The following is a 56,268-nucleotide window of genomic DNA, read 5'->3' on the forward strand; positions in this document are numbered from 1 at the left end:
AGCCCGTCCGGGCGCATCGCCGTATTCGGCCCTCCTCGGACGGCCGTAACTCCCGGCTGCCCCGTGCGGCCGTTCCGACGACGCCCGCTGGACGGCCGTCGCACGATTCACCGGCTCTCCGTGCGCCGAGCAGCCATAATTCCGCGATCTTTTCGCCGCCCTTCCGCATCCGGCGGCGCCGCGTGGCCGGTGATCGCCGCGGGCCCCGTGGATCCTTCCCTCCGGGCCCATTGATCTCCCGGCTGATTCCGTCGGTCCGCCGATTCCGGCGATCTTCCGGAATGGATCTCGCGCCGGCCGCCTTTCCCCGGATCGTCACCGATCACTGCTGATTGCCATTGATCGCCGTTCCGGATCTCCGCCCGCGATCGTTTATCCGGCGGATCATTCACTCGATCTTCACTTGCACAGGCCAATTCCATTTGCCGCGCTCTGTTTTGATCTCGCCATGCTCCCTACAATCCGTCCATCTTGAGCTCAGGACGCCTGAGCGTGGCCGCTGTCCCGTGATCTCCCTTCAGCGATCGCGGATCAGCTGCGCGCCCATGTGCCAAACGTCTAGGGAGGACGAATGGCGGGGCCCTTCACCCCTCGACAGGTGGACTTTCAACAGCTCGACTTCACCCGGAATCTCGCGGCCGAACTCACCCAGGGCAACCGCACCATGGTGATCGTGATCGCGGCCGTCGCACTCGCGGCGCTCGTGGTCGCCGTCGCCCTGGTGCGGCAGGTCCTCGCGGCGGGCGAGGGAACCGACAGCATGAGAAGGATCGCGGCGGCGGTGCAGGAGGGAGCGAACGCCTATCTCGCACGGCAGTTGCGCACCCTCGGCGTATTCGCCGTGGCGGTGTTCTTCCTCCTGATGCTCCTGCCGGCCGACAACTGGTCGCAGCGCATCGGGCGTTCGGTCTTCTTCCTGATCGGAGCGCTCTTCTCGGCGGCCACCGGCTATATCGGCATGTGGCTCGCCGTGCGCAGCAATGTGCGGGTCGCCGCGGCGGCCCGCGAGGCCACTCCGGCCCAGGGCGAGCCCGACAAGGATCTGACGGCCGTTTCCCACAAGGCCATGAAGATTGCGTTCCGGACGGGTGGCGTCGTCGGGATGTGCACCGTGGGGCTCGGCCTGCTGGGCGCCTCCTGCGTGGTGCTCGTGTACGCGGCCGACGCGCCCAAGGTGCTGGAGGGCTTCGGCTTCGGCGCGGCGCTGCTGGCGATGTTCATGAGGGTCGGCGGCGGCATCTTCACCAAGGCGGCCGACGTCGGCGCCGACCTCGTCGGCAAGGTCGAACAGGGCATCCCCGAGGACGACCCCCGCAACGCCGCCACCATCGCGGACAACGTGGGCGACAACGTCGGCGACTGCGCCGGCATGGCCGCCGACCTGTTCGAGTCGTACGCCGTGACGCTGGTCGCCGCGCTGATCCTCGGCAAGGCCGCCTTCGGCGACGCGGGGCTCGCCTTCCCCCTGCTCGTCCCCGCGATCGGCGTGCTCACGGCGATGATCGGCATCTTCGCGGTCGCGCCGCGCCGCGCCGACCGCAGCGGGATGACCGCGATCAACCGCGGGTTCTTCATTTCGGCCGTCATATCGCTCGCCCTGGTGGCCGTCGCGGTGTTCGCGTACCTCCCCTCCAGCTACGCCGACCTGAAGGGCATCGGGGACGAGGCGATCCGCGGCCACGCGGGCGACCCGAGGGTGCTCGCGCTCGTGGCGGTGGCCATCGGCATCGTCCTCGCCGCGCTCATCCAGCAGCTCACGGGCTACTTCACGGAGACGAGCCGGCGGCCCGTGCGGGACATCGGCAAGACGTCCCTGACCGGCCCGGCGACGGTCGTCCTCGCCGGCATCTCCATCGGCCTGGAGTCGGCCGTCTACTCGGCCGTGCTCATCGGGCTGGGCGTCTACGGGGCGTTCCTGCTCGGCGGCACGTCCATCATGCTGGCCCTGTTCGCCGTCGCGCTCGCCGGTACCGGCCTGCTGACGACCGTGGGCGTCATCGTCGCCATGGACACCTTCGGCCCGGTCTCCGACAACGCCCAGGGCATCGCCGAGATGTCCGGTGACGTCGAGGGCGCCGGCGCGCAGGTGCTCACCGACCTCGACGCGGTCGGCAACACCACCAAGGCCATCACGAAGGGCATCGCCATCGCCACGGCCGTCCTGGCCGCGTCGGCGCTCTTCGGCTCGTACCGCGACGCCATCGCCACCGCGGTGAAGGACGTGCACGCGAAATCCGGTGAGCTGGGCCTGAGTCTGGACATCTCGCAGCCCAACAACCTCGTCGGGCTCGTCCTCGGAGCCGCCGTCGTCTTCCTCTTCTCCGGGCTGGCGATCAACGCCGTGTCGCGGTCGGCGGGCGCGGTGGTCTACGAGGTGCGGCGGCAGTTCCGCGAGCACCCCGGGATCATGGACTACAGCGAGAAGCCGGAGTACGGCCGCGTGGTGGACATCTGCACCAAGGACGCGCTGCGCGAACTCGCCACGCCCGGCCTGCTGGCCGTGATGGCGCCCATCGCCGTCGGGTTCTCGCTCGGCGTCGGCGCGCTCGGCTCGTACCTGGCGGGGGCCATCGGCACCGGCACCCTGATGGCCGTCTTCCTCGCCAACTCCGGTGGCGCCTGGGACAACGCCAAGAAGCTGGTGGAGGACGGCCACCACGGCGGCAAGGGCAGCGAGGCGCATGCGGCGACGGTCATCGGCGACACGGTCGGCGACCCGTTCAAGGACACCGCCGGCCCGGCCATCAACCCGCTGCTGAAGGTGATGAACCTGGTGGCGCTGCTGATCGCCCCCGCGGTGGTCAAGTTCTCCTACGGCGTCGACGCCAACAACGGCCTGCGGATCGGGATCGCGGTGCTGGCGATCGTCGTCATCGTCGGTGCGGTGTACGTCTCCAAGCGGCGCGGGGTCGCGGTGGGCGACGACGGGAACGCCGACCGGGCGGCGAAGCCCGCCGATCCGGCGGTGGTGTCGTAAGGAGTCGTAAAGAGCCGTAAGGAGCCGTGAAGAACTGACGCTCCGGTACTCCGGATCCGGGTGGGCGGCGTGCAGGGCACGTCGTTCACCCGCGTTCGGTTCCCCCTCCCCTTCCCTGTGCGGTGAATGCCACGCTGCGCTTGGTGCAAATGGCTTCAAAAGGAGGCATATGGTGTGCTCGCCTCCTGGGCGGTCCCGCTCGGACGTGTAAGTTCCGGGCCGAGAGCCATCGAAGGGACCGATCCGGTGAACAAGAAGCTTGCGGCCGCACTGTCCGGCGGTACGGCGCTCCTGCTGGCGCTGACCGGCTGCGGCGGCGACGACGAGGGCAACAAGAAGCTCGACGCCTGGGCCATGAAGGTCTGCGACCAGATGCAGCCCCAGGTGAAGAAGATTCTGGACGCGAACCAGTCGATCGCGAGCGTCCAGACCGAGGAGGACTCCAAGAAGGTCCAGCAGACCGACTCCGCGGCCTTCCAGGTTAGCGTCGACGCGTACAAGGCGCTCGCCAACGCGGTGCAGGACGCGGGCGCGCCGCCCGTCAAGGACGGCGAGACCAGCCAGAAGAACGCCGTCAAGGCGCTCAACGACCTCTCCGCGGCGTACGCGAACCTGAAGAAGCGGAGTGACGCCCTCGACACCGGCGACAAGACCAAGTTCGGCGAGGGGCTGAGGGGCATCGGCGGGGACGTCGCCAAGCTCAGCGGCCAGAGCTCCGAGGCGCTCAAGAAGCTGCAGTCGGGCGACGTCGGCAAGGCCATGGCCAAGCAGCCGGGCTGCCAGAAGAACTCGCTCTCCCCGTCGCCCGCGAAGAGCTGACCCGGAGGACCGCACTCCGGAGGACCGGGCCCCGGCGACGATCCCGGAGAACGGTCCCGGAGAACCGGACCCCGGAGATCCGGACCCGGAGAACCGGCCGGCCGAACGGCGGGCTGCGGCGTCGCGTCCCCGCGGACGCGACGCCGCACCCCGCCGCTTTCGTCGTTTGCCGGTGCCGCCCCCGACAATGGTCCCGTGAGTACGCTCCTTCCCGCCGCCGACCGCGCGCGCACCTCCCGGCTGCGCGACGCCCTGCTCGCCGCCGCCTTCACCGCCGACGGCCTCCTCGACCTGCTGGGCGCCCCCGCCTACGCCGCGCTCGCCCGCAGCGAGACGGTGCCCGCCCTGCGCGCCACGCGCGGCGACAGCCCGCTGGCGACGCTCGTCCGGCTCTTCCTGCTGCAGTGCCCGGCCCCGTACGCGCGCGCCGCGGCCGCGCTGCCCGTCGAGGACTGCCTCGCCGGCGGCTGGCTCGTCCGCGACGGGGACTCCGTGCGCGCCACCGTGGACGTGCGCCCGTACGGCGGCCCGGAGGGCCAGGACTGGTGGATCGTCTCCGACCTCGGCTGTGCGGTCGGCGGCGCCGGCGGCATCGCGGGGGGCGGGACCGGCCCCTCGGGAGTCGACCGCTCGCAGCTCGTCCTCGGCGTCGGCGGCGCCTCGACCACCCTCGCCGGGCTCACCGTCCGCACGCCCGTCGCGAGCGCCCTCGACCTGGGCACGGGCTCCGGCATCCAGGCGCTGCACGCGAGCCAGCACGCTACGCGCGTGACGGCGACGGACCTCAACCCGCGCGCCCTGCAGATCACGCGGCTCACCCTGGAGCTGTCCGGCGCCGCGGAGGCCGACCTGCGCGAGGGCTCGCTCTTCGAGCCGGTCGCCCAGGACACCTTCGACCTGATCGTCTCGAACCCGCCCTTCGTCATCTCGCCCGGCGCCCGCCTGACCTACCGCGACGGCGGCATGGGCGGCGACGACCTGTGCCGCACCCTCGTCCAGCAGTCGGCCGACCGGCTCAACGACGGCGGCCACCTCCAGCTGCTCGCCAACTGGCAGCACGTGGAGGGCGAGGACTGGCGCGAGCGGCTCTCCTCCTGGGTGCCGCGCGGCTGCGACGCCTGGATCGTCCAGCGCGAGGTGCAGGACGTCGCCCAGTACGCCGAGCTGTGGCTGCGCGACGCGGGGGACCACCGCGCCGGCCCGGAGGAGTACGCGGCCCGCTACGACGCCTGGCTGGAGGAGTTCGAGGCCCGCAAGACCAAGGGCATCGGATTTGGCTGGATCACGCTGCGCAAGTCGGGTTCCGACCGGCCGTCGGTGGTCGCCGAGGAATGGCCGCACCCGGTCGAGCAGCCGCTCGGCCCGGCCGTCCGCGCCCACTTCGACCGGCAGGACTTCCTGCGCGCGCACGACGACGCCGGGCTGCTCGCCGCCCGCTTCGCCCTGGCCGACGAGGTCGTGCAGGAGCAGGTCGGCCTGCCGGGCGCGGAGGACCCCGAGCACGTGGTGCTTCGCCAGAACCGCGGCATGCGGCGGGCCACCAAGGTGGACACCGTCGGCGCGGGCTTCGCGGGCGTGTGCGACGGCTCCCTGAGCGCGGGGCGGATCCTCGACGCCATCGCCCAGCTGATCGGCGAGGACCCGGTGCTGCTGCGGGACCGGACGCCGGAGTCGATCAGGATGCTCGTCGAGCAGGGCTTCCTGACGCCTGTGGCGGAATAGCCGCACTCGGCATACTGCACTCGGCATAGCCGGACCCGGCATAGCCGCACCCGGCGGGGAGGGCCGCCGCCCGGCCCGCGGGCGGCCGGCGCACCGCGGGGCGCGTGACCGGTCACACGCCCCGCCGGTGTTTGCGGGCCCCAATTCTGGACATCGTTTTCAGGACAACCTGTTGCCCGCGGTCCGTCCGGACGCATGTGCGTCCGACATCTCGGGCAGGGCCATGTCAAGGATCGTCCGGGGCTTCCGTGACTCTTTCGGGTCCAAGCCCGCGCCCTTGCGGCGCGCGGCCCGCCGTCCGGCCCTCCGCCGTCACACCCTTGGCCAGGGCCCTGTGAAGCGCGGCACCGGGGGCGGAGTGGACGTAGCCTTCATTACGACCCTAAGAGTGTGATGTTGGATACCGTGCTGGTTAGAACGTACATCGGGTTACCGTTCGAGTGGCGTTGCGGGCTTTTTCCGTTTGACACGGGGGCGGGATGTACCGTCACACTCCGCAGCGTCACCGCAGCGCCCACACCGAGTGCCGACCGGAAGAAGAGCGAAGTTGTCCCCGACCAGCGAGACCGCAAAGGGCGGCCGCCGACTCGTCATCGTCGAGTCGCCTGCCAAGGCGAAGACGATCAAGGGCTACCTCGGCCCCGGATACGTCGTCGAGGCGAGCGTCGGGCACATCCGTGACCTGCCGAACGGGGCCGCCGAGGTCCCGGCGAAGTACAAGGGCGAGTCCTGGGCCCGCCTCGGCGTCAACGTCGAGAAGGACTTCCAGCCGATCTACGTCGTGAACCACGACAAGAAGGACCAGGTCAAGAAGCTCAAGGAGCTGCTGGCCGAGTCCGACGAGCTCTTCCTCGCCACCGATGAGGACCGCGAGGGCGAGGCCATCGCCTGGCACCTGCAGGAAGTCCTCAAGCCCAAGGTCCCCGTCCGCCGCATGGTCTTCCACGAGATCACCAAGGACGCGATCCAGGCCGCCGTCGCCAGCCCGCGCGAGCTGAACAAGAAGCTCGTCGACGCCCAGGAGACCCGCCGCATCCTCGACCGCCTCTACGGCTACGAGGTCTCGCCGGTCCTGTGGAAGAAGGTCATGCCGCGGCTGTCGGCCGGCCGCGTGCAGTCCGTGGCCACCCGCCTCGTCGTCGAGCGGGAGCGCGAGCGCATCGCCTTCCGCTCCGCCGAGTACTGGGACCTCACGGGCACCTTCGGCACCGGCCGCTCCGGTGACAACAGCGACCCCGCGACCCTCACCGCCCGCCTGTCCTCGGTCGACGGCCGGCGCGTGGCCCAGGGCCGCGACTTCGGCTCGAACGGTCAGCTGAAGGACGCCGCCCAGGTGCTCCACCTGGACGAGGCCGCCGCCCGCGCGCTGGCCGCCGCCCTCGCCGACACCTCCTTCGCGGTGCGCTCGGTCGAGTCCAAGCCGTACCGCCGCTCCCCGTACGCCCCGTTCCGTACGACGACGCTGCAGCAGGAGGCCTCGCGCAAGCTGGGCTTCGGTGCGAAGGCCACCATGCAGGTGGCCCAGAAGCTGTACGAGAACGGCTTCATCACCTATATGCGTACGGACTCCACGACGCTGTCCGACACCGCCGTGAACGCGGCCCGTGCGCAGGTCACCCAGCTCTACGGCGCCGACTACCTGCCGGAGAAGCCGCGCACGTACGCCGGCAAGGTCAAGAACGCCCAGGAGGCGCACGAGGCGATCCGGCCTTCGGGTGATCGTTTCCGCACGCCCGCCGAGACCGGTCTGACCGGCGACCAGTTCCGCCTCTACGAGCTGATCTGGAAGCGGACCGTCGCCTCCCAGATGAAGGACGCGACCGGCAACTCGGTCACCGTCAGGATCGGCGGCCGGGCGAGCGACGGCCGTCAGGCCGAGTTCAGCGCCTCCGGCAAGACCATCACCTTCCACGGCTTCATGAAGGCCTACGTGGAGGGCGCGGACGACCCGAACGCCGAGCTCGACGACCGCGAGCGCCGCCTCCCGCAGGTCGCCGAGGGCGACCCGCTGGCGGCCGAGGAGATCACGGCCGACGGCCACGCCACCAAGCCCCCCGCCCGCTACACCGAGGCCTCGCTGGTCAAGGAGCTGGAGGAGCGGGAGATCGGCCGCCCGTCGACCTACGCGTCGATCATCGGCACCATCCTCGACCGCGGCTACGTCTTCAAGAAGGGCACGGCGCTCGTCCCGTCCTTCCTGAGCTTCGCCGTCGTCAACCTGCTGGAGAAGCACTTCGGCCGGCTCGTCGACTACGACTTCACCGCCTCCATGGAGGAGGACCTCGACCGCATCGCCCGCGGCGAGGCCCAGGCCGTGCCGTGGCTGCGCCGGTTCTACTTCGGCGAGGGCACCGAGGGCGCCGCGGGCGGCGCCGCCGAGGCCGGCAACGGCGACGGCGACCACCTCGGCGGCCTCAAGGAGCTCGTCACCGACCTCGGTGCGATCGACGCCCGCGAGGTGTCCTCCTTCCCCGTCGGCAACGACATCGTGCTGCGCGTCGGCCGCTACGGCCCGTACGTCGAGCGCGGCGAGAAGGACGCCGAGGGCCACCAGCGCGCCGACGTCCCCGACGACCTCGCACCCGACGAGCTGACCGTCGAGTACGCCGAGGAGCTGCTCGCCAAGCCCAGCGGGGACTTCGAGCTCGGCACCGACCCCGGCACCGGTCACCAGATCGTCGCCAAGGACGGCCGCTACGGCCCCTACGTCACCGAGATCCTTCCCGAGGGCACCCCGAAGACCGGCAAGAACGCGGTCAAGCCGCGCACCGCCTCGCTCTTCAAGTCGATGTCCCTGGACACGGTCACCCTCGACGACGCGCTCCGGCTGATGTCGCTGCCGCGTGTGGTGGGCACCGACGCCGAGGGCGTCGAGATCACCGCGCAGAACGGCCGCTACGGCCCGTATCTGAAGAAGGGCACCGACTCGCGGTCGCTGGAGACCGAGGACCAGCTCTTCAGCATCACGCTGGACGAGGCCCTCGCCATCTACGCCCAGCCCAAGCAGCGCGGGCGCGCCGCGGCCAAGCCGCCGCTGAAGGAGCTGGGCACCGACCCGGTCAGCGAGCGCCCGGTCGTGGTCAAGGACGGCCGCTTCGGCCCGTACGTGACGGACGGCGAGACCAACGCCACGCTGCGCCGTGACGACGACGTCGAGACGATCACGCCCGAGCGCGGCTACGAGCTCCTGGCGGAGAAGCGCGCCAAGGGCCCGGCGAAGAAGACGGCCAAGAAGGCCGCCGCGAAGAAGGCGCCGGCGAAGAAGACCGCCGCCAAGAAGACGGCTGCCAAGAAGACCGCGGCGAAGAAGACGACGACCGCGAAGAAGACGGCAGCCACCAAGACGGCCACCAAGACGGCCGCCAAGAAGACGACCGCCGCGAAGAAGGTGGCCGCGGCCGCCCAGGCCGCCGACGAGTGACCGGCGGGCGGCGCGGCCGGAGGGCTCCCCTCCGGCCGCGCCGTCAGCGCCGGTGGGCCATCCATTCGTTCGGGCGCATGTTCGGGCAGAAGCGCGGAAGCCCGGACAGGCCGGATAGGCTGGCAGGATGACGCGAGCCGAGCAGCCAGCCGTGGTGACCTCCACCTCCGGCGCCCTAGCCGCGGACTCCCGCGAGCGTGCCGTCCGGTCCCTGCTGCGCTTCCCCCCGCTGCGGCGGCTGTGGAACGCCCAGTTCGCCGGCGGTGTCGGAGACTCCCTCGCCCTCCTCGTGCTCCTGCTGCTCTCGCTGCAGGCGGCCGTCGCGGAGGGCTCCTTCGGGGGCGGCTACCGGGGCGCGGCCCTCGCCGTCGCCGCGGTCCTCGCGGCACGCCTGCTGGCGACGCTCCTCTTCGGCGCGGTCCTGCTCGGCCCGCTCTCCTCGCTCATCGCCCCGGCCGGTCCCCTCGACCGCCGGTGGACCATGATCGGCGCGGACGGGGTCCGGGCCGGCCTGCTGGTCGTCGCGCCCCTGTGGCTCGACTGGACCGGCAGCCGTGCGCTCGCCTTCCTGCTGATCTCGGCCTTCGTGATCGGTGTCGCCGAGCGCGTGTGGACGGTCGTCAAGGACGGCGCGGCCCCCGCGCTCCTGCCCGCGCCTCCCCTCGAAGGCTCGGCGGTACGCCCGCTGCCCGATCACTACGACGCGCTGCGGCGCCTCTCGCTGCGCACGAGCTTCGTCTCGCTGCCCCTCGCGGCCGCCGCGCTCCTCGCCGCCACGCTGATCGGCAACCTGCTCGGGGCCGGCATCGACTGGTTCCACCAGCACCAGGCGGCCCTCGGGTCGTTCCTCGCGGCCGTGCTGTTCGGCACCTCGGCCACCATCCTCTACTTCCTGGCGCTCCCCAGCGCGAAGTCGCCCCGCGTGCGCTCCCCGCTGGAGGGCCTGCGCCGCCCCAAGACCACCCAGGGCCCGGACGGCGGGCGGACGCCGGACACCGGTCGTACGGGCGCCATCCCGGTGCTCGTCCTGGCCTGCGCGGCCGTCGCCGGTGCCATCGCCGCGGCCGTCGGCGTGGCCGCCCTCCAGGCCGTCGACCTCGGCGGCGGGCCGGTCGCCTTCGCGCTGCTCGTGCTCGCCCTCGCCGGCGGCCCCGTCATCGGCATCCGCAGCGCCGTCAAGGTGCTCCCCGGCTTCTCCCGGCGCCGCCTGCTCGCGCTGTCCATCGCGCTGACCGGCCTGGCGCTGCTCGCGGCGGGCCTCGTGCCCGACCCCACGACGGTGCTCCTGCTCGTGCTGCTCGCCGGAGTCTGCGCGGGCATCGCCGCCAACACCGGCCACGCCCTCCTCGACCAGGAGACGGAAGAGGCCCGCCGGCCCCGCACCACCGATCACCTGCACGCCGTCGTGCGCGTCACGGCCGCGCTGGGCGCGGTCGCCGCGCCGCTGCTCGCCGCCGCCATCGGGCCGCACCGGCTGGAGCGCGGCAGCTTCGTCTTCGCGCACGGCGGGGCGGCCTTCACCCTGATGCTCGTCGGGGCGCTGCTGCTGCCCGTCGGCGCCCTCGTGCTCGGCAAGACCGACGACCGGCACGGCGTCCCCTTCCGCCGCGACCTGCTGGACGTGCTGCGCGGCGGCGACCCCGAGCAGGCGCCCGCCGCGACCGGCTTCTTCCTCGCCTTCGAGGGCGGCGACGGCGCCGGCAAGTCCACCCAGGTGCGGGCCATCGCCGAATGGATCCGCTCCAAGGGCCACGAGGTCGTCGTCACCCGCGAGCCCGGCGCCACGCCCATCGGGCAGCGGCTGCGCGCGATCCTGCTGGACGTCTCGTCGGCCGGCCTGTCCGACCGCGCGGAGGCGCTGCTCTACGCGGCCGACCGCGCCGAGCACGTCGACTCCGTCGTCCAGCCCGCCCTCCAGCGCGGCGCGGTCGTCATCTCCGACCGCTACATCGACTCGTCCGTGGCCTACCAGGGCGCCGGGCGCGACCTCTCGCCGACCGAGATCGCCCGCATCAACCGCTGGGCGACGGGCGGTCTCGTGCCGCACCTGACCGTGCTGCTCGACGTCTCGCCGGAGACCGCGCGAGAACGTTTCACCGAGGCGCCCGACCGGCTCGAATCCGAGCCCATGGAGTTCCACAACCGCGTCCGCACCGGGTTCCTGACCCTGGCCGCCGCCGACCCCTCGCGCTACCTCGTCGTGGACGCCGGGCAGGCGCCCGAGGACATCACCACCGTCGTACGCCACCGCCTCGACCAGGCCCTGCCCCTCTCCGCGGCCGAGATCGAAGCCCGCGAGCAGGCCCGCAAGGCCGCCGAGGAGGAGGCGCGGCGCAAGGCCGAGGAAGAGGCCGCGCGCAAGGCGGAGGAGGCGCGGCTGGAGCGCGAGCGCCAGGAGCAGCTCGCCAAGCTGCGCGCCGAGGAGGAGGAGCGCAAGCGGCGCGAGGCCGAAGAGGCCCGCATCCGCGAAGAGGCGCGCCTCGCCGAGGAAGCCCGGCAGCGTGCCGAGGAGGCCCGCCGCCAGGCGGAGGAGGAGCGCAAGCGCCGCGAGGCGGAGGAGCGGACCCGCGCAGCCGAGCAGGAGCGGCTCCGCAAGCAGGCCGAGGAAGAGGCGCGGCTGCGCGCGGAGGCCGAGGAGCGGCGCCTGGAGAAGCAGCGCAAGGCGGAGGAGGCGCTGCTGCGGGCGGAGCGCGCGCGGGTGGCGGCGGAGGAGGCCGCGGCGGCCTCGGCTGCGGCTCCGGCTCCGGCTGCGCCGGGCTCCCCCGGCGCGGCGGCTTCCGTTCCGGATTCGGCTCCGGCCTCGGCTGCGGCTGCGGCTGCGGCCTCGGATTCGGCTCCGGCCTCGGCTTCCGAGGCTCCGACCGTCGAGCGGCCCTCGTTCCGCAAGGAGGCCGTGGCCCCGGGGAGCTCGGACGAGACGCAGATCGTCGAGGCGCCGTCGGTTCAGAGCCCGTCCGTCCACCGGCCCGACCCGCGGAACACGGACTTCACCGGCCTGACCTCGGACACGACGCCGACGGTGGAGCGGCCGAAGATCGATCCGCGGGCCTCGCGGGCGTCCGGTGTGCCTGCCGCGGCCGGTGCGTCCGACGACACCGAGGTGCTGCCGCCCGTGCCCGCCGTACGGCCCGTGGACCAGCAGCGCGTGACCTGGGGCGTGGAGTCGCAGCAGCCGCCCGCGCCGTCGCGGGAGTCGGAGGAGACGGCTGTGCTGCCGCAGCCGCCGGTTGCTGACGCCGCCGATGCGGCCGTCGCCGATGACGGCATGGATGTCACGGAGGTGCTGCCTCCGGTACGGCCCGAGCCGCGGACCGAGGACCCGGCGGACCGCGTGCCGGACTGGCTGTTCCGTTCGGAGGAGCGCGCAGGCACGGGCGCAGGCGCGGGCGCGGGCGCGGGCTCGGACACCGAGCAGACGCGAGAGCTGCCGCAGGTGGACGAGGACACCGCCGCCCGGGGCCGTCGGCGTCCGGGCTGGGCGGAGGAGACCTCCGGCGACGACGAGCCGACGCTCGCGGACGAGCTCCTGGGGCGCGGCGGGCGCGACCGGGGCCGTGACGACGAGGAGCGGGGCGGCCGCCGAGGCCGCTGAGGCCTCCCCATCGGGCCCCAGTGGGCCATGCCCGACCGGCGTTCGGTGTCGGTGGTGTGGCCCACAATGGACGTCGCAGGACAACCAGTGCGGAGGACAGCCATGGCGGTGTGGGACGACGTGGTCGGTCAGGACCGGGTGACGGAGCAGCTTTCCGCCGCCGCGCGGGACGCGGATGCCCTGGTCACCGCCGCCGAGTCGGCCGCCTCGGGCGCCGCCGCCGTGGGCGGCGGGTCGATGACCCACGCCTGGCTGTTCACCGGTCCCCCCGGCTCCGGACGGGCCGACGCCGCCCGTGCGTTCGCCGCCGCCCTGCAGTGCGTGAGCCCGGACAAGGCCGTCGGCGGGGCCCCCGGCTGCGGGTTCTGCGACGGCTGCCACACCACGCTCGTGGGCACGCACGCGGACGTGGAGATCGTCCGCACCGATCAGCTGTCGATCGGCGTCAAGGAGACCCGTGACCTGGTCCGCCGCGCCCAGCTCTCGCCGGCCGGCGGCCGCTGGCAGGTGATCGTCCTGGAGGACGCCGACCGGCTGACGGAGGGCGCGGGCAACGTCCTGCTGAAGGCGGTCGAGGAGCCCGCGCCGCGCACGGTGTGGCTCCTGTGCGCGCCGTCCCTGGAGGACGTGCTGCCCACCATCCGTTCCCGCTGCCGCCTGCTCACCCTGCGCACGCCGCCGGTGGCCGCCGTGGCGGAGATCCTCGCCCGGCGTGACGGCATCGAGTCCGAGCTGGCCGCGCGGATGGCCCGTGCCACGCAGGGCCACATCGGGCGGGCCCGCCGCCTGGCCACCGACGAGCGGGCCCGTGCCCGGCGCGCGGCCGTGCTCAAGCTGCCGCTGCGCGTCGACGACGTCGGCGGCTGCCTGAAGGCCGCTCAGGAGCTGATCGACGCGGCCGCCGAGGACGCCAAGCAGGTCGCGGAGGAGGTCGACGCCAAGGAGACCGAGGAGCTGAGGGCGGCGCTCGGCGCGGCGGCCGGTACGGGCAGCCGTCTCCCGCGCGGCACGGCGGGCGCGATGAAGGAGCTGCAGGACCGCCAGAAGCGCCGCAGCACGCGTACCCAGCGCGACAGCCTGGACCTGGCCCTGGTCGACCTGACGGGCTTCTACCGCGACGTCCTGGCGATGCAGCTCCGCTCGCGCGTGGAGATCGCCAACGCGGACATGCAGGACGCCCTGGAGCGCGTCGCCTCCGCGTCCGGCCCGGAGCGGACGCTGCGCCGCATCGAGGCAATCATCGACTGCCGGCGGGCGCTGGACCGCAACGTGGCCCCGCTGCTCGCGGTCGAGGCGATGACGATGGCGCTGCGGGCCAGCTGAGTGCTGCGGGCCGGCTGAGGGCTGCGGGTCGGCTGAGTCCTGCCGGTCGGCTGAGCGGCGCGGACCACCCGGCCCGGGCACGCATCCGGCTGCGCACGCTCGCCCGGATCCGGTTACGCACTCTCACTCATATGAGGCCTCCTGGGCCCGGCGACTGGCGGCAGCCCGCACGAGTGCGGATACGCTCCGTCGGTACGCAGTGATTTTCCGTGACGCCGCGTGAAGCTCAGCTCCTCCTCGCTGCCGGGCAGCCCCGTGCCTCCGTGCAGCGGCACTCCACGCATGCAGCCATGCATCCACGCAGAGGGACAAGGGACCAGCCGATGGACTCCAGCCGCCTGCTCCGTACCTCCGGCACCGTCATCGCGGCAGCGGCGCTGCTGATCTCCGGCTCCGCGCTCGGGGACACCTCGCCGCGGGCGACGGCGGCGCCGAGAGCGTACGGGGCGGGCGACGAGCAGCCCTCGCCCGCGGGAAGCCGCCACGGCCGCGCGGGGGAGGGGCGGGACGATCACGGTCTCCCCGGGTTCGGGAGCCTCGGCCCAGGGGGCGCCCTGGGCTCTCCGGGGGGCCTGGGCGGCGCGGGCAGGCCGTCCGGGGACGCCCCGCTGCTCGCCCCGCTGCCGGCCGCCGTCCCCGCGGCCCTGCAGCGCTACTACGAGCAGAAGCTCAGCTGGCACTCCTGCGGCACGAGCGGGTTCGAGTGCGCCACGCTGAGGGCCCCGCTGGACTACGACCACCCCCGCGAGGCGGACGACCTCAAGCTCGCCGTCTCCCGCAAGAAGGCCACCGGCGCGGGCCACGCCAGGCGCCTGGGCTCCCTCATGGTCAATCCGGGCGGGCCGGGCGGCTCGGCGGTCGGCTATCTCCAGCGCTACGCGGGCATCGGCTATCCCGCCACCGTCCGCGCCCACTACGACATGGTGGCCATGGACCCGCGCGGCGTCGCGGGCAGCGAGCCGGTCACGTGCTTCTCCGACGCGGACATGGACCGCTACACGGAGGTCGACCAGACCCCGGACGACGCCGGCGAGACCGGGGAACTGGTCGCCGCGTACTCCGACTTCGCCGACGGCTGCGCCACCCGTTCCGGCAAGCTCCTCGGTCACGTGTCCACGATCGAGGCCGCCCGCGACATGGACGTCCTGCGCGCGGTCCTCGACGACGCCAAGCTGACGTACGTGGGCGCCTCGTACGGCACGTTCCTCGGCGCCACCTACGCCGGGCTCTTCCCCTCCCGCGTCGGCCGCCTCGTGCTCGACGGCGCCCTCGACCCGGCCCTGGACTCGGAGCGGGTCAACCGCGACCAGACCGCGGGCTTCCAGACCGCCTTCGACTCCTTCGCCCAGGACTGCGCCCGGCGCAAGGACTGCCCGCTGGGCACCGAGCCGGCGCGAGCGGGCGACCGCCTCTCCGCGCTCTTCAAGAAGGCCGACGCGACGCCGCTGGCCACCGGCAAGTCCCGCAAGCTCACGGAGAGCCTCGCCACGACGGGTGTGATCTCCGCCATGTACGACGAGGCGGCGTGGGGCCTGCTGCGCACCGCACTGCGGTCCGCCTTCCAGGGGGACGGCGCCGCGCTGCTGAAGCTGTCCGACGCGTACTACGAGCGCGATTCCCGCGGCACGTACCAGAACCTCATGTACGCCAACGCGGCCGTGAACTGCCTCGACCTCCCGCCGGCCTTCCGCTCCCCGGCCGAGGTCCGCAGTGCGATCCCCGCCTTCCGCAAGGCCTCGCCCGTCTTCGGCACCTCCCTCGCCTGGGCGGCCCTGACCTGCGGATACTGGCCCGTCCAGGCCACGGGCAGCCCGCACCGCATCCCTGCCGAAGGCGCCGCGCCCATCCTCGTCGTCGGCACCACCCGCGACCCGGCCACCCCGTACGGCTGGGCCCGGTCGCTGGCCTCCCAGCTCTCCTCCGGCCGCCTGCTGACCTACGACGGCGACGGCCACACCGCGTACACCCGGGGCAGCGCCTGCATCGACAACGCGATCAACAACTACCTGCTGACCTCGACCCCGCCCCCGGCGGACCGGAAGTGCCGCTGAGGCCCGGCGCTCACGAGGCCCGGGGCCCGCAAAGCCTGCAGGAACCAGAAAACCCCAGGTCACACAAGATGTGACCTGGGGTTCAGCGGAGCCGCCTTCGGGATTCGAACCCGAGACCTACGCATTACGAGTGCGTTGCTCTGGCCAACTGAGCTAAGGCGGCAAGCTGCCTGATCCGAACCGGCTTCAGCAGCGCGCCCAAGTCTACACACTCCGGAGGGGTGCTCCGTACACGGTGGTCAGCGGGGGTCTTCCGTGGTCAGCGGGCCGGGGCCGCGATGGTGTCCGAGATGACGCCGACGATCTCCTGTGCGTGGTCGTTGAGGTAGAAGTGGCCGCCGGGGAAGACGCTGATCGCGAAGGACGCGGTGGTGTGGTGCTCCCAGTCCTGGACCTCGTCGACGGTGGCCTTGGGGTCGTCGTCGCCGGTCAGGGCGTGGACGGGGCAGCTGACGCGGAGGCCGGGGCGGGCGCGGTGGGTCTCTATCGCCCGGTAGTCGGCGCGGAGCGCCGGCAGGACCATCTGCAGCACTTCCTCGTCGTCCAGCATCTGGGTGTCGGTGCCGCTCAGCGCGCGGAGCTCCTCGATCAGCCCCCGGTCGTCGCGCTGGTGCACCGTCTCCTCGCGGTGGCGCGAGGGGGCGCGGCGGCCGGAGGCGAAGAGGACGGTGGGCTTGATGCCGCGCTCCTCCAGCCGCAGGGCGACCTCGTAGGCGAGGGTCGCGCCCATGCTGTGGCCGAAGAGGGCCAGGGGGCGGTCGGTCCAGGGGAGGAGGGCCTCGGTCGTCAGGTCCGCCAGCTCGGCCAGGTTGTCGACGCAGGGGTCCGCGCGCCGGTCCTGCCGGCCGGGGTACTGGACTGCCAGCACGTCGACCGCCGGCGCGAGCGCCTTCGACACCGGGAAGTAGTAGCTCGCCGCCCCTCCGGCGTGCGGCAGGCACACGAGGCGCACCGGTGCGTCCTGCGCGGGGTGGAATCGGCGAATCCACTTTTGGTTGTCAGCGGGGGACATGGTCATCGTGCTGTTTTTCCCTTCGGAGCCGTTCAGTTGCTGCCTTTCGGGTCCCGGGCAGGATACGTCGGGAGGCCGTAGGGGCAGGCTCGTAGCCGGTAGGGGTTCCTTCGGGCGCCCCCGGCGTATTAGGTTCCCTTGCAGGGTGCAGACATACGTCGTCCCGGCTCGAAGTGCTCCGAAACACATGGGTGTTCCGGTTTGAAACAACGGATTCGTCGAGAAGGACGCGAGAAGGACACACAGTGCCCAACGGAAAACTGCTGGCCGTCAGCGATCTGCACGTCGCCTACAAAGAGAATCGCGCGCTCGTCGAAACGCTCCGGCCCGGGAGCGACGACGACTGGCTCATTGTGGCGGGCGATGTCGGTGAGCAGTACGCGGACATCGAATGGACGCTGCGCCTGCTCGCCGAGCGATTCGCCAAGGTCGTCTGGGCGCCCGGGAATCACGAGCTGTGGACCCACCCTCAGGACCCGGTCGACCTGCGCGGCGAGAAGCGCTACCTGCACCTGGTGGAGCTGTGCCGCAGCCTCGGCGTCGCCACCCCCGAGGACCCGTATCCCGTGTGGCAGGGCGAGGGCGGCCCGGTCGCCGTGGCCCCGCTGTTCGTCCTCTACGACTACACCTTCCGCGTGCCCGGGGCGCACACCAAGGAGGAGTCGCTGCGCCGGGCCTACGAGGCCGGAGTCGTCTGCGCCGACGAGCACTTCCTGCACCACGAGCCCTACTCCGGCCGCGATACGTGGTGCCACGCGCGCGTGGCGTACACCGAGCGCCGACTGGCGGCCGTCGACCCCGCCCACCGCACCGTCCTGATCAACCACTGGCCGCTGGTGCGCGAGCCCACCAGGATCCTGCGCTACCCGGACTTCGCGCAGTGGTGCGGCACCGAGCTGACCGCGGACTGGCACGTCCGTTTCCGGGCGGCGGCGGCCGTCTACGGCCACCTCCACATCCCCCGCGTCACCTGGCACGACGGGGTGCGGTTCGAGGAGGTCTCCATCGGCTATCCGCGCGAGTGGCGGCCGCGCCCGCCGCGCGAGCCCCTGCGGCAGATCCTGCCCCGGCCTGCCGGGGAGCGCGTGGGGGACGGCGCGGGGGGTACCTGGTCGTGATCGAGAAGATCCTGCCCGCGGAGGCCGTGGCGGAGGAGAGCTTCGCCGTTCCGCCGCAGCGGTCCGCCCCCGCCCTCCTCGGCACCTTCCCCGCGGATCCCTCCGGCCTCTTTCCCGAGGAGGCGGCCGCCGTCGCCCGCGCCGTGCCCAAACGGCAGCTGGAGTTCGCGGCCGTACGGGCCTGTGCGCGCAGGGCGCTGGGGCGGCTCGGCCTGCCGCCCGTGCCCCTCGTCCCCAACCGGCGCGGCGCCCCGCAGTGGCCCGACGGCGTGGTCGGCAGCATGACGCACTGCGACGGCTTCCAGGCGGCCGTCGTGGCCCGGTCGGAGGCCCTGGCGTCGGTGGGCATCGACGCCGAGCCGAACGGGCCGCTCCCGGAGGGCGTCCTGCGCGTCGTCGCGCTGCCGTCCGAGCGCACGGCCGTCCAGCGGCTCGCCGTGGAGCGGCCCTATGTGCACTGGGACAGGCTGCTGTTCAGCGCCAAGGAGAGCGTCTTCAAGACCTGGTACCCGCTGACCGGGCAGGAGCTGGATTTCGAGGAGGCGGAGCTGGAGATCGACCCGGAGGCCCGCACCTTCTCGGCCCGGCTCCTCGTGCCCGGCCCCGTCGTGGGCGGCGTCCGGCTGGACGGCTTCACCGGCCGGTGGGCCGCGGACGACGGCTTCGTGCTCACCGCCATCGCCCTCCCCGCCCCGGCCCGGGGCGCGCGGCCCGCGGACGGCCCGCGGGTCAGCGAGTCCGCGGCATTCCGTGCCTGAAGGCGGCGAAGCCCTCCGGCAGGTCCCGGGCGTGCCGGGTGTTGAGCCACAGGCGCAGTAGGTCGCGCCGCCGGCCCGGCTCGTCCCGGAAGGCGGAGCGGCCGTGGACGACGACGTTGTTGTTCAGCAGCTGCAGGTCGCCGGCGCGCAGGGTCATCTCGACGCGGTGCTCGGCCATGCCCGCGACGTCCTGGAAGACCCGCAGGGCGTGCCGCTCGATCCCGCTCAGCGGAATTCCCGACTTCGGTACCGCGGAGTCGATGTAGTGGGTCATATAGAAGCGGCAGCTCAACTGCCCGTCGAAATAGCCGTACACGGAGTTCCGGTAGTACGGGAGTTCGTCGGAGTCCTCTTCCGTTCGCCGGTCGTAGACGAACCCCCGGTAGTACAGGCCGAGCAGCTCCCGGTGGTGGGCGAGGAGGTGATTGTGGACGGTCATGGAGCTGCTCAGGGTGCTGACGCCGCCCTCGCCCGCCTGGCGCAGGCACAGCAGGCCCACGATGTCGGAGCTGTCGGTGTGGAAGGGCAGCTCGGAGCGGGTCCGGTAGGCGCGGGTGGCGGATTCGGTGATCTCGCCCTCCCCGTAGTCCTTCACGTGCGCGATCAATTCGCCGGCCGCGTTCTGGGAGACGGGCGTGCCGAGGTGCAGGGCGATGCCCCAGTACGCCAGGCGGGCCTCCTCCGGCGACCAGGTCTCCACCGGAAGGCCGCGGAGCAGTGTGAACCCGCGCCCGAACTCCAGGTCGTGCACCGCCGCTTCGAATGTCTTGCCGAGAACCGGAAGAGGGAAGTCGTCGACGGTGAGCCGGTCGAGCGGAAGGCCGCGGCTCTTCACGGCGGTGAGTGCCGTCTGCAACTCACCGATTTCCTCAGGGGTGAGGACGACCGTCCAGTCACTTTCATCGGTGAAGTCGGAAGCCCGCCAGGCGCTCGGTCCGGTGACGGGCTCGGTGAGGATGGCGGCGCTCTCGGCGGCGGCGGACGGTGCAGGCATACGGACTCCACTCGGGATTCTCGGCGCTTGCGGCAGGTGTGCGGCACACCGATCATGAATCGAAGCCCGCGCGGGGTCAATGGAGTTGGGGCCGTCGCACCGGGGGCGGAGTGTCGCGATTGCGCGTGAACTCGATCACCTTCGCGCCCTTCCATGGTGCGGGGAGTGCGCCGGTGGTTAGTTTCCGGGAAGGCACGGCGACGCAGAAAGAAAAGACGGCAGCGGGACGTACAGACACGGAGACACAGTGGCCAAGTCAACCGCCAGGTCAGGTCCGGCGTCAGGTCCGGCGTCGGGAGCGGCGTTAGGAAAGGCGTCAGCAGCGGCCTCCCGGGCATCGTCCGGGGCGGCGTCCGGAGCGGCGCTGAGGCGCACCGTCCGGGCGGCCGGCTGCGCCCTCCTGGCCGGCACCCTGGCGGCCGCGTGCGGCTCCGGGGGCGGCGGCTCGGGTCCCGGCCCGTCCGACGCGCTCGCCATCGGCCTCATCGCCGAGCCCGCCAGCCTCGACTTCACCACCACCGACGGCGCCGCCGTCCCGCAGGCCACGCTGGGCAGCATCTACGAGGGCCTGGTCCGGGTGGACCAGCAGGGGAAGATCCAGCCCCTGCTCGCCGAGCGCTACGAGCGCTCCGACGACGGCCGCACGTACACCTTCCACCTCCGCAAGGGCGTGAAGTTCACCAGCGGCGCCGAGTTCACCGCCGACGACGCGGTGTTCTCCATCGAGCGGGTGAAGAAGGACTGGAAGCTGAAGACGGCCCGCCAGATGGACGTCGTCGACAAGGCGGAGAAGACCGGCGACCACACGGTCAAGGTCACGCTGAACCACGCGAGCAACGGCTGGCTCTACGCCATGACCACCCGCATCGGCGCCATGTTCAGCCGCACCGGCGTCGCCGACCTCGCCGCTCACCCCGTCGGCACCGGGCCCTTCAAGCTGGCCGAGCGCCGCCGCGGCGACCGCATCGTCCTCGACCGCAACGACTCCTACTGGGGCGGCAAGCCGGAGCTCGGCAAGGTCACGCTGAAGTACTTCAAGGACGCAGGAGCGATGAACAACGCCCTGCTCACCAAGGGCATCGACGTCGTCGGCACGGTCCAGGCCCCCGAGTCGCTGTCCCGCTTCTCCGACAAGAACCGCTTCCGGACCATCGAGGGCTCCTCCACCGGCGAGGTCGTCCTGTCGATGAACAACTCCCGCGAGCCGTTCAAGGACAAGCGGGTCCGCCAGGCCGTGCGCCACGCCATCGACCACAAGGCGCTCGTGGAGGCCTCCCGCGCCGGTCACGGCAAGCTCATCGGCACCATGGCCGTCCCCACCGACCCCTGGTACGAGGACCTGACCGGCAGCTACCCCTACGACCCCGCCAAGGCGAAGCAGCTGCTGAAGGACGCCGGCGCCGAGGGCCGGACCGTGAAGTTCCGGGTGCCCAACATGCCGTACGCGATGTCCGCCGCGCAGGTCGTGAAGTCCCAGCTCGACCAGGTCGGGCTCAAGGCGGAGATCGAGCCGCTGGAGTTCCCCGCCCGCTGGCTGTCCGAGGTCTACAACAAGGCCGACTACGACCTCTCCGTCATCGCCCACACCGAGCCGCGCGACCTGTGGACGTTCGCCGACCCCGGCTACTACTTCCGCTACGGCAACCCGGCCTACGCCAAGCTCCTCAAGGACGCCGACTCCGGCCGCCCCGAGGACGAAGCCGCCCGCTACCGCGAGGCCGCCCGCCTGCTCTCCGACGACGCCGCGGCCGACTGGCTCTACCTGATGCCCAACCTGATGGTGGCCGACAAGGACGTCACCGGTCTGCCGGTCAACCAGGTCGGTGAGGGCCTGGACCTCGCGAACATCCGCTGGGCGAAGAAGAAGTAGGAAGCGGCCCCGGCATGCGGGTGTACCTGCGCAAAGCGGCGTCGCTGCTGGTCAGCGCCGTGATCGCCAGCTTCGTCGTCTTCGCCTTCCTCTCCGTCCTGCCCGGCGACCCGGCCGAGGTCGTCCTCGGGACGAACGCCGGGGAGGCGGAGCTGGCCGCGCTGCGCCACGACTTCGGCACGGACCGCCCGCTCGTCGTCCAGTACGCCGACTGGGCGCAGGGCCTGCTGCACGGCGACTTCGGCACCTCGTACATCAGCCACGACGCCATCGGCCCCCGGATCGCCGACCGCTTCGGCGTCACCTGCTGGCTGGCCCTCGGCGGCATGCTCGTGGCCGTCCTCTTCGCGCTGCCCGCGGGCGTGCTGGCCGCCGCCTGGCACCGCAGGCCGGCCGGCGCGCTGCTGTCCGCGCTCAGCCAGGCGGGGATCGCGATCCCGGCCTTCCTCGCGGGCATCCTGCTCGTCTACGTCTTCGCGGTCCGGGCCGGGGCGCTGCCCGCCGGCGGGTACACCCCGCTCGCCGAGGACCCCGCGGCCTGGGCGCGGCAGCTCGTCCTGCCGTGCCTGTCCCTCGGGCTCGTCCAGGGCGCGGTGCTCACCCGCTACGTGCGCTCCGCCGTCCTGACCGTCCTGCACCAGGACTTCCTGCGCACGGCCCGGGCCAAGGGGCGCAGGCGCCGGGCCGCGCTGTGGCGGCACGGGCTGCCCAACGCGGCGGTGCCCGTCCTGACCGTCCTCGGGCTGCAGCTGTCCACCGTCCTGGTCGGGGCCGTCGTGGTCGAGCGGGTCTTCGTCATCCCGGGTCTGGGCGACCTCCTGCTGCAGTCCGTCGCCGACCGCGACCTGCTGGTCGTCCAGGGCGTGGTGATCGTCCTGGTCGTGGCGGTGCTCGTGGTCAACGTCGTCACCGACCTGCTCTACCACCTGCTCGACCCGCGCCTGCGGAGCCGCTCATGAAGCCCGGGAGCCTCCTCGGGCGGCTCGCCCGCCGTCCCGCCCTCACCGCCGGCGGCGCCCTCGTCGTCCTCGTCCTCGCCCTGGCCCTGCTGTCCCTGCTCTGGACGCCCTACGACCCGACGCACGTGGACGCCGCCCGCAGGCTGCTGCCGCCCGGCGGCGAGCACCTCCTGGGCACCGACCAGTTCGGGCGCGACGTCGCCAGCCGGCTGATGACCGGCGCCCGCACCACCGTCTTCGTCGGCATCGTGGCCGTCGGTTTCGCCGTCGTCATCGGTGTGCCGATGGGGGTCGCCGCAGGCATGTCGGGCGGTCCGCTCAGCGCGCTGCTGATGAGAGTGAGCGATTTCCTGCTGGCCTTCCCCGCGCTGCTGCTCGCCATCATGCTGGCGGCGGTCTACGGCACGAGCACGCTGACCGCCATGGTGGCCATCGGCATCGCCTCCGCCCCCGGTTTCGCACGCGTCGCCCGGGCCGCCACGCTGCGCGTCATGGCCGCGGAGTACGTCGACGCCGCCCGGCTCGCCCGGCGCACGCGCGCCGCCATCGCCGTGCGGCACGTCCTGCCGAACATCCGGGACGTCGTCATCGTCCAGGCGTCGGTGGCCTTCGCGACCGCCGTGCTGGCCGAGGCCGCGCTGTCCTACCTCGGGCTCGGCACCCCGCCGCCCACCCCGTCCTGGGGCCGCATGCTGCTCGACTCGCAGGAGCTCCTCTTCGACAAGCCCGAGCTGTGTCTGTGGCCCGGCCTCGCCGTCGCGGCCGCCGTCCTCGGCCTGAACCTCCTCGGCGACGGCCTGCGGGACCGCTTCGACCCCACGCTGGAAGGTGTCCGGTGAGCACGAGCAGGCTGCTGGAGGTCGACGGCCTCACCGTCGGCGCGGGGGACCGGCCGCTCGTGCGGGGCGTGGGCTTCACCGTGGACCGGGGCGAGCGCGTCGGCATCATCGGCGAGTCCGGCTCCGGCAAGACCCTCACGGCCCTCGCCCTGCTGGGCCTCCTGGGCGAGGGGCTGCGGGCCGGGGGCAGTGCGCGCCTGGACGGCGTCCCGTTCGACCTGCTGGCCGCCACGGACCGTGAGCTGTCGACCGTACGCGGGCGCCTCGCCGGCATGGTGTTCCAGGAGCCGATGACGGCCCTCAACCCCGTGATGAAGGTGGGCCCCCAGGTCGCCGAGGCGCTGCGGCTGCACGGCCCCCGCAGCGAACGCCCCGGCCGGGCCGCTGCCCACGCCGCCGCCGTCGGGCTGCTGGACCGGCTGCGCCTGCCCGACCCCGCCCGGGCCGCCCGCTCCTACCCCCACCAGCTCTCCGGCGGCCAGCGCCAGCGCGCCGTCCTCGGCGGCGCCCTCGCGACCGACCCCGCCCTGCTGATCTGCGACGAGCCGACGACCGCCCTGGACGTCACGGTCCAGAAGGAGATCGTCGACCTCGTCATGGGCGTGTCCGACGAGCGCGGCACGGCGGTGCTCTACATCAGCCACGACCTCGCGCTCGTCGCGTCCGTGTGCCACCGCGTGCTGGTGATGTACGACGGGGAGATCGTCGAGAGCGGGCCCGTCGGGCAGGTGCTGCGCAGCCCCGGGCACCCGTACACCCGGGCCCTGCTGAAGGCCTCCGACCTGACCGTCCCGGCCCCGCGCCCGCCGGCCCCCGCCGAGCCGCGGACCCTGCTCAAGGCCCGCGGCCTGACCCGGCGCTACGCCCGCCCCCGCCGCGGCCTCTTCGCGCCGCGTACGCACTTCACGGCGCTGGAGGGCCTGGACCTGGACCTCCGTGCGGGCGGGCGGACCGGTGTGGTCGGCGAGTCGGGCTCGGGGAAGACGACGCTGCTGCGGCTGCTGTCGGGCCTGGACCGCCCGACGTCGGGGACGGTCGACCACGTGGCGGACGGGGGCGAAGACCACGGCCGCGGCCAGGGCCGAGCCACCGGCCGAACCGCCGGCCGAGCCACCGACCGAGCCACCGGCCGAACCGCCGACCGTAGCCATGGCCGTGGCCATGGTCTCCAAGTGGTCTTCCAGGACCCCATGGGATCGCTCGACCCCCGCATGCGCGTCCGGGACATCATCGCCGAGCCGCTCCCGGACAGGCGCTCACCCGCGGCCAACGCGCGCGTGGCCGAGCTCCTCGCCGACGTGGGCCTGCCCGCGGAGGCCGCCGGCCGCTATCCGCACCAGTTCTCGGGCGGGCAGCGGCAGCGCATCGCCATCGCCCGGGCCCTGGCGCCCCGCCCGTCCGTACTCCTCGCCGACGAGCCCGTCAGCGCCCTGGACGTCTCCGTGCGGGCACAGATCCTGGACGTCCTGAGCAAGGTCACCGCCGAGCGGGACATGGCCCTGTGCATCGTGACCCACGATCTCGGCGTGGTGCGTTATCTGTGCGACGAGGTGGTGGTGATGAAGGAGGGGCGCGTCGTGGAGAGGGGGCCGGTCGAGCGCGTGTGGGAGGCGCCGGAACACCCGTACACGCGGCAGCTGCTGGAGGCCGTACCGGTATTGCACTGAAAGAGGGGGCGGGGGCCGGCGGGAGCTGGTCGACACCTGTCCGCAGCGACGCCCCGGCCCGTTGCCGTGCATGCGCAGCAACGGAGCACTGTGTGCTGCTGTGTGAAGCCGCGGACAGGTTGCCGCCGTTATTCAGGTAGATCATGGCGGTCGCCCATGGGCCAAGTCAATCCTATGAGTTGACTCGATCCACCCAAGCTGAAGCTTGTATCGTGGCGGCGTGACGCTAGATGACCTGAAGGTGTTCGTCATGGTGTGCGAGGCCCGCAACCTCAGTGCCGTGGCCCGTGAGATGAACTGCAGCCAGTCGGCCGTCAGCCAGCACGTGCGGCGCCTGGAGAAAGAGATCGGGCTGTCGTTGATGGAGCGTCAGCCCCGGGGCGTGGTGCCCACGGCGGCGGGCCGGATCCTCCAGCGGGCCGCCTCGGACGGGCTCACCGCCCTCGGCGAGGGCCTGCGCACGCTGGAGGAGCTGCGCACCGGCCACGGCGGCGGCGTCGTCATCGCCACCGGCGCCACCACCATCCGTCACCTCATGGGCGCGGCCATCGAGGAGTACAGCAGGCGGTTCCCGGACGTCGGGCTGGAGTTCCACACCGAGCGCTCCAGCCACCGCTGCATCGACGCCCTGCGGTCGGGGGCGGTCGACCTGGCCTGGGTGACGGTCTCCGAGGACGCCCAGGGCGTCGAACTGCGCCCGGTCATCAGCCTGGAGTGGGTGCTGGCCGTCCACCCGGACGACCCCCTCGCGGGCGAGAGCGCCCTCGGCGCCGCGGACCTCGCCCGTACGCGCCTGATCCGCCCGCCCGCCGGGACGAGCTCCGGCCGCCGGGTGGAGGACGTGCTGGGCCCCGGCGGCCTCTCCTCGCGCTCCACCACCCGCGCCACCGACTGGGACACCGCACTGCTGCTGGCCGAGCTGGGCCTGGGGCACGCCCTGATACCGGCCATGCCGGGGCTGGTCAGCCCGTCCGGCGCGGCCCGGCTGATACCCGTCAGCGGCATCCCCTCACTCGACGTGGGCTGGGCCGCCCGGCAGTGGTCGGCCCTCGCCCCCGCCGCCCAGGAGTTCGCGGCCACCGTCACCCGGCACGTCGCGGGTGGCTGACCGCCGGTCCGTGCGGTCCAGGCCGCACAGCGCCTCGTACGACGCCTGGACGAAGGGCGCGGCCGGGGTCGGTGCGGCATCGGCCAGGGCCACCAGGGCGGCGCCGGGGCCGGGCAGGAAGCCGGCGAAGGCGGTGCAGCCGCGCGTGCCCCCGGAGTGGTGCAGGAGCGGGCCTCCGGGCCGCACGCGCAGGTTCCACACGAGGCAGATGCGGCGGCCCGTGCGCGGCAGCGCCAGCCGGGGCCGCTGCACTTCGGTGAGCGCCACCCGCAGGCTCGGCGGGGCGGCGGCCTCCGGCGCGAGCAGCGCCGTCATGCAGCGCAGCAGGTCGCGCGCGCTGGAGCGCAGGGCGCCCGCGGCGGGCAGCCCGGGGACGAGCCAGGGCGGCCGGGGCCGGCCGTGCCAGTGCCCGAGGACCTGGGGGCGGGTGGGGTCGCAGTCGGTGTCGGCCAGGCCGAGCGGTTGCAGGACGCGCTCGCCGAGCAGCGCCGGATAGTCGCCGGGCGTGCCGCCGGCCGCCCGCGCGAGGGCGAGGCCGAGCAGGCCCACGCCGTAGTTGGAGTAGCGCACGTGCGTGCCGGGGCGGTGGTGGAGCCGGGTGCGGGGGAGCGCGGCCAGCAGGTCGTCGGTGGTGAATGCGGCGTACGGGTTGTGGTACCAGCCCGTGCGCACCGAGCGGGCGAGCAGCCCGGGCGGGAGGCGCGGCAGGCCCGCGGTGTGCGTGGCGAGGTGGAGGAGGGTGACGGCCGGGCCCGGGATGCGCCGGGCGCCGGACGGCAGGTAGCGGTCGAGGGGGTCGTCGTAGCGGACCTCGCCGCGGGCGGCGAGCTCGGCGAGCAGCAGCGCGGTGAACGTCTTGGTGAGCGAGCCGGTCTCGAAGCGGGTGTCCTCCCCGGCCGGCCCGCGGCACACCACGATGCGCTCGTCGCCGCGCACGGCGGCGACGGCGACGGCGCTCGCGCCCCGGGCCGCGTCGGCCAGGGGCAGGAGCAGGGCGTTCAGCGGCGTGCCGGGGGCGTTCGCGTGGTCCTGGATGGTCTGCCGCAGGGACGGGGTCACTGCTCTCGCGCCGCCCTGGCCAGGGCGATGGAGCCCGCCACGGCGGCCACGACGGTGGTGTGCTGGTGTTCCTTGAACCTGCGGGCGGGGTCCTCGGCGACGGGGTCGCCGTCGCAGGGCACCAGGCCGTCCTCGTGCTGCAGGGCGGCCATCGCCTCCCAGTCGTCCGGGTTGCAGTAGGGCTCGGACAAGGAGGCGCCCACGATGAGGAGTTCCGCCACGAGGTCCCACTGGCGGACCTCGCGCCAGATGTCGATCCACACCGGCAGCCAGGTGCGGACGTACGAGGTGAGGGGGGCCGGCAGACCCTCGGGTCGGCCTCCCCAGTCGGTGAGGTGGAAGACCGTGTGGGTCATCGCGTAGGCGGTGATCCAGTTGATCGCCCACGGTTCGGGGGTGGCGCCCAGCCAGGTGGTGCGGGCGAGTGCGGCGAAGTCCTCGCCGTGGTCGAGGCCGGCGATGCGGGCGGCGTTGGCCACGGCCAGGCGGCGGTTGGGCAGCAGCTCGACGCTGTGCACCGAGCGCAGCCGTGCGCGGTGGGCCAGCAGCCGGTCGAGCTCCGCGTGCCGGTAGCCGCAGCGCACGAAGTGGGCGTACATCTCCAGCGGGTCGGTCATCAGGGTGTGGCTCAGCTGGCGTTCGTAGAGCATGTCGCCCTTGCGCAGCTGCAGCCAGGTGAAGTCCATCAGGCTCTGCGCGGCGACCAGTTGGCCGGGGCCGGCCATGCCGTCGCGCAGGATGATGGAGGCGGCGAGGGTGCTCTCGCCCAGGGGTTTGTAGACGCCGTCGGGGTCGGTGAGCTCCTCGGTGGTGCCGGGTGGCAGGGCGCCGAGCGCGCGGTGGGCGTGCAGCCAGGACAGCGCGCGGTCGGCCATGGCGCGGGCGGCCGTCTCCACGGGGGCGGAAATCGTCATGCCGGCGCCTCCGTGGGCGGCTGGGGGGCGGTGCCGGAGCCGGCGCGGCTCGCGGGGTGCGTGCCGTCGCCCAGCAGGTGGGCGGCGACCGCCAGGTCGAGCGCGGTGCGCGGGCTCGCGCCGCCGAGCAGGCGCACGTGGTCGAGGACGGGCCCGGGTTCCACGGGCAGGGCGATGCCGTCGTGGCGCAGCAGGGCGAGCCAGCGCAGCAGGCGGACGGCCGTCGGGAAGTCGCGGCGCAGCACGGACCGGGTCAGCCCGCGGCTCAGCGGGAGGGCGGCTCCGCGGGCGGCGTCCCGCACGGGCCCGTCCAGGCAGGGGGTGGCGAGGGGCGCGAGCTGGGCCATGCGAACGGACCAGCGCTGCCAGTCGGTGGTGTCGGTGAGGTCGTCGCCGGCTTCGGGCGGGATGGTGGCCACGGGGTTGCCGGCGTAGCCCCGCGTACGGGCCAGGAGTTGCGCGGTCGCCCAGTCGCGCCAGGCGGCGGTGCGCTCGTCGGGGCGGGCGGAGGGGCCGCTGCCGGGCACCGGGAAGGTCTCGAAGGACCGGGCGACGGCGGCTGCGTCGGCGGCGTGGAAGGGGGCGCCCGTCAGGACGTGGGGGGTGAAGGTGTCGGCTCCGATCACCCGGACGGCGGCCAGGGCCGCGAGTGCGTCGGGCGAGCTGTCGAGGTGCGGGGCGACGAGCGCCACGCCCCCCGCGCCCCGGAGGGCACGGAGGACGCGGGACGCGAGTTCGTCGGCCGCCGCGGCGTAGGCCGCACGGGAACTCACTTGCCCTTCGGCTCCTTCGGCTCCTTGGGAGACAGCAGGAGGAGGGCGAGCAGGAAGCCCGCGGCCTCCGGCGCGGGCAGTGGAGCCCCGCTCACGGCGGCTTCGGGTTCCACCATCAGGGAGCCGATCGCGGCCGTTCCGGTGGGATTCGCCAGGGGTCGGAGGGTTTCTTGGGCGAGCATGTGCGCCTCCTCTAGGAGATGCGGTTGGGATTGTCATCACTTAATCAGTGATGTCTGAAAAATCAGGCTAAGCACGACTTTTGGGTTCCGCAGCTCGAGACACGCCGGGGCCCGCGGCGAGCCGTCCGTTGGGGCGCATGGCGGAGGCGAAGGGCACTCACGGGGGAATCGGGGGATCGGGGGGCGCCGGGAGGAAGCGGGGGGCGCCAAGAAGGGATCAAGGGCGCCAGGGTGAAGCCGAGGGCGCGCGCAGGGGAACCGGGGCGGAGCCTGGGGGAGTGGTGAGAAGGAAGGGAAAAGTGGGGGATGTGACGGGTGATTCTCCGAAATTTCCACCATTCGGGTGAACTGCGAATGCTGGGGTGTGGCGGGGTGACTGGTGCGGCATGGTCTGAAAATAAGCTGGCACGCCACCCGGGCGGGGCCCTTGGGATGGGAGTCTTCGATGACCACCTCCGAGTCGGTGTGGACCTGTCCGTTCCGCCACGATGAGGCCCTGGAGTTCGACCCCTTCCTGGCCCGGCTGCGCAGCGAGCCCCCGATCACCCGCATCCCCATGCCCCGCGGGGACGGCGCGGGCGATGCCGCGGAGGACGGGCCGGGGGGTTCCGCGGTGCCCGGAGCCGGCGGGCCGGCGTCCACTGCCTGGCTCGTGACGGGCCACCGCCACGTCCGCGCGGTCACCGCCGACCGCCGCTTCAGCCGCGCCGCCCTGATCGGCCGCGGTCTGCCGCCCGTCACGCCCGACCTCGTCGACCACGCCGAGTCGATCAACCTCATGGACCCGCCGGCCCACAGCCGCCTGCGCGGCCTCCTGGCCGGCGCGTTCGGCGACCGGCAGGTCGAGGAGCTGCGTCCGCGCACCCGGCGCACGGTGGAGGGCCTGCTCGACGCCATGGCCGACCACGGCTCCCCGGCCGACGTCTCCGACTGGCTGGCCGCCCCCCTCCCGCTGAACACGGTCTTCGAGCTGCTCGACGTCCCCGGGCCGGACCGTGCGCCGCTGCGCCGCTGGGCCACGGCGATGATGTCCCCCGGCACCCCCGACTGCGCTGCGGCCGCCGAGGGAAAGGCCGGACTCCGCGCGTATTTCGCGGAGTTGACCGCGGCGCGCCGCCGTCACCCCGGCGGCGACCTGCTCAGCGCCCTGGCCGCGGTGCGCGAGGACGGCGAGTTCCTCGACGCCCGCGAGGTCGCGGTGATGGGCATGCTCCTGCTCGTCACCGGCCACAACACCAGCGCCCACCAGATCAGCAACATCATCTACACCCTGCTCACCCACCCGGAGCAGCTGGCCCGCCTGCGGGCCCGTCCCGAGCTGCTGCCGGCCGCCGTCGAGGAGCTCCTGCGCTTCATCCCGTACCGGCAGGGCGTGGGCATCCCCCGCCAGGCCACGGAGGACGTGGAGCTGGACGGCGTCACCATCCGCGCGGGCGAGACCGTCCACGTCTCGTACCTCGCGGCCAACCGCGACGAGCTCGTCTACGACCGTCCCGACGACCTGGACCTCGAGCGGCAGGACGCGCCCGCCCACCTCACCTTCGGGCACGGCACGCACCACTGCCTGGGGGCCCCGCTGGCGCGCATGGAGCTCCAGGTCGCCATCGGCACGCTGCTCACCCGTTTTCCCGACCTGCGCCTGGCCGTTCCGGCGGAGGAGGTGCGGTGGAACACCGGTTCGATCTGGCGGTTCCCCCTCGCCTTGCCCGTCGCCTGGTAGAGCCGCCGGCGCGGCGCACCGACGGGGCGCCCGGTCCCCCGCCCGCGCAGGGCGGCGGATCCGGTGCCCGGTAAGTCCACCGGTCAGTCCCCTGGACCGGTAAGTCCCTGGTAAGGAGGCAGTCATGGCTACGCTCTGCCGACCGGCCATCGCCGTACCCGAGCACGTCATCACCATGGAGGAGACCCTGCAGCTGGCTCGGACGCTGCACGCCGACCACCCGCAGCTGCCGCTGGCGCTGCGGCTCATCGGCAACACCGGAGTCCAGACCCGGCACATCCTCCAGCCCATCGAGGACACCCTCAAGCACCCGGGCCTCACCTGGCGCAACAACCTCTACGAGACCGAGGCCAAGGCCCGGGTCCCCGCAGTCGTCCGGCGGGCCCTGGAGCACGCCGAACTCACCCCGCGCGACATCGACTTGATCGTCTACGTCTCGTGCACCGGCTTCATGATGCCGTCCATGACCGCCTGGCTCATCAACACCATGGACTTCCCGGTCACCACCAGACAGCTGCCCATCGCCCAGCTCGGCTGTGCCGCGGGCGGCGCCGCCATCAACCGCGCACACGACTTCTGCACCGCCTACCCCGGCGCCAACGCCCTCATCGTCGCCTGCGAGTTCTGCTCGCTGCTCTACCAGCCCACCGACCTCGGCGTCGGCAACCTCCTGTCCAACGGCCTCTTCGGCGACGCCCTCGCCGCGGCCGTGGTGCGCGGGGAGGGCGGCGAAGGCGTGCGCCTGGAGCGCAACGGCTCCCACCTGGTGCCGGACACCGAGGACTGGATCTCCTACGCGGTCCGCGACACCGGCTTCCACTTCCTGCTCGACAAGCGGGTCCCGGGCACGATGGCCATGCTCGCCCCCGCCATGCGCGACATGGCCGAGCCCCACGACTGGAACGTCTCCGAGCTCGACTTCTACATCGTCCACGCGGGCGGGCCGAGGATCCTCGACGACCTGTGCAAGTACCTCGACCTGGCCCCCGAGTGGTTCCGCTACAGCAGGGCCACGCTCACCGAGCGGGGCAACATCGCCAGTGCCGTCATCTTCGACGCCCTGGAGCGCCTGTGGGCCGACGGCGGGGTGGCGCACGACGCACGGGGTGTCATCGCCGGCTTCGGCCCCGGCATCACCGCCGAGATCTCGCTGGGCACGTGGAGCAACGGGACGGGCGGCGGTGAGAGGGAGGGGCAGGCGCCGGGCCGCTCGATGCCGCAGCCCGCGTAACCGGCCTCCGGCCGGGCCGGTGGAGCCGGCCGGGCGGGTCGCCCGTCACCGGTCGCCCGTCACCGGTCGCCCGTCAGAGGTCGAATTCGGCCGGGTTGATGCCCAGCGCGAAGCACGCCTCGCGGACGACGGCCTGCTCGGTCTTGTCGAAGTCGCCGTCGGCGCCGCCGATGACGATGCCGATCTGCACGACCGCACGGGCCTCGGTCGGCTTCTTCTGCACCTTGCCGATGGTCTGCATCACGCTGACCTTGCCGAAGTCGAAGTCGGCCGTGAGCTTCTGGCAGTAGTCGTTGAAGCGGGCCTGCAGGTCGTCGGCGGGGAAGTTCTGCAGCACCTCGTTGGTGGCGATCAGCGAGGCGACGCGCTGCCGCTCCGAGGCGTCGATCGAGCCGTCGGCGGCCGCGACCAGGGCGCACATGGCCATGCTCGCGTCCCGGAACGCGCCGCTCTTCAGCTCGTTCTTCTTCGCCACCAGCTGACCCTGCATCGTCGTCGCGGAGTCCTTGAGCCGGTCCCAGAGCGCCATTTGCCGTTTCTCCTCATACATAACGGGGGTGTACGGGGAGAACGGGGGAGAGAGGTACGGAAGTTCCCAAAGTGACATAACAGCGAGAGAAGTGGCGCGAAAGGTTCGTTACGAAGAGGCGAGGCTCGTCACGAAGAGGTTCGTGACGAAGAGGTTCGTGACGAAGAGGTTCGTGACGAAGAGGTTCGTGACGAAGAAGCTCGTCACCGAGAGGCTCGTCACGAAGAAGCGAGCGGGTCCAGGTGCAGCGGCTGCACCTTGCCCTCCATCATCGCGCCGAGCCCGAGCACCGCGCAGACGTCCGGCTGGTCGGCGATGCGCACGGTCATCCCCGTCGCATCGGCGATCATCCGGTCCAGACCCGGCAGCACCGCGCTGCCGCCCGCGAGCATCACCCCGCGGTCGACGAGGTCCGCCACGAGGTCGGGCGGGCAGGAGCGCAGCACGCGGCCGATCGCGTCCAGCACGGCCGTGAGCGGCGTGTGCATCACCTCGCGGACGTCGGCCGTGCTCACCATGACCGTACGGGACAGGCCGGTCGCCACGTCCCGGCCGCGGACCTCCGCGCTCTCCTCCATGGGGTCCGCGGAGAGCGCGAGGTGCAGCGGGTGCAGCCCCTGCGTGGGCAGCATCAGCTCGTGGCGGCTGCGCAGGTGCTCGACGACCGCGTAGTCCATGGCGTCCCCGCCGACCAGCACCTTCTCCGCCGCCACGATCGCGCCCAGCGACAACACGGCGACCTGGGTGGAGGCCGCCCCGCACACCACGATCATCGTGGCCTCCGGCAGCTCGACGGGCTGCCCGCAGCCCACGGCGGCGGCGATGAGCGTGTCGACCAGCTCCACTCGCCGCGTCCCCAGCCCCATCAGGGTCTCGACGGCCGCGCGGCGGGCGAGCGGGTCCGCGTCGTGCGGGATGCAGACCGCGGCGCGCAGCATCGGCTTGCGCCGCCAGGCGCGGCGCACCTTGTCGCTGACGAGGTTGCGGAGCATCCGCTGCGCCATCTCGACGTCGACGACGGTGCCGCCGGACACCGGGCGGACGACGCTGATGTGCGCCGGGGTGCGGCCCGCCATGCCCTCGGCGAGGGTGCCGACCGCGATCAGCGAGCCGGTCCGGGTGTTGACGGCGGCGATCGACGGCTCGTCCACGATCAGGCCGCTGTCGCGGAGGTAGACCCGGGTGCGGGCCGCCCCGAGGTCCACGGCGACGGTGCAGCGCCGCAGCTGCTCAAGACTGAAGGACGTCATGGCAGGGCCTCCCCTGGAGCGGCGGTCGGGATACGGGGGCGGGCCGCGCCGCCGGGCGTCCCTAGGGCCCATCGTGCGCGGCGGGCCGGGAAACCGCCCGCCCGGCTGGGCCGGACGGGGGACGGAGTGGCCCGCATGGCCGACACCGGGTTGACGGACCGTCAGGGCTGGGAGCGTCAGGACAGCGCCGCCGCCGCGGCGGCCGGCCGCGGCCCCTTCGCGTCGGCGTAGCACTCCACGACCGCCGTCGTGAACGGGAACAGCACCGGCGTCTGCCCGAAGACGACCTGCGCGGCACGGCGCGAGGCGGTGCGGATGGCCTCGGCGGCCACGGCCGCCTCCGCTTCGGGGCAGTGCACGATGACCTCGTCGTGCTGGAAGAAGACCAGCTCGGCGCGGAGCCCCGCGAGCTCCTGGCGCAGGGCCGCGAGCATCGCCAGGGCCCAGTCGGCGGCGCTGCCCTGCACCACGAAGTTCCGCGTGAAACGGCCGCGGGCCCGGCCGGCCGGGGTGCTGCCGTAGCCGGGCGCGGAATCCTCGTCCGGGGACTGGGGCAGGCCCGCCTCGTCGGGCAGGGCCGTGGAGGCCGGCGGGCACGTACGCCCGAGCCACGTCCGTACGAGGCGGCCCTCCTCGCCCGCGCGCGCCGCGTCGTCCACGAGGGCGACGGCCGCGGGGAAGCGGCGGCGCAGGTCCGCGAGGTGCTTCAGGCCGTCGCCGGACGTCTGCCCGTAGATCGCGCCGAGCATCGCCAGCTTGGCCCGCTCGCGGTCACCGGCGAAGGCCCGGTCCGACAGGGCCGCGTACAGATCGCGCTCGCCGCTCGCCGCCTCCATCAGGCCCGGGTCGCGGGAGACGGCGGCGAGGACGCGCGGCTCCATCTGATCGGCGTCCGCGACCACCAGCCGCCACCCGGGGTCGGCGACGACGGCCCGGCGCACGACGCGCGGGATCTGCAGCGCGCCCCCGCCGTTGGTCGTCCAGCGGCCCGAGACGGAACCGCTCGGCACGTACTCGGCGCGGAAGCGGCCCTCGCGCACCCACGTCTGCAGCCATGACCGGCCGTGGGCCGTGTGCAGCCGGTAGAGCTTCTTGTACTGCAGCAGGGGCTCGACGGCGGGATGGTCGATCGCCTGGAGCTCCCACGCGCGCGTGGACGACAGGGAGATGCCCTGGCGGGCGAAGGCCCGCGTGATGTCCGCGGGCAGATCCGGCCGCACGCGCACGCCCTCCTCGCCGAACGCGGCGGACACGGCCTCCGCCAGCTCGGCCAGCCGCCGCGGCTCCAGCCCGCCCGGGAAGTGCTCCCCGAGCAGCTCGTCCAGCAGGGCGCGGTGGACATCGGCCCGCCACGGCAGGCCCGCCCGGTGCATCTCGGCGGCGACCAGGGTGCCCGCGGACTCCAGGGCGAGGAGGAGCAGCATCCGCCCGCGGTACGCGGAGGCCTCCGCGCGGGCGATCTGCGCGGCGTGGACCTCGACCAGGACGTCCAGCGGATCCGTGCCGGGCGGCAGCGGCACCGGCCCCGGCTCGAACAGCGACGGCTGCCCGCCGGCGGCCCGCGGCGGCGGATCGGCGGGCACGGGCAGGCCGCGCAGCCGCGCCCACGCGGCGGCGAGCGACCGGGGCTGCCCCGACTGCCCCTCCTCGTGCCCCACGAGCAGGCTCTCGGCCGCCTCCACGTCGTAACACCGCTCGACGCGCAGCCCGGCCGCCAGCAACTGCGGGTAATGGTGCGCGGTGGACCGCCACACCCACCGCTCCACGTGCGGATGCGACCGCACCGCCTCCGCCAGGCTCCCCGCGGACGCGACCGGCCCGACCGGCGCCCCCGCAAGATCGACGGCACGGAGACGGACACCCCCGTCGCCCGTCTCCGCCACCGCCAACCTCACGCGAACGATCCTGCCAGGGGGGTCTGACAATCGCCCTGACCTGCGGGATCGGGCGTGCCGGGCTACGTTGGGGACATGACTGGAACCTGGCAGGTGGCAGCGGACGTGGAGGGCCGCCCGACCCGTCGGGACTGCGCCCACCTGGACGAGGCGGCCGCGGAGGTCACCCCCAGCACCACGGAAGGCTGCGAGGACTGCCTGCGCACCGGCGGCACCTGGGTGCACCTGCGTGAGTGCCTCGTCTGCGGCCACGTCGCCTGCTGCGACAGCTCCCCGAACCGCCACGCGAGCGCCCACGCCCGCACGGAACAGGGCCACGACCTCGCCCGGTCCTTCGAACCGGGCGAGGACTGGGCGTGGTGCTACGCCGACCAGCTCCTGCTGGTACTGAGCTGACGGGCCTCATTTCCCCCAGGTGCTACGGGAGTTGACCTCCCGCACTTTGGCGCGCAGGGCGTCGGAGTCGGAGTCGGAGTCGGGGTGGGCGGGATGCGGTTTGGCTGCACAGGTGCAGGCGAGGAGCGGGCCGGTGGGCCGCAGGTCGATCCCATGCGCGGTGGCCCACACGTAGACGCCGCAGTGGGGGCGGAGGGGTTCGGGGGTACGGGGGGGGTTGGGAGCGCGGGGGGTGCGGGGGGCGTCGCCGGAGGCGGCGTGACGGGGGCTTCGGGCGCCGTGCGGCGGCTGAAGAGAGCCCTCATCCGGGCGAGGAGGCGGGAGATAGAGTCCTTCACGTCATCAGCTCCTGAGGCTGGTGGCCATGCCCCCGGGCCGGTTCCAGCGGTCGCGGGGGTTCTCTGTGACGGCAAGCTATCGCCACTTTAAGTGACCTGTCCATACCCGGGCAGGGCCGTACAGGGCCGTCCGTGACTATGTTCGGTTATCCGTCAACACGTACAGTCTGCGTGTGATGGAGTTTGATCCCACTCGTCCCAAGTGGACGCAGATCGCCGAGGTAATCCGGCAGCGCATCGCCAGCGGTGAGTACCCGGTGAATCACCTGATCTCGGAGACGCAACTGGAGCAGGAGTTCGGCGTAGCCAGGGGCACGGTCCGCAAGGTCAAGACCGCCCTTCGCGACGAGGGGCTGATCATCACCACCCCGGGCCTGGGCTCATTCGTCGCCGCCAAGTCGCCCAAGGCGTAGGTTCCGGCGACTTCTGACGAACGCGTCAGCGACTGCCCTACGTTGAGGGCCATGCCAGACGAGCGCGTAGCCGGTCCCATCGACGCCACGAGGCCGGCCTACGTCTACATGCAGCTCGCCGACCACGTAGCCGCCCGCATCGAGGCGGGGGCGCTTCGACCGGGAGCCCGCCTGCCGGGCGAGAGGGACCTCGCCGAGGAATACGGCGTCGCCATCGGGACCGTCCGCCGCGCAACGCGGGAGCTGAGGGACCGCGGTCTCCTCGTGACCCTCCCTGCCAAGGGAACGTTCGTCACGCCGTGAACGGTAGCCACTCTGCGCGGGTTTGCCTCACCCCTTCGTCAGCCAACGCCAACCGCGATCCCCGCGACACCACGGTCTACGTCGTGTGCACCTGACGGCGTCAGGACTTGCGGGCGACCGCCGTCTGGGCCATGCCCGGGAGGAAGTCCGTGAACAGCTCGTGGACTTCGAGGACGAGCGGGCGCAGGACGCGGAAGCGGGCCAGGGAGATGCCGCGTGTCGTCAGGCGGGCGCCGCGGTCGGCCAGGCGGCGGGTGCGTTCGCGGTCGGGGGAGCGGTCGAAGACCCAGTAGAGGACGAGGCCCATCTGGGAGAGCCACATCAGCTCGGGGAGGATGTCGGCGAGCTCGGCCGGGACCTTGGCCTTGGCCCCGGCGAGGACCTCGCGGTGGACGTCGATGGCCGCTTCGCGCGCGTGCTCGGACTCGGCGGAGAAGGGGCTCAGCGGGGAGTCGGGGTCGGCGGCGTTCTTGAAGAACTGGGCCGCGAACTCGTGGTACGGCGTGGCGATGTCCAGCCAGGCCTGCAGGACGCCGGAGAGCCGCGCCTCCAGGTCGGTCTCCCGGTCCAGCACCTCGCGGACCGCCGCCTGGTGCTCGGCGGCGATCCGGTCGTAGAAGCCCTGGATCAGGTGTTCCTTGCCGGCGAAGTAGTAGTACGCGTTGCCGACGGAGACGCCGGCCTCCTTGGCGATGGCCCGCATGGTGGTCTTGTCGTAGCCGTGTTCCTGGAAGAGCCGCATCGCGGTTTCCAGGATCAGGGTGCGGGTCTGCTCGCTCTTCGCAGGCCGGGGCTCGTTCTCTGCTGGCACGGTTCAGAGCCTAAGGGGTCCTCTTGAAGCGGAACTGGGTGGTGGTGTCCCGGGACGGCCTGATGAAGAGGCCGTCGCGGGCGCCCTCGCCGGCGATGGAGAGTTCGAACGTCTCGCCGAGGGTGAGCCGGATCCGCTGGTGGCCGAGCTTGGGCTTCTTCTCCAGGTGCCAGGTTCCGTCGCCGGTGTACCGCCTGGTGGGCTGCTCGTCGTCGTCCTCGGAGAAGGCGGTGGGCACGCCCACGGCGGTGAGCGTGCCGTTCTCGTGGAGGGTGAGCCGCGCCCCTTGGTGGGCGCGCCAGGAGCCGACGAGTTCGCCGGGTTCCGCCGATCCGGCGGGCGGGCTCAGGAGGACGACCAGGGCGGCCAGCGCGGCCACGGTGCCGAAGGCGACGAGTCCGACGATCCGCGCGGGCCGGCCGGCGCGACCGGTGCGACCGGCGCGACCGGCGCGACCGGTGCGGGGGCTACGCGGGGGCACTGCCGGGCTCACAGGCGCTGCCGCAGGCCGGCGGCGGGGCTGCGTACGCCCACCCGGTCGTGCCGGGCGCGGGCCGGGTCTGCCAGTGCGCGCCGCGGTACCTGGACGCGGCCAGGAGCGCGTTGCGGGCGAAGCGGAGGCCGGACGGCGTGTTCATGCGGTGGGAGAGCGGGCGGTACTCGGCCAGGGCCCACAGGCAGACGACCCACGCGGCGGCCCCGCGGTAGACCTGCCCGCCGTCGCCGACGACGGTGATCTCCTCGTACGTGGCGGCGTGGTCGAGCTCCGGGAAGCGGCGCCGGGCCTCGTCCGACCCGAGGGGCACCAGGTCGAGCGGCACGAGCTGACGCTGTCTCACGAGCCAGTTGCGCACGAAGGTGCAGAGCGGGCACTGCGCGTCGTAGAGCACGGTGAGCCGGCGGACCGGGACGCTCCGCGCGTCCCGGTCGGCGGCAGCGGCGGTGGCCGCCGTGACGGTCGTCATCGGGCTCAGCGCCCGCCGGCCGGCGCGGTCCACGGGCCCTGCTGACCCGTCCACCCCTGCGGCGCGACGGGCGGGACCTGCTCCCGCTCCATGATGCCGCGGCGGCGGAACTTGTTGAGGGCGTAGACGTTGCCGAGGTGCATGACGCCGAGCACGAGCAGGACGACGCCGAGCTTCTGCGACAGCGCCTCGAACACCCCGCGGGCGTCGGTGACGGTCGTGTCGTCCTGGAGGTACAGGGCGATGAACCCGAGGTTCACCAGGTAGAAGCCGACCACCAGCAGGTGGTTCACGGCCTCCGCGAGCTTCTCGTTGCCGTGCAGGACGTCGGCGAGGAAGACCCGCCCGTTGCGGCTGAGCGTGCGCGCGACCCAGACCGTGAGGCTCAGGCTGAGCAGCAGGTAGATGACGTATGCGACGACGGTGAGGTCCACGTCCCCAACCCTTCTTGAACGTGTTCAAAAGCTCTGATGATCGTGACTGTAGACCTGTTTTTGAACACGTTCAAGCCCGCGACGCCGCCGGTCCGGCCCGCCGCGATGGTGAACGCTGAAGCGCCGGGCTCTGTCATTCAACGGCAGGCATATCGTCACACTTGCCTCCTTGTCGTGTGAAATGTTCGCCTGTTCGGCGTAACGGGAGAAGGCGTGGGTATCCCGGGGCTCACGGTGCGGATGCGGTGCATTTGGCGCACTGCTGGACAGCAGTCGCCGGGAGGGAGCCGGGCAGTGTGGTTCGCGGTTCTGCCGGACAGTGAGGCGGGCCTGGCTGCGGCCCGCGTGCTGCGCCCCCGGGCGTCCCGGACGATCGACCACGCCTCCGGGCGGCCCTGGTTGCTGGGCAGTTGGCCGGACGAAAGGGTGACGGTCGCCGGGCCGGGGGCGGGGCCGGGGCCGGAGGCGAGGAGGGGAACAGGGGCGGGAGCAGGGGCGGGAACGGGAACCAGGGCGACGGCAGGTGCGGCGCGGTTGGCGGTGATCGGCCGCTGCCCCGTCACCGCGGCGGAGCTGGCCGCACGGCTGCGGCAGGTCCGTGACGTCGCGGACACCGAGCGGGCCGTCGCGGGCCTGGCGGGCAGCTTCCACGTGGTGACCTCGGCCGGCGGACGGGTCCGGGTACGGGGCTCCGCATCCGGCGCACGCGCGGTCTTCTACTCCCGCTTCGACGGCGTGACCGTGGCGGCCGACCGCGCCGACCGGCTCGCGGAGGCCGTCGGAGCGAGCCCGGACGAGCAGACGCTTGCACTCCACCTGCTCGCCTCGCCCCCTCCCCACCCGCTGGACGACCGGAGCCCGTGGCGCGGCGTGCACCGCGTGCCGTCCGGGGACTGCCTGGCGATCGAGGCCGACGGGCGGGCCCGTACGCAGCGCTGGTGGGCCCCGCCGGAGCCGGTGCTGTCCGCCGCCGAAGGCGCGCGCGGGGTGCGCCGGGCGCTCGTCGCCGCCGTCGAGTCCTGCACGGCCGGCGGCGGCACGGTGAGTGCGGACCTCTCCGGCGGGATGGACTCCACCGGCCTGTGCTTCCTCGCGGCCCGGATCGGCGCGGCGAAACTGGTCACTCTGCGCTGGGAGGGGGCCGACCCGGGTGACGGCGACGGCCGCCGGGCCGCCCGGGCCGCCGCCGCGCTGCCCGACGCCCGGCACGTCCGGCCCGGCCGCTCCGGAACGCCCCTCTGGTTCAGCGATCCGGCCGAGACGGCAGACGTCCTGCGCCTGGGCGCCGCCCACGGGATGAGCCGCCCGGCCTACGGCATGAGCCACCCGGCCGACAACACCGGCCACTTGACCCACGGCCTCGGCCACCCGGCGTACGGTGCCGGCCACCCGTCCCACGACATGAACCACCCGCCCCACGACGTGAACCGCCCGGCCGACGAGCCCGGCGCCTGGGTGCGGGACGCCGCCCGCTTCGCCAAGCTGTCCGCCCTGATGACGCTCCGGGGCTCCCGGCTGCACATGTTCGGCGGCGGCGCGGACGAGCTCTTCACCGCCCCCGCCCCGCACCTGCACGACCTCCTGCGCAGCCGCCCGCTCGCCGCCCTCGCCGCCGTCCGCAGGAAGCGCGCCGGCCGTCGCCTGCCGCTGCTCCCGGTCCTGGGCGGCCTGGCGGACCGCAGCAACTTCCCCCAGTGGCTGACCGCTTGGGCGGACAGCCTCGTCCGGCCCGCCGCCTTCCCGGCGGGGAACGTCCCCTCCCTGGCTTGGGGGCCGGACCTGCGCATGCCCTCCTGGGCGACCGCGGACGCGGTCCTCGCGGTACGGAGCCTGCTGCGCGAGGCCGCGGCAGCCGCCCCGGAGCCGCTCCACGCGCAGCGCGGCCAGCACGCGGCGCTCGCCTCCGTACGGGCAGGCGGGCGCGGCGTCCGCCAGTTCGACCAGGTGACGTCCGCGAGGGGGCTGGAGTACGCCGCGCCCTACCTCGACGACGGGGTCGTCGAGGCGGCGCTGTCCGTACGCGTCGGCGAACGCAGCGAGCCCGGCCGGTACAAGCCGGTCCTCGCCGCCGCCCTGCACGGGATCGTGCCGGACCCGGTCCTGGGACGGTCCGCCGCGGACGGGTTCGGCGCGGACCCGTATGCGGACCTGTACGCGGGGCTGCGGCACAACCGGGCCCGTCTCGTCGGGCTGTTCGAGGATTCCCTGCTGGCCCGCGCGGGCCTGGTGGACGCGGCGGCCCTCCGCGCGAGCCTGCTCGGCCTGCACCCCGTACCGGGGCCTCTGCGCCCGCTCGACACCACCCTGGGCTGCGAACTCTGGCTCCGCTCCCTCCCCGAGCGCGCCGCCTTGATGCCGTAGCCGCCGTACCGCCGTACCGCCGTACCGCCGTACCGCCGTACCGCCGTACCGCCGTACCACCGAGCCGCCGTAACCGCCGTACCGCCGAGCCGCCGTAGCGGCTGCAGTCGCTGTAGCGGCCCTTCGCACGACCGCCTCACACCACCACGGGAGACCGCTGTGAACCTCACCCTTCGCCGGGACGTGTCCGCCACGGACACCGAGGACGGCATGGTGCTGCTCGACGAGCAGTCCGGGAGCTACTGGCAGCTCAACAGCACCGCCGCGCTCATCCTGCGCACCCTGCTCGACGGCACCGAAGGCACCCCGGAGCGGGCGGCGCGGGTGCTCACCGAGCGGTATCCGGCCGTCTCCGCGGAGCTGGCCGCCACCGACGTGGCGGCCCTCATCGACTCCCTCTCCACGGCCCGCCTGGTGGTGACCGGCGGGTGACCGGGCCGGCAGCCGCCGGCTCGCCCCGGCAACTGCGGTCGGCTGCCGGCAACGGGCCTGACCGGAAGCGCCGGCCCGGCAACTGCCGCCCGCCGTCTACCAGCTGGACTTCCGCACCCCCGGCAGGTGCCCGGCGTGGGCCTCCTTGCGCAGGTTGACCCGCGACAGGCCGAACGTACGGAAGTAGCCGCGCGGCCGGCCGTCGCCGGAGTCGCGGTTGCGCAGGCGGGTCGCGCTGGCGTCCCGCGGCTGGCGCCGCAGTTCGCGCTCGGCCGCCAGCCGCTCCTCCTCCGGCGTTTGCGGGTTGCGGATGACGGCCTTGAGGAGGGCCCGGCGTGCCGCGTAGCGGGCGACCGTCAGCCGCCGCTGCTCGTTCTTCACGATCTTGCTCTTCTTGGCCATCAGACCTTCCCCCCACGGGCCCGGATGCGGGCGACGGCCGCCTCGACGCCGATGGTGTCGACGGTCTTGATCCCCTTCGCGCTCAGCCGCAGCCGTACGTGCCGGCCTTCGGAGGGGAGCCAGTAGCGCTTGCTCTGGATGTTGGGGTCGAACCGCCGCGACGTGCGGCGGTGGGAGTGGGAGATGGTCTTGCCGAATCCGGGCTTGCGGCCGGTCAGCTGGCAGTGCGCCGACAAGGGTCAGACCTCCTGGGAGGGCTCCGGAAGAGCCTTAATGAAAATGGGAACCATTTCTGTATAGTAGCCCCCATGGCCCGCAACGAGCTACGCCCCGTCATCAAGCTCCGGTCCACCGCCGGAACCGGCTACACCTACGTCACCCGCAAGAACCGCCGTAACGACCCCGACCGCCTGCACCTGCGCAAGTACGACCCCGTCGTCGGCCGCCACGTCACCTTCCGAGAGGAGCGCTGATCCGCCGTGAAGCCCGGAATCCACCCGCCCTACGGCCCCGTCGTCTTCCGTGACCGCGCGGCCGGCTTCGCCTTCCTCACGCGCTCGACCGCCACCAGCGACAAGACGGTCGAGTGGGAGGACGGCAGCACGTACCCCGTCATCGACGTCGAGATCTCCTCGGCGAGCCACCCCTTCTACACGGGCACGGCCCGCGTCCTGGACACCGCCGGCCGCGTCGAGCGCTTCGAGCGCCGCTACGGCAGCCGCGGCGGCAGCGGCAGCCGCGGCAGCAGCACTGACCGCGGCAGCAGCGGCGACCGCGGGGGCCGGCGGTGACCGCGCCGCACCCCCTGCCCGTGGCCCTGGTGGGCGGTCTGCATGCGGACGCCCGCCGGGCCGCGGTCGAGCGCCTCCTGCGGACCGTTCCCGGCAGCATCGCCCTCCACCACGACCTGGCCACCGCCTCCGCCGGAACGGTCCGCCGCACGGTGCGGGACCGCACCGGCACGCTCGACGAGGGCGAGGCGCCGCTCGTCAACGACTGCGCCTGCTGCGCCCTGCGCGAGGACCTCATGCCCGAACTGGAGCGGCTCGCCGCCTCGGGCACGTGCCGGCTCGCCGTCGTCGAACTGTGGGACTCCGTCGAACCCAAGGCCATGGCCGAGGTCGTGGCGGCCCACGCGGGCGAGGACCTGCGGCTCACGGGCGTGATCACGGCCGTGGACCCGGCCCTCGTCCTGCCCGCCCTCGGCTGCGGCGACGACCTCGCGGAGGCCGGGCTGGCCGCCGCGGCCGCCGATCAGCGCACCGTGGCCGACACCTTCGCCCGGCAGCTGGAGTACCCGACGGTGCTCGCGCTGGCGGAGGGGACGGCGGACGGGGAGGACGCCGACGGCGACCGGACCGCCTTCGGCGAGCCCGTGGCCCCGGCCGACGCCGCCGACCACGCCCTCCTCTCCCAACTCGCTCCCACCGCCCGTCACATCGCCGTCGACTCCGTCGAACTGGCGGCCGCCGCGGTCGCCGGATTCGACGTGGAGGCGGCCGCGGCCCGGCAGCACCCCGCCTGCGCGCTGCTGCCGCAGGAGGCCGACGCGGACGGCGTCGCCACCCTCGTGTGGCGCGGGCGCCGCCCCTTCCACCCGGGGCGGCTGTACGCCGCGCTGGAGGACCTGTGCTGTGCCGCCGCGCGCAGCCGGGGCCGCTTCTGGCTGGCCGACCGGCCGGACACGCTGCTGGCGTGGGACGCCGCGGGCGGCGCGCTGTGCGTGGAGAGCGCGGGGCCGTGGCTCGCGGCGCTGCCGGACGCCGCCTGGGACATGGTGCCGCCTGACCGGCGCGTGGCCGCCTCCCTCGACTGGGACCCCGAGCACGGCGACCGCGTCCAGCACCTCACGTTCACCTCGCCGGGGCTCGACGCCGACGGGCTGCGCACGCTGCTGGAGTCCTGCCTGCTGACCGACGCCGAATACGCGGGCGGGCCGGACGCCTGGCGACTGCTTCCCGCCGTGTTCGACGAACTCCTCGACCCCGTTTCCTGACACCCCTGCAGATCCGCGGCCCACCGGCCCACCGGCCCACCGGTTCACAGGTTCATAGATTCACAGACCCGCAGTTCCAGAACTCCAAGGACTTTTCATGCCCCGCCGCCCCGACCCCCGCAAGAACCTCAAGCCCCGCCCCAACCCCCTGGACGCGGCAGGCATCACGTACATCGACTACAAGGACACCGATCTGCTGCGGAAGTTCATTTCGGACCGGGGGAAGATCCGCAGCCGCCGGGTGACCCGGGTCACCGTTCAGCAGCAGCGCCTGCTGGCCCGGGCGATCAAGAATGCACGTGAGATGGCACTTCTGCCGTATTCGAGTACGGGCAAGTAGTCGGCGGCCGTCTGGTCGCGATGGTGTAGTCACCCTGAAGTAATGGTGGGAACACCGTAAGTGCACGTGCATTCGCTCATGCAGAAGCATGTGAACGCAGCTATGATCCGGAGTAGTTGTCAACCCCACCATTCGCCGCCGGGCGTACCGGGCGTGGCCGGGGTGCCCTGCAATTCTCCGGGAGAGTCCTGTGCCTCACGCGTACAACGGCATGGCTGCCGCGGACCTCGACGGCGTCGTCTGGCGGAAGAGCCGGCACTCCAACTCCCAGGGATCGTGCGTGGAGTTCGCCAAGCTGCCGGGCGGCGGGGTCGCCGTGCGCAATTCCCGTCATCCGGACGGTCCGGCGCTCGTCTACACGCCTGCGGAGATCGACGCCATGCTGCGCGGGATCAAGGACGGGGAATTCGACTATCTGGTGACCGACTGATCAGGTAGTCGGTTATTGCCCGGGCGCGCTGTTCGTGCTGCCCGTGCTGCCAGTGCTGCTGGTACTGCGCGTGCCGCCGGGCGCGCCGCTCGTACCGCTAGGCGTGCTGCCCGTACCGCTAGGCGTGCTGCTCGTTGGGCAGCCGGAAGAGGGCCCACACGACCTTGCCGTGCAGCGCCCCCGCGAGCGGGTGCCAGCCCCAGGTGTCGCTGAAGGACTCGACGAGGAAGAGTCCCCGCCCGCACTCCGCCGAGGCGTCCGCCTCGCCGGCCGTCGGGCTCTCCTCACTGGGGTCGCGCACGGCGCACACGAGCCGCGACGTCCACCGCATCAGGTGCAGCCGCACCGGGGGGTCGTATTCGCCGCCGGGTATCGGCTCGGCCGGCAGGGCGTAGCGCAGGGAATTGGTGACCAGCTCCGAGACCACGAGCGCCACGTCGTCGAAGAGTCCCGCCAGGCCCCACCCCTGGAGGGTGGTTCTGGTGAAGGTGCGGGCCGTCCGGACCGCTTCGAAGCGGGGTGGGAGCGCGCAGGACGCCGAGTTGGGGACGGCCGATGGGGCGATCGGTGGCAGCCCTCGCCACAGAGGAGAGAGCACAGTCGATCCTTCGGTACCCATCCGAGGCACTCCTGGCAATCGTGGACGTGACACGCACGTGTGCGTTCCCCATCGTTCCCAATGCGGATGGCGGATGCAAGGGCAGATGCACGTGCACGTGGGGGGTTTGGGGGCGCACGTTCGCGTTCGGCCGCAATTCTTCCTACGCCCTCTTCCGTACGACCTCCGGCCTACTCCCCTCCGGGTAGCCGGATGCACACTCAATGCACACTCAACCGAGCGCGGAGATGGCAGACTTCACCGCCGGGGGATGCGGGGGTCGCCCCCGGAGAGGGCGAGCGCGGCAAGGCCGGAAACGGAACCGGAAGAGGAGGAGTCGCAACGATGGCCACGAGCGAGTCGAGCGGTTCAGTGGTGCGCCGCATACTCCTGGGCTCCCAGCTCAGGCGACTGCGTGAGTCACGTGGGATAACCCGCGAGGCGGCCGGCTACTCGATCCGTGCGTCCGAGTCGAAGATCAGCCGTATGGAGCTGGGCCGGGTGAGCTTCAAGGCGCGTGATGTGGAAGACCTGCTGACCCTCTACGGCGTCACGGACGAGCTGGAGCGCGAGGCGCTGCTCGGCCTGGCCCGCGAAGCCAACGTCGCCGGGTGGTGGCACAGCTACGGCGACGTGCTGCCGGGCTGGTTCCAGACCTACGTCGGGCTGGAGGGCGCCGCCTCGCACATCGGGATCTACGAGGTGCAGTTCGTGCACGGGCTGCTGCAGACGGAGGGGTACGCCCAGGCCGTCGTGGTCCGCGGCCAGCCCGCGGCCGACGGGGCGGAGGTCGAGCGCCGCGTCTCGCTGCGCATGGAGCGCCAGAAGCTGCTCTTCTCCGAGCGCGCCCCGCACTTCCACGCCGTCCTGGACGAGGCCGCGCTGCACCGCCCGTACGGCGGCGAGACCGTCATGCGCGGCCAGCTGCAGCACCTGATGGACATCTCCGAGCAGGCCAACGTGACCCTCCAGGTGATGCCCTTCGCGCACGGCGGGCACGCGGGCGAGAGCGGCGCCTTCACCATGCTCCGCTTCCCCGAGTCGGACCTGTCGGACGTGGTCTACCTGGAGCAGCTCACGAGCGCGCTCTACCTCGACAAGCCCGACGAAGTGGCCCAGTACGGAAGGGTGATGGAGCGGCTGCACGAGGACAGCCTCTCGCCGTCGGCCACCCGGGACCTGTTGAGGCGGCTGCTCCAACTCATGTGACACATCAGTACGATGACGTCCCATCAGGAGCGCGTTCCGGTACGGGCGCCCCCGAGCGCCCCCGTATCTCCAGGCAGGGATGGCACATGTCCTACTTCGAAGAATTGGCCTTCCAGTACATCGACGGCGAGTGGCGGTCCGGCACCGGCTCCTGGGACATCGTCGACTTCAACCCGTACAACGGGGAGAAGCTCGCCTCCATCACCGTCGCCGGCGTGGCCGAGATCGACCAGGCCTACCGCGCCGCCGAGCGCGCCCAGCCCGCGTGGGGCGCCACCAATCCGTACACCCGCCGGCTGGTCTTCGAGCGGGCGCTGCGCATCATCGACGACCGGGAGGCCGAGCTGTCCGCCGCGATCACCGCGGAGTGCGGCGGCACGGCCCTGAAGGCGGCGTTCGAGCTGCACCTGGCGCGGGAGTTCCTGCGGGAGGCCGTCCACCTCGCGCTGCGGGCCGAGGGACGGATCCTGCCTTCCCCGGACGACACCAAGGAGAACCGCCTCTACCGGGTGCCGGTCGGCGTCGTCGCGGTGATCAGCCCGTTCAACTTCCCGTTCCTGCTGTCGCTGAAGTCCGTCGCGCCGGCGCTCGCCCTCGGCAACACCGTCGTCCTCAAACCGCACCAGAACACGCCCATATGCGGCGGCGGCCTGGTGGCCAAGGTGCTGGAGGAGGCCGGGCTGCCCGCGGGCGTGCTCAACGTCGTCGTCACCGACATCGCGGAGATCGGCGACGCGCTCATCGAGCACCCCGTGCCGAAGGTCATCTCCTTCACGGGCTCCGACAAGGTCGGCCGGCACGTGGCCACGGTCGCCGCGTCCCACTTCAAGAAGACCGTCCTGGAGCTCGGCGGCAACAGCGCGCTGATCGTCCTCGACGACGCCGACCTCGACTACGCCGTCGAGGCGGCGGTATTCAGCCGTTTCATCCACCAGGGGCAGGTCTGCATGGCCGCCAACCGGGTGCTCGTCGACCGCTCGGTGGAGCAGGAGTTCACCGAGAAGTTCGTCGCCAAGGTCAAGAGCCTCAAGGTCGGCGACCCGGGCGACCCGGCCACCCACGTCGGGCCGCTCATCCACGCCGGGCAGGCCGAGGCGATCGCCTCCCTGGTCGAGCAGGCCGTCGCCGACGGTGCGACCGCGCTGGTGCGCGGCCGGGCGGAGGGCACCCTCGTCGAGCCGTCCGTCCTGACCGGGCTGAAGGCCGACGCCGCGATCCTCGGTCAGGAGATCTTCGGGCCGGTCGCGCTGATCATCCCCTTCGACGGCGAGGAGGAGGCCGTCCGGCTGGCCAACGCCACCCCGTACGGGCTGAGCGGCGCGGTCCACACAGGGGACACCGAGCGCGGCGTGCGCGTGGCGAAGCGCATCGACGCCGGGATGATCCACGTCAACGACGGGACCGTGCACGACGAGCCGATCGTGCCCTTCGGGGGCGAGAAGGCGTCGGGCGTGGGGCGGCTCAACGGCGACGCGATGGTCGACGTGTTCACGACGACGAAGTGGATCTCGATCCAGCACGGGAAGAGCCGTTTCCCGTTTTGAGCCGGCCGGTGAGTTGAGGACAGAACCTGACCGCATGGCGTCCTACGTTTGTTCCGACGGACCGGCAGAGCGAAGGAAGAGGCGGACCCCATGCCCACCCACGTCATCGAGAAGAACCCCTCCGACGAGCGCGCCACGCTGCTGGCGTTCGTGGAGGCCCAGCGGGGCGGCCTGCGGCGGGCGGTGCTCGGGCTGACCGACGAGCAGGCGGCGCTGAAACCGAGCGCGAGCGAGCTGTCCCTGGGCGGACTGCTCAAGCACGTGACGCAGGCCGAGCGGAACTGGCTGCTGCTGGCCCAGGGCCGGGCGGACGAGACCGGGCACGACGAGTCGGAGTGGGCCGACGGCTTCCGGCTCCTGGAGGGCGAGACCGTCGCCGGGGTGCTCGCTCACTGGGAGCAGGTGGCGGCGGAGACGGAGAAGTTCATCCACTCCGTGCCCAGCCTGGAGGACACCTTCCCGCTGCCCCCGGCGCCGTGGTTCCCCGCGGACGCGCGGGTGTCCATGCGCTGGCTGCTGCTCCACCTGGTCGAGGAGATCGCGCGGCACGCGGGGCACGCGGACGTCATCCGCGAGTCCCTCGACGGGAAGACCGCCTTCGAGCTGGTGGCGCTGGCCGCCGGGGAGGACGGGGCCTGACGCGGCCCGGCCCCTCGTTCCACCTAGTCTGGACACCGTCCGGGCGCTGTCCGGGGATCCGGGCGGCGGTGGAGCGAGGAGGCTGAGGGCGCGATGTCGGCGATCCGGTTGCTGGTCCTGGGCGCGGTCCGCCAGCACGGGCGGGCCCACGGCTACCAGGTCCGCAACGACCTGGAGTTCTGGGGCGCGCACCAGTGGTCCAACGCCAAGCCGGGGTCGATCTACCACGCGCTCAAGGCGATGGCGAAGCAAGGGCTGATGGTCGCCCACGACACGGCGCCGAGCGCCGCCGGCGGCCCGCCCCGCACGGAGTACGAGCTGACGCCCGCCGGCCAGGAGGAGTACTTCCGGCTGCTGCGGCACGCGCTGTCCGCCCACGACGAGAAGATCGACGTCCTCACCGCCGGCGTGGGCTTCCTCGTCGACCTCCCGCGCGCCGAGGCCGTCGCCCTGCTGAAGCAGCGGGTGGCGGCCCTGGAGGAGTGGCGCGAGGAGATCCGCCGGCACTGGACCCCCGCCGAGGGCGAGGACTGGGGCCACATCGCCGAGATCATGGGCCTGTGGGTGCACACGGCGGAGACCGGCGGCGAGTGGACCCGCGGGCTGATCGAGCGCCTGGAGGCCGGGGCGTACGAGATGGCGGGCGAGGGCGCTCCGTGGCGGGGCGGGCTCGCCCCGGAGCCGGGCTCCACGGCAGGCTGAGCGGTCCCGGCGGGGGAGCTGAGCGGTCCCGGCGGGGGAGCTGAGCGTTCCCGGCGGGGAAAAGGAGTTGCCCGGCCCCGGACGGCCGCGTTACGGTCGCCGCACTCTGAAGATCACGCTCCCTGGGAACCGAGCCGCAGAACGGGAGCAGGCCCGCGCACAGCCGCGCGGAGCCGGAGGGGCGGCAGCTGATTTCGGCACGCCCTCCGGAGTTTTCCTTGAAGATCGGTCTCGGCCTTCCCATCGACGATCCCGCCCTGCTGCTGACCTGGGCACGACGCGCCGACGCGGGCCCGTTCAGCTCGCTCGGCCTCCTCGACCGGCTCGTCTTCGCCAACCCCGAACCACTCGTCACCCTCGCCGCCCTGGCCGGCGCCACGTCCCGCATCCGGCTCCAGACCGAGGTGCTGATCGCGCCCCTCCACAACACCGCGATGCTCGCCAAGCAGACCGCCACGCTCGACCGCATGTCGGGCGGGCGCTTCACGCTCGGCATCGGCGTCGGCGGCCGCGAGGACGACTGCCTCGCCGCGGGCATCGACATCCGCCGCCGGGGCCGCCGCCTGAACGAGCAGATGACCGCGCTGCGCCGGACCTGGGCGGGCGAGCCGTACGGCGAAGGCGCCGGGCCCATCGGCCCCGCGCCCGCGACGCCGGGCGGCCCCGAAGTGCTGTTCGGCGGCTTCACCCCGGCGGCGATCGAGCGCGTCGGCCGGTTCGGCGACGGCTTCCTGGGCGCCGCGCTCCCGCCGGAGTACATGGCCCCCCTGTTCCGCGACGCCGAAGCGGTCTGGGAGAAGTACGACCGCCCCGGCCGGCCGCGGCTGGTCGCCCAGGCGAACGTCGCCCTCGGCCCGCCGAGCACCGTCGACCGGGCCCGGCACAACATCCGCGACTACTACGACTTCGGCGGCCGCGCGGACCACGTGGCCGCCGGCGTCCTCACCACGGCGCGGCAGATCCGCGAAGCGGTCGAGGCCTTCGCCGGCATCGGCGCCGAAGAGGTCATGCTCTACTGCTGGTCCTCGGACCCCGCCCAGCCCGACCGCCTCGCCGACGCCCTGTTCTGACGCGCAGGACGGAGAGGTCCTCGCGGTCGGGCGGGAAGGTGTGCACAACCGCGCCGGTGCGGTGCACGAGCTCGTACGTTCCTGGGCGATTCAGCCGCGGAGCAGATTCTCGAGGTCGATTTCGACGGGGAACGGCACATCCGTCTTGAGCGTGCCGGTGTGCGTAGGGCGGTCGGGGTTGGACGCGTAGACGCCGGTTTCCGGGTGCAGCCAGAACTCGTGCACTACGGGCAGGTCGTTCTCGTCTCGTTCCACTCGCCAGAAGCAGGCGATGCCTGCTTGGGCGTACATGCCCGGTTTGCGGAACCGGTCGTCGGTGCGCGATCCCTGGGAGACGACCTCCACTGCCAGGACGACTCGCTCGACCGGCACACACTCCATGGTGAGCCGGTCGAGGTTCGTGGAGTCGAAGACGACGACGTCGGGTTTCGTCGGATTGGCCTCGTCGACCAGGACACAGCGTTCCGAGTTGACCCGGTAAGGGGGTCGGCCGGCCAGGCGCAGGGCGACGAGAAGACCGTCGCGTACGTCGTCGTGCCACTGATTCGCCATCCCGCGTACCACGATCGCCCCGTCCACCAGTTCCCAGTCGTACGGCAGGACCAGCTCCTTCACCTGTTCGTACGTCCAGCCGCCCGGCGGTGGGTACATCCAGTTGTCCGGGGTCGCCTTTTTCCGCTTCGAGTGGTCTGCGGCTTCTGCGGCCATCACTGCTCCCATGGACGGGATGGTGTGCGAGGTCGTGGACATATGTCCCGGGTACGACGGTAGCGACCCCCGCGGGGGTGAGGGGTCATCGTTTCTTCGTGCCACCCGGACGGCGACTGTGCTTGCACCTCACGTAACGGCAGGACGCACTGTGGAGCCCGCAAGGGGAAAGGAGCGGAGATGAGCTACTCCGTGGGACAGGTCGCCGCCTTCGCCGGGGTGACCGTGCGGACGCTGCACCACTACGACGAGATCGGGCTGCTCGCGCCCGGTGGGCGCAGCCGCGCCGGGCACCGGCGCTACGACGACGCCGACCTCGACCGGCTGCAGCAGATCCTGTTCTACCGGGAGCTCGGCTTTCCGCTGGACGAGGTGGCGGTGCTGCTGGACGAGCCGGATGCGGATCCGGTCGAGCACCTGCGCCGCCGGCACGGTCTGCTCGTCGAGCGGATCGAGAAGCTCCAGCGCATGGCCACCGCCGTGGAGCACGCCATGGAGGCGAAGAAGATGGGGATCCAGCTCACGCCGGAGGAGAAGTTCGAGGTGTTCGGGGACAACGACCCCGGCCGGTACGCGGAGGAGGTCGAGCAGCGGTGGGGCGACACGGAGGCCTACCGCGAGTCGCAGCGCCGGACCGCCGCGTACACGAAGGAGGACTGGCTGCGGATGCAGGCCGAGGCGGACGGGCTCAACGAGCGCATCGCCGCCCTCATGGGCACCGGCGCGGCCGCGGACTCCCCGGAGGCCATGGACCTCGCCGAGGAGCACCGGCAGCAGATCGTGCGCTTCTACTACGACTGCACGTACGACATTCACACCTGTCTCGGCGAGATGTACGTCACAGACGAGCGGTTCACCGCCACCTATGAGGCCATCCGGCCCGGCATGGCCGGCTACCTCCGGGACGCCATCGTGGCCAATGCGGTGCGCAACGTGGGAGACGTGTGAAACCTGAGAACAGCAGGGGGCGGCCCGGGCTCCGAAGCCCGGGCCGCCCCCGTCGGCCGTTCCGTCAGGGACGGGGCGAGATCACCACCGCCGTGCCGTACGCACACACCTCCGTGCCCACGTCCGCCGCCTCCGTCACGTCGAAGCGGAACATCAGCACCGCGTTCGCGCCCCGGGCGCGGGCCTGCTCGATCAGCCGCTCCATGGCCTGGTTGCGGGTCTCCACCAGGGTCTTCGTCAGGCCCTTGAGCTCTCCGCCGACCAGGGACTTCAGGCCCGCGCCGATCTGGCTGCCGATGTGGCGGGAGCGCACGGTGAGGCCGAAGACCTCGCCGATGACGCGGTCGACCTTGTAGCCGGGGACGTCGTTCGTCGTCACGACCAGGACGTCGGACTGGCTCTGCCCGCCGCCGTACTCCTCGATGCCCATCGCATCCACCTCCGTGTGTGCAGTTTTGCCGCTGCCTGACCAGGACGCATGCCGGGCTCGGGGGGTTGCTCCGAACGGGTGTACACGGCACGGGGCGGCCGGGGCGGGAACGCTGCCGCACACTGGAACGCGGAGGCTCCCGGTCGCGTTGGTAACTTGGGGCCGCACATCACCCCGCCCAGCCTGTGCCCGGGCCTCGCACGAGCCTGCGCCCTCGACCCAGGAGCCTGTCACCCGTGACCCCCACGACCACTCTCGCGCTCGGCCCCCAGTGGCTGGATGCGAACTATCTGATCGAGCAATTCGGTCTGATCGGCGTCCTGGCCATCGTCTTCGCGGAGTCCGGCCTCCTGATCGGCTTCTTCCTCCCCGGTGACTCCCTGCTGTTCACCACGGGTCTGCTGGTGACCACGGGGCAGATCAGCAAGCCGCTGTGGGTGGTCTGCACGCTGGTGGCGGTCGCCGCGATCCTGGGCGACCAGGCGGGCTACCTCTTCGGCCGCAAGGTCGGCCCCTCGCTCTTCAAGCGCCCCGACTCCAAGCTCTTCAAGCAGGAGAACGTGGAGAAGGCGCACGAGTTCTTCGAGAAGTACGGCCCGAAATCGCTGGTCCTGGCCCGTTTCGTGCCCGTGATCCGCACCTTCACGCCGATCATCGCCGGCGTGAGCCGGATGAACTACCGCTCGTTCCTCATCTTCAACATCGTCGGCGGCATCCTGTGGGGCGTCGGCGTGACGGTCCTCGGTGCGGCGCTCGGCAAGATCGAGTTCGTGCACAAGAACATCGAGATGATGCTGATCGCCATCGTGCTGATCTCGGTGGTGCCGATCATCATCGAGTTCCTGCGGGCCCGCTCCAAGAGCAAGAAGGCCGCGGCGCAGGGCGGCGGCCACCCGGGCGCGGTGGGCGGCCCCCGCCCGCCGGCCCAGCAGCAGCGCGGCCGCCACGCGCGCCGCTGACGTCCCCTCGCAGGCCCCCTCGCAGGCCCGCCCGCGGGCCTGCTCCCGGGACCGCTCGCCGGCTCTTCGTTCCGCATAGTCCTCGCCCCACTGGGCACACGCCCCCCTGATCAGGCATGGTGACCCTAGGGCTAGTGCGCCGCCGGGGTTCCACCGGCGGCGCGGGGCGTACGAGGAGCGCGAGGTGGCTGAGCGGCAGCGGGGTGGCGGCGGGGCGGCCGGAGATGCTCCCGAGGACCGCAAGCCCCAGTCCGACGAGGCGCGCAGCGCCTTCACCCCGCCGCTCGGCGTCCCGCTGCCGGCGCCGCCCGAGGAAGAGCACCCGACCTCGGAGTTCGCCATTCCGGAGGGCGTCGCCCCCGAGCCGCCCAGCGAACGCGAAGGCTCGGCCTTCGCCCTCCCCGCGGGCACCGTCGCCCCCGACTCCAGCACCACCCAGAGCACGCTCCTGCCCGGCTACACGCCCCCCTACGGCTCGCCCAAGGTCAGCCTGACCAAGGACACGCCCTGGCAGGACCGCATGCGCACCATGCTGCGCATGCCCGTCGGCGAGCGGCCCGCCCCCGAGCGGGCCGCCAAACAGGACGAGCCCGGCCCGCCCGTCCCGCGCGTCCTCGACCTCACCCTGCGCATCGGCGAGCTGCTGCTCGCGGGCGGCGAGGGCGCCGAGGACGTGGAAGCGGCGATGTTCGGCGTCGCGCACGCCTACGGGCTGCACCGCTGCGAGCCGACGGTCACCTTCACCCTGCTGACCGTCAGCTACCAGCCGTCCCTCGTCGACGACCCCGTCACCGCCAACCGCACGGTGCGCCGGCGCGGCACCGACTACACCCGCCTCGACGCCGTCTTCCGGCTCGTCCACGACATCACGTCGCAGGGGCTGACGCTGGAGGAGGCCTACCGCCGCCTCGCCGAGATCCGCCGCAACCGCCACCCGTACCCCGGCTGGGGCCTGACCGCGGCCTCCGGGCTGCTCGCTGGCGCGGCGAGCATGCTCGTGGGCGGCGGGCTCGTCGTCTTCCTCGCCGCCGCGGTCGGCGCGATGCTGGGCGACCGGCTGGCGTGGCTCGCCTCCGGGCGCGGGCTGCCGGAGTTCTACCAGTTCGTGGCGGCCGGGCTGCCGCCCGCGGCGATGGGCGTCGCGCTGAGCGCCCTGCACGACTACGTGGACGTCCAGGCCTCCGCGGTGATCACCGGTGGGCTGTTCGCCCTGATCCCCGGGCGGGCGCTCGTGGCGGGCGTCCAGGACGGCCTGACCGGCTACTACATCACCGCCGCGGCCCGGCTCCTTGAAGTCGGCTACCTGATCGCCGGCATCGTCTGCGGCGTGCTGATGGTCCTCTACGGGGGCGTGCACATCGGCGGGGCCACGCTCAACCCGGAGGCGGCGCTGGAGCGCGTGGAGCGGCCGGTGATCCAGATCATCGCCGCGATGCTGCTGTCCTTCGCCTTCGCGGTCCTGCTCCAGCAGGAACGTCACTCCGTGTGGGTCGCCACGCTCAACGGCGGGGTCGCCTGGGTGGTCTACGGCGCGCTCGCCGACACCGCCAGGCTGGACCCCGTCCCCGCCACGGCCATCGCCGCCGGGCTCGTCGGCCTCTTCGGGCAACTGCTCTCGCGCTACCGGTACGCGTCCGCGCTGCCGTACGTGACGGCGGCGATCGGGCCGCTGCTGCCCGGTAGCGCCGTCTACTTCGCACTGCTGAACTTCGCCAAGAACGAGCTGAACACCGGCATCGCCAGCCTCACCAAGGCGGCCGCCCTGGCCCTGGCGATCGCCATCGGCGTGAACCTGGGCTCGGAGATGGCCCGGATGTTCCTCAAGGTCCCGGGCGAAGCGGCGGGACGCCGCGCGGCCAAGCGCACGCGGGGCTTCTAGGAAGCCTTACGCGGGGAGTGCCCGCACGCTGCCGGGTGCCCCGGACGCCCTTGCCCGCGCCGACGGCGGTAAGGCTCCTGCGCGGAGTGCGCACATGCGTAGTCCGCCGCGACGGTGATCCGCCACAGCGGGCGTGTCCGGCGGTGCCGGCTGGAAGTTCCGGGCGGCCCGGAAGGCC

At 72.6% G+C, this 56,268-nt stretch carries 53 protein-coding genes and 1 tRNA gene (1 of these 54 only partly in view); 35 read left to right on the top strand and 19 right to left on the bottom strand.

What is annotated here, in order from left to right:
* From NQU55_RS21425 to NQU55_RS21460, 8 genes are all read left to right on the top strand, one after another.
* Nucleotides 1-2, top strand: a 2-nt sliver of a protein-coding gene (locus tag NQU55_RS21425; protein ID WP_168093403.1) for an ATP-binding protein. 445 nt of this gene lie to the left of the window's left edge; a 2-nt sliver of its 447-nt coding sequence is all that appears in the window; its start codon lies off the left edge, out of view; the stop codon is cut by the window's left edge — 2 of its three bases fall inside, at nucleotides 1-2.
* 569 nt (nucleotides 3-571) lie between these two features.
* On the top strand, nucleotides 572-2,977 hold the full coding sequence (locus NQU55_RS21430; protein ID WP_168093404.1) for a sodium-translocating pyrophosphatase: 2,406 nt from the start codon (nucleotides 572-574) through the stop codon (nucleotides 2,975-2,977).
* A 246-nt stretch (nucleotides 2,978-3,223) separates the two neighbouring features.
* A complete protein-coding gene (locus tag NQU55_RS21435) occupies nucleotides 3,224-3,796 on the top strand; it encodes a small secreted protein (protein WP_256790966.1) in 573 nt (190 codons plus the stop codon).
* Between the two features lie 195 nt (nucleotides 3,797-3,991).
* Nucleotides 3,992-5,518, top strand: coding sequence for a DUF7059 domain-containing protein (locus NQU55_RS21440; protein WP_168093405.1), 1,527 nt, complete (start codon nucleotides 3,992-3,994; stop codon nucleotides 5,516-5,518).
* 547 nt (nucleotides 5,519-6,065) lie between these two features.
* Entirely contained in the window at nucleotides 6,066-8,939 is a 2,874-nt protein-coding gene (topA, locus tag NQU55_RS21445) for a type I DNA topoisomerase (RefSeq protein WP_168093406.1), read from the top strand.
* Nucleotides 8,940-9,066: 127 nt separating this feature from the next.
* Entirely contained in the window at nucleotides 9,067-12,531 is a 3,465-nt protein-coding gene (gene tmk, locus NQU55_RS21450) for a dTMP kinase (RefSeq protein WP_256790967.1), read from the top strand.
* Nucleotides 12,532-12,633: 102 nt separating this feature from the next.
* Nucleotides 12,634-13,854, top strand: coding sequence for a DNA polymerase III subunit delta' (locus NQU55_RS21455; protein WP_168094390.1), 1,221 nt, complete (start codon nucleotides 12,634-12,636; stop codon nucleotides 13,852-13,854).
* 323 nt (nucleotides 13,855-14,177) lie between these two features.
* Nucleotides 14,178-15,905: an alpha/beta hydrolase gene (locus NQU55_RS21460; protein WP_168094391.1), complete on the top strand. Its 1,728-nt coding sequence runs from the start codon at nucleotides 14,178-14,180 to the stop codon at nucleotides 15,903-15,905.
* Nucleotides 15,906-15,994: 89 nt separating this feature from the next.
* Here the strand turns inward: NQU55_RS21460 and NQU55_RS21465 are convergent.
* Together NQU55_RS21465 and NQU55_RS21470 are read right to left on the bottom strand one after the other, a co-directional pair.
* A tRNA-Thr gene (locus NQU55_RS21465) sits at nucleotides 15,995-16,068 on the bottom strand.
* 96 nt (nucleotides 16,069-16,164) lie between these two features.
* The gene (locus NQU55_RS21470) at nucleotides 16,165-16,923 is read right to left on the bottom strand and encodes a thioesterase II family protein (protein ID WP_168094392.1); all 759 of its coding nucleotides are present in this window, start codon (nucleotides 16,921-16,923) and stop codon (nucleotides 16,165-16,167) included.
* Nucleotides 16,924-17,162: 239 nt separating this feature from the next.
* Between NQU55_RS21470 and NQU55_RS21475 the strand changes: the two genes are divergently transcribed.
* Nucleotides 17,163-18,035: a metallophosphoesterase family protein gene (locus NQU55_RS21475; protein WP_168094393.1), complete on the top strand. Its 873-nt coding sequence runs from the start codon at nucleotides 17,163-17,165 to the stop codon at nucleotides 18,033-18,035.
* Entirely contained in the window at nucleotides 18,032-18,793 is a 762-nt protein-coding gene (locus tag NQU55_RS21480) for a 4'-phosphopantetheinyl transferase family protein (RefSeq protein WP_168094394.1), read from the top strand. The genes NQU55_RS21475 and NQU55_RS21480 overlap by 4 nt, the downstream gene beginning before the upstream one ends.
* Here NQU55_RS21480 and NQU55_RS21485 read toward each other — a convergent pair.
* A complete protein-coding gene (locus NQU55_RS21485) occupies nucleotides 18,765-19,787 on the bottom strand; it encodes a TauD/TfdA family dioxygenase (protein ID WP_168094395.1) in 1,023 nt (340 codons plus the stop codon). The genes NQU55_RS21480 and NQU55_RS21485 overlap by 29 nt on opposite strands.
* Nucleotides 19,788-20,034: 247 nt before the next feature.
* On the opposite strand from NQU55_RS21485, the gene NQU55_RS21490 reads away from it, so the two are divergent.
* The 5 genes from NQU55_RS21490 (at nucleotide 20,035) to NQU55_RS21510 (ending at nucleotide 26,230) form a co-directional block, all read left to right on the top strand.
* On the top strand, nucleotides 20,035-21,657 hold the full coding sequence (locus tag NQU55_RS21490) for an ABC transporter substrate-binding protein (RefSeq protein WP_256790968.1): 1,623 nt from the start codon (nucleotides 20,035-20,037) through the stop codon (nucleotides 21,655-21,657).
* A 14-nt stretch (nucleotides 21,658-21,671) separates the two neighbouring features.
* Nucleotides 21,672-22,616 carry an ABC transporter permease gene (locus tag NQU55_RS21495; RefSeq protein ID WP_168096333.1) on the top strand — a complete coding sequence of 315 codons (945 nt, stop codon included), beginning with the start codon at nucleotides 21,672-21,674 and terminating at the stop codon, nucleotides 22,614-22,616.
* Nucleotides 22,613-23,455 (top strand): ABC transporter permease, encoded by an 843-nt coding sequence (locus NQU55_RS21500; protein WP_168096334.1) that lies wholly within the window; start codon nucleotides 22,613-22,615, stop codon nucleotides 23,453-23,455. The genes NQU55_RS21495 and NQU55_RS21500 overlap by 4 nt, the downstream gene beginning before the upstream one ends.
* Entirely contained in the window at nucleotides 23,452-25,122 is a 1,671-nt protein-coding gene (locus tag NQU55_RS21505; RefSeq protein WP_256790969.1) for a dipeptide ABC transporter ATP-binding protein, read from the top strand. The genes NQU55_RS21500 and NQU55_RS21505 overlap by 4 nt, the downstream gene beginning before the upstream one ends.
* Nucleotides 25,123-25,342: 220 nt before the next feature.
* Nucleotides 25,343-26,230 carry a LysR family transcriptional regulator gene (locus NQU55_RS21510; RefSeq protein WP_168094414.1) on the top strand — a complete coding sequence of 296 codons (888 nt, stop codon included), beginning with the start codon at nucleotides 25,343-25,345 and terminating at the stop codon, nucleotides 26,228-26,230.
* Here NQU55_RS21510 and NQU55_RS21515 read toward each other — a convergent pair.
* The 4 genes from NQU55_RS21515 to NQU55_RS21530 are packed head-to-tail and all read right to left on the bottom strand — an operon-like array spanning nucleotide 26,132 to nucleotide 29,158.
* The gene (locus NQU55_RS21515) at nucleotides 26,132-27,289 is read right to left on the bottom strand and encodes a serine hydrolase domain-containing protein (protein ID WP_256790970.1); all 1,158 of its coding nucleotides are present in this window, start codon (nucleotides 27,287-27,289) and stop codon (nucleotides 26,132-26,134) included. The genes NQU55_RS21510 and NQU55_RS21515 overlap by 99 nt on opposite strands.
* Nucleotides 27,286-28,203: a DUF6895 family protein gene (locus tag NQU55_RS21520; protein ID WP_168094413.1), complete on the bottom strand. Its 918-nt coding sequence runs from the start codon at nucleotides 28,201-28,203 to the stop codon at nucleotides 27,286-27,288. Before NQU55_RS21520 ends, NQU55_RS21515 begins: the two co-directional genes overlap by 4 nt.
* Nucleotides 28,200-28,976, bottom strand: coding sequence for a hypothetical protein (locus NQU55_RS21525; protein ID WP_206329674.1), 777 nt, complete (start codon nucleotides 28,974-28,976; stop codon nucleotides 28,200-28,202). The genes NQU55_RS21520 and NQU55_RS21525 overlap by 4 nt, the downstream gene beginning before the upstream one ends.
* A complete protein-coding gene (locus NQU55_RS21530; RefSeq protein ID WP_168094412.1) occupies nucleotides 28,973-29,158 on the bottom strand; it encodes a hypothetical protein in 186 nt (61 codons plus the stop codon). Before NQU55_RS21530 ends, NQU55_RS21525 begins: the two co-directional genes overlap by 4 nt.
* A gap of 445 nt (nucleotides 29,159-29,603) precedes the next feature.
* On the opposite strand from NQU55_RS21530, the gene NQU55_RS21535 reads away from it, so the two are divergent.
* Together NQU55_RS21535 and NQU55_RS21540 are read left to right on the top strand one after the other, a co-directional pair.
* Nucleotides 29,604-30,878: a cytochrome P450 gene (locus NQU55_RS21535; RefSeq protein WP_168094411.1), complete on the top strand. Its 1,275-nt coding sequence runs from the start codon at nucleotides 29,604-29,606 to the stop codon at nucleotides 30,876-30,878.
* Between the two features lie 124 nt (nucleotides 30,879-31,002).
* Nucleotides 31,003-32,109 (top strand): type III polyketide synthase, encoded by a 1,107-nt coding sequence (locus NQU55_RS21540; protein WP_168094410.1) that lies wholly within the window; start codon nucleotides 31,003-31,005, stop codon nucleotides 32,107-32,109.
* A gap of 73 nt (nucleotides 32,110-32,182) precedes the next feature.
* Here the strand turns inward: NQU55_RS21540 and NQU55_RS21545 are convergent, their stop codons facing one another.
* The 3 genes from NQU55_RS21545 to NQU55_RS21555 form a co-directional block, all read right to left on the bottom strand.
* Complete coding sequence (locus NQU55_RS21545) at nucleotides 32,183-32,638, bottom strand: tellurite resistance TerB family protein (protein ID WP_058045579.1); 456 nt, start codon at nucleotides 32,636-32,638, stop codon at nucleotides 32,183-32,185.
* Between the two features lie 218 nt (nucleotides 32,639-32,856).
* Nucleotides 32,857-33,888 (bottom strand): rod shape-determining protein, encoded by a 1,032-nt coding sequence (locus NQU55_RS21550; protein ID WP_168094409.1) that lies wholly within the window; start codon nucleotides 33,886-33,888, stop codon nucleotides 32,857-32,859.
* A gap of 176 nt (nucleotides 33,889-34,064) precedes the next feature.
* A complete protein-coding gene (locus tag NQU55_RS21555; RefSeq protein WP_256790971.1) occupies nucleotides 34,065-35,783 on the bottom strand; it encodes a bifunctional 3'-5' exonuclease/DNA polymerase in 1,719 nt (572 codons plus the stop codon).
* Nucleotides 35,784-35,858: 75 nt separating this feature from the next.
* Between NQU55_RS21555 and NQU55_RS21560 the strand changes: the two genes are divergently transcribed.
* From NQU55_RS21560 to NQU55_RS21570, 3 genes are all read left to right on the top strand, one after another.
* On the top strand, nucleotides 35,859-36,179 hold the full coding sequence (locus NQU55_RS21560) for a UBP-type zinc finger domain-containing protein (protein WP_168096448.1): 321 nt from the start codon (nucleotides 35,859-35,861) through the stop codon (nucleotides 36,177-36,179).
* Between the two features lie 514 nt (nucleotides 36,180-36,693).
* Nucleotides 36,694-36,930: a GntR family transcriptional regulator gene (locus NQU55_RS21565; RefSeq protein WP_206330131.1), complete on the top strand. Its 237-nt coding sequence runs from the start codon at nucleotides 36,694-36,696 to the stop codon at nucleotides 36,928-36,930.
* Between the two features lie 51 nt (nucleotides 36,931-36,981).
* Entirely contained in the window at nucleotides 36,982-37,233 is a 252-nt protein-coding gene (locus NQU55_RS21570) for a winged helix-turn-helix domain-containing protein (RefSeq protein ID WP_168096450.1), read from the top strand.
* A 100-nt stretch (nucleotides 37,234-37,333) separates the two neighbouring features.
* Here the strand turns inward: NQU55_RS21570 and NQU55_RS21575 are convergent, their stop codons facing one another.
* Genes NQU55_RS21575 through NQU55_RS21590 form a run of 4 tightly spaced genes read right to left on the bottom strand, consistent with a single transcriptional unit; the run spans nucleotide 37,334 to nucleotide 39,443 of the window.
* A complete protein-coding gene (locus NQU55_RS21575; RefSeq protein ID WP_256790972.1) occupies nucleotides 37,334-38,044 on the bottom strand; it encodes a TetR/AcrR family transcriptional regulator in 711 nt (236 codons plus the stop codon).
* Nucleotides 38,045-38,054: 10 nt separating this feature from the next.
* A complete protein-coding gene (locus tag NQU55_RS21580; protein ID WP_168095665.1) occupies nucleotides 38,055-38,525 on the bottom strand; it encodes a hypothetical protein in 471 nt (156 codons plus the stop codon).
* Entirely contained in the window at nucleotides 38,512-39,009 is a 498-nt protein-coding gene (locus tag NQU55_RS21585; RefSeq protein ID WP_168095666.1) for a thiol-disulfide oxidoreductase DCC family protein, read from the bottom strand. Before NQU55_RS21585 ends, NQU55_RS21580 begins: the two co-directional genes overlap by 14 nt.
* 5 nt (nucleotides 39,010-39,014) lie before the next feature.
* A complete protein-coding gene (locus NQU55_RS21590) occupies nucleotides 39,015-39,443 on the bottom strand; it encodes a hypothetical protein (protein WP_168095667.1) in 429 nt (142 codons plus the stop codon).
* A 540-nt stretch (nucleotides 39,444-39,983) separates the two neighbouring features.
* On the opposite strand from NQU55_RS21590, the gene NQU55_RS21595 reads away from it, so the two are divergent.
* A complete protein-coding gene (locus tag NQU55_RS21595; protein ID WP_256790982.1) occupies nucleotides 39,984-41,804 on the top strand; it encodes an asparagine synthase-related protein in 1,821 nt (606 codons plus the stop codon).
* A gap of 159 nt (nucleotides 41,805-41,963) precedes the next feature.
* Nucleotides 41,964-42,236, top strand: a complete 273-nt coding sequence (locus NQU55_RS21600; RefSeq protein WP_168095669.1) for a lasso peptide biosynthesis PqqD family chaperone — start codon at nucleotides 41,964-41,966, stop codon at nucleotides 42,234-42,236.
* 96 nt (nucleotides 42,237-42,332) lie between these two features.
* On the opposite strand, the gene rpsN is transcribed toward NQU55_RS21600, so the two are convergent.
* Both rpsN and rpmB read right to left on the bottom strand, forming a co-directional pair.
* Nucleotides 42,333-42,638: a 30S ribosomal protein S14 gene (rpsN, locus tag NQU55_RS21605; RefSeq protein WP_168095670.1), complete on the bottom strand. Its 306-nt coding sequence runs from the start codon at nucleotides 42,636-42,638 to the stop codon at nucleotides 42,333-42,335.
* Nucleotides 42,638-42,874 (bottom strand): 50S ribosomal protein L28, encoded by a 237-nt coding sequence (gene rpmB / locus NQU55_RS21610; RefSeq protein ID WP_058045595.1) that lies wholly within the window; start codon nucleotides 42,872-42,874, stop codon nucleotides 42,638-42,640. The genes rpsN and rpmB overlap by 1 nt, the downstream gene beginning before the upstream one ends.
* A 72-nt stretch (nucleotides 42,875-42,946) precedes the next feature.
* On the opposite strand from rpmB, the gene rpmG reads away from it, so the two are divergent.
* From rpmG to NQU55_RS21635, 5 genes are all read left to right on the top strand, one after another.
* Nucleotides 42,947-43,111 carry a 50S ribosomal protein L33 gene (rpmG, locus tag NQU55_RS21615; RefSeq protein ID WP_168095671.1) on the top strand — a complete coding sequence of 55 codons (165 nt, stop codon included), beginning with the start codon at nucleotides 42,947-42,949 and terminating at the stop codon, nucleotides 43,109-43,111.
* 6 nt (nucleotides 43,112-43,117) lie between these two features.
* Entirely contained in the window at nucleotides 43,118-43,429 is a 312-nt protein-coding gene (locus NQU55_RS21620; protein ID WP_168095672.1) for a type B 50S ribosomal protein L31, read from the top strand.
* On the top strand, nucleotides 43,426-44,634 hold the full coding sequence (locus NQU55_RS21625) for a CobW family GTP-binding protein (RefSeq protein WP_256790973.1): 1,209 nt from the start codon (nucleotides 43,426-43,428) through the stop codon (nucleotides 44,632-44,634). The genes NQU55_RS21620 and NQU55_RS21625 overlap by 4 nt, the downstream gene beginning before the upstream one ends.
* A 97-nt stretch (nucleotides 44,635-44,731) precedes the next feature.
* Complete coding sequence (gene rpsR, locus NQU55_RS21630; protein ID WP_168095153.1) at nucleotides 44,732-44,974, top strand: 30S ribosomal protein S18; 243 nt, start codon at nucleotides 44,732-44,734, stop codon at nucleotides 44,972-44,974.
* A 190-nt stretch (nucleotides 44,975-45,164) separates the two neighbouring features.
* Entirely contained in the window at nucleotides 45,165-45,404 is a 240-nt protein-coding gene (locus NQU55_RS21635) for a DUF397 domain-containing protein (protein ID WP_106674436.1), read from the top strand.
* A 118-nt stretch (nucleotides 45,405-45,522) separates the two neighbouring features.
* Here NQU55_RS21635 and NQU55_RS21640 read toward each other — a convergent pair whose 3' ends face one another.
* Entirely contained in the window at nucleotides 45,523-46,023 is a 501-nt protein-coding gene (locus NQU55_RS21640) for an ATP-binding protein (RefSeq protein WP_168095152.1), read from the bottom strand.
* Nucleotides 46,024-46,347: 324 nt separating this feature from the next.
* Here NQU55_RS21640 and NQU55_RS21645 point away from each other — a divergent pair, with 324 nt between their 5' ends.
* The 5 genes from NQU55_RS21645 (at nucleotide 46,348) to NQU55_RS21665 (ending at nucleotide 51,166) form a co-directional block, all read left to right on the top strand.
* Entirely contained in the window at nucleotides 46,348-47,211 is an 864-nt protein-coding gene (locus tag NQU55_RS21645) for a Sco1979 family transcriptional regulator (RefSeq protein ID WP_168095151.1), read from the top strand.
* A gap of 86 nt (nucleotides 47,212-47,297) precedes the next feature.
* Entirely contained in the window at nucleotides 47,298-48,755 is a 1,458-nt protein-coding gene (locus NQU55_RS21650; protein WP_168095150.1) for an aldehyde dehydrogenase family protein, read from the top strand.
* Nucleotides 48,756-48,845: 90 nt separating this feature from the next.
* A complete protein-coding gene (locus tag NQU55_RS21655) occupies nucleotides 48,846-49,394 on the top strand; it encodes a DinB family protein (RefSeq protein WP_168095149.1) in 549 nt (182 codons plus the stop codon).
* A 93-nt stretch (nucleotides 49,395-49,487) separates the two neighbouring features.
* Nucleotides 49,488-50,096, top strand: a complete 609-nt coding sequence (locus tag NQU55_RS21660; protein WP_168095148.1) for a PadR family transcriptional regulator — start codon at nucleotides 49,488-49,490, stop codon at nucleotides 50,094-50,096.
* Nucleotides 50,097-50,314: 218 nt separating this feature from the next.
* Nucleotides 50,315-51,166 carry an LLM class flavin-dependent oxidoreductase gene (locus NQU55_RS21665; protein ID WP_256790974.1) on the top strand — a complete coding sequence of 284 codons (852 nt, stop codon included), beginning with the start codon at nucleotides 50,315-50,317 and terminating at the stop codon, nucleotides 51,164-51,166.
* Nucleotides 51,167-51,256: 90 nt separating this feature from the next.
* On the opposite strand, the gene NQU55_RS21670 is transcribed toward NQU55_RS21665, so the two are convergent.
* The gene (locus tag NQU55_RS21670) at nucleotides 51,257-51,916 is read right to left on the bottom strand and encodes a Uma2 family endonuclease (RefSeq protein ID WP_256790975.1); all 660 of its coding nucleotides are present in this window, start codon (nucleotides 51,914-51,916) and stop codon (nucleotides 51,257-51,259) included.
* 138 nt (nucleotides 51,917-52,054) lie between these two features.
* On the opposite strand from NQU55_RS21670, the gene NQU55_RS21675 reads away from it, so the two are divergent.
* The gene (locus tag NQU55_RS21675; RefSeq protein ID WP_168092281.1) at nucleotides 52,055-52,822 is read left to right on the top strand and encodes a MerR family transcriptional regulator; all 768 of its coding nucleotides are present in this window, start codon (nucleotides 52,055-52,057) and stop codon (nucleotides 52,820-52,822) included.
* Nucleotides 52,823-52,886: 64 nt separating this feature from the next.
* Here NQU55_RS21675 and NQU55_RS21680 read toward each other — a convergent pair whose 3' ends face one another.
* Nucleotides 52,887-53,252, bottom strand: a complete 366-nt coding sequence (locus NQU55_RS21680; RefSeq protein WP_106674457.1) for a YbjQ family protein — start codon at nucleotides 53,250-53,252, stop codon at nucleotides 52,887-52,889.
* Between the two features lie 236 nt (nucleotides 53,253-53,488).
* On the opposite strand from NQU55_RS21680, the gene NQU55_RS21685 reads away from it, so the two are divergent.
* Both NQU55_RS21685 and NQU55_RS21690 read left to right on the top strand, forming a co-directional pair.
* Nucleotides 53,489-54,211 (top strand): DedA family protein, encoded by a 723-nt coding sequence (locus NQU55_RS21685; protein ID WP_168092282.1) that lies wholly within the window; start codon nucleotides 53,489-53,491, stop codon nucleotides 54,209-54,211.
* A gap of 184 nt (nucleotides 54,212-54,395) precedes the next feature.
* Nucleotides 54,396-56,090, top strand: coding sequence for a threonine/serine exporter family protein (locus NQU55_RS21690; RefSeq protein WP_168092283.1), 1,695 nt, complete (start codon nucleotides 54,396-54,398; stop codon nucleotides 56,088-56,090).
* The last annotated feature ends 178 nt before the right edge of the window (nucleotides 56,091-56,268 follow it).

It is taken from the genome of Streptomyces telluris (genome assembly GCF_024519335.1).
GTDB classification, from domain to species: domain Bacteria; phylum Actinomycetota; class Actinomycetes; order Streptomycetales; family Streptomycetaceae; genus Streptomyces; species Streptomyces telluris.

Bases quoted from the DNA above. Each gene is read 5' to 3' on its own strand.
- NQU55_RS21430 (WP_168093404.1), top strand. From the start codon at position 572: ATGGCGGGGCCCTTCACCCCTCGACAGGTGGACTTTCAACAGCTCGAC.
- tmk (WP_256790967.1), top strand. From the start codon at position 9,067: ATGACGCGAGCCGAGCAGCCAGCCGTGGTGACCTCCACCTCCGGCGCC.
- NQU55_RS21455 (WP_168094390.1), top strand. From the start codon at position 12,634: ATGGCGGTGTGGGACGACGTGGTCGGTCAGGACCGGGTGACGGAGCAG.
- NQU55_RS21460 (WP_168094391.1), top strand. From the start codon at position 14,178: ATGGACTCCAGCCGCCTGCTCCGTACCTCCGGCACCGTCATCGCGGCA.
- NQU55_RS21470 (WP_168094392.1), bottom strand. From the start codon at position 16,923: ATGACCATGTCCCCCGCTGACAACCAAAAGTGGATTCGCCGATTCCAC.
- NQU55_RS21485 (WP_168094395.1), bottom strand. From the start codon at position 19,787: ATGCCTGCACCGTCCGCCGCCGCCGAGAGCGCCGCCATCCTCACCGAG.
- NQU55_RS21495 (WP_168096333.1), top strand. From the start codon at position 21,672: ATGCGGGTGTACCTGCGCAAAGCGGCGTCGCTGCTGGTCAGCGCCGTG.
- NQU55_RS21500 (WP_168096334.1), top strand. From the start codon at position 22,613: ATGAAGCCCGGGAGCCTCCTCGGGCGGCTCGCCCGCCGTCCCGCCCTC.
- NQU55_RS21520 (WP_168094413.1), bottom strand. From the start codon at position 28,203: ATGACGATTTCCGCCCCCGTGGAGACGGCCGCCCGCGCCATGGCCGAC.
- NQU55_RS21530 (WP_168094412.1), bottom strand. From the start codon at position 29,158: ATGCTCGCCCAAGAAACCCTCCGACCCCTGGCGAATCCCACCGGAACG.
- NQU55_RS21535 (WP_168094411.1), top strand. From the start codon at position 29,604: ATGACCACCTCCGAGTCGGTGTGGACCTGTCCGTTCCGCCACGATGAG.
- NQU55_RS21540 (WP_168094410.1), top strand. From the start codon at position 31,003: ATGGCTACGCTCTGCCGACCGGCCATCGCCGTACCCGAGCACGTCATC.
- NQU55_RS21545 (WP_058045579.1), bottom strand. From the start codon at position 32,638: ATGGCGCTCTGGGACCGGCTCAAGGACTCCGCGACGACGATGCAGGGT.
- NQU55_RS21550 (WP_168094409.1), bottom strand. From the start codon at position 33,888: ATGACGTCCTTCAGTCTTGAGCAGCTGCGGCGCTGCACCGTCGCCGTG.
- NQU55_RS21560 (WP_168096448.1), top strand. From the start codon at position 35,859: ATGACTGGAACCTGGCAGGTGGCAGCGGACGTGGAGGGCCGCCCGACC.
- NQU55_RS21565 (WP_206330131.1), top strand. From the start codon at position 36,694: ATGGAGTTTGATCCCACTCGTCCCAAGTGGACGCAGATCGCCGAGGTA.
- NQU55_RS21570 (WP_168096450.1), top strand. From the start codon at position 36,982: ATGCCAGACGAGCGCGTAGCCGGTCCCATCGACGCCACGAGGCCGGCC.
- NQU55_RS21585 (WP_168095666.1), bottom strand. From the start codon at position 39,009: ATGACGACCGTCACGGCGGCCACCGCCGCTGCCGCCGACCGGGACGCG.
- rpsN (WP_168095670.1), bottom strand. From the start codon at position 42,638: ATGGCCAAGAAGAGCAAGATCGTGAAGAACGAGCAGCGGCGGCTGACG.
- rpmG (WP_168095671.1), top strand. From the start codon at position 42,947: ATGGCCCGCAACGAGCTACGCCCCGTCATCAAGCTCCGGTCCACCGCC.
- rpsR (WP_168095153.1), top strand. From the start codon at position 44,732: ATGCCCCGCCGCCCCGACCCCCGCAAGAACCTCAAGCCCCGCCCCAAC.
- NQU55_RS21640 (WP_168095152.1), bottom strand. From the start codon at position 46,023: ATGGGTACCGAAGGATCGACTGTGCTCTCTCCTCTGTGGCGAGGGCTG.
- NQU55_RS21645 (WP_168095151.1), top strand. From the start codon at position 46,348: ATGGCCACGAGCGAGTCGAGCGGTTCAGTGGTGCGCCGCATACTCCTG.
- NQU55_RS21650 (WP_168095150.1), top strand. From the start codon at position 47,298: ATGTCCTACTTCGAAGAATTGGCCTTCCAGTACATCGACGGCGAGTGG.
- NQU55_RS21655 (WP_168095149.1), top strand. From the start codon at position 48,846: ATGCCCACCCACGTCATCGAGAAGAACCCCTCCGACGAGCGCGCCACG.
- NQU55_RS21660 (WP_168095148.1), top strand. From the start codon at position 49,488: ATGTCGGCGATCCGGTTGCTGGTCCTGGGCGCGGTCCGCCAGCACGGG.
- NQU55_RS21670 (WP_256790975.1), bottom strand. From the start codon at position 51,916: ATGTCCACGACCTCGCACACCATCCCGTCCATGGGAGCAGTGATGGCC.
- NQU55_RS21675 (WP_168092281.1), top strand. From the start codon at position 52,055: ATGAGCTACTCCGTGGGACAGGTCGCCGCCTTCGCCGGGGTGACCGTG.
- NQU55_RS21680 (WP_106674457.1), bottom strand. From the start codon at position 53,252: ATGGGCATCGAGGAGTACGGCGGCGGGCAGAGCCAGTCCGACGTCCTG.